Genomic DNA, 52,800 nt, shown 5'->3' with positions numbered 1-52,800 from the left:
TGCCGCGCCAACAATATGTGCTCCCGCGTCTGCGGCATCGGCCCATCTGTCGCCGCCACCACAAGAATCGCCCCATCCATCTGCGCCGCACCCGTAATCATGTTCTTCACATAATCCGCATGCCCAGGACAATCCACATGCGCATAATGCCGCTTCTCCGTCTCATACTCCACATGCGCCGTCGCTATCGTGATCCCCCGCTGCCGCTCCTCCGGCGCATTGTCGATCGTCTCAAACGACCGATACTGCACACGCGGATTCCTCTTCGATAACACCCGCGTGATCGCCGCCGTTAACGTCGTCTTCCCATGATCCACATGCCCTATCGTCCCTATGTTCACATGCGGCTTCGTCCGATCAAACCTCTCTTTGCTCATATTCCCCCTAACCTCTCCTCAAAGTCTACGAATGCTGGTCGATTTAAAACGATCTTGCCGAAGGATCGTGGAGCCCGCGACGGGGATCGAACCCGTGGCCTCATCCTTACCAAGGATGCGCTCTACCCCTGAGCTACGCGGGCGCGACACGAGCAACGGCGCAAATGGGTTTAAAGTGGAGCGGGCGACGAGACTCGAACTCGCGACCCTCAGCTTGGAAGGCTGATGCTCTACCAACTGAGCTACGCCCGCCCACCAGCGAAAAGCGAGGGATGTAAAACTCCCGCTCTCCGCTCCGTCGAGATCCTGGTGCAGGGGGCAGGATTCGAACCTGCGTAGGGCAGTGAAGCCCGCCGGGTTTACAGCCCGGTGCCATTAACCACTCGACCACCCCTGCTCAACTTCCGATTGAATGGAGCCGGTGAAGGGACTCGAACCCCCGACCCGCTGATTACAAATCAGCTGCTCTACCAACTGAGCTACACCGGCCCATTAGCTGCAACCTCTCAACAAATCGCACGGCACCTATACTTAAGTGCCGACAGAAAAGCTCTCCGCAGAGACTTTAGTTAAGCGACTCTCAATATCCGACAAACTGAGGATAATAGCAACGGATCTTTGAAAACGCAAGTTTAGCCGGCGTTCATGATAAACAAAATTTTCTCTAATCGCAACTCTAGTCGAAGCGACTAAAGCCCATTGACGCGCCATGGCAAACAGGCTAGGATTTGGGAGTGGCGTAATGAAAACCGCCACTGCCCCGCGATCGTCCTCACCGAACTTCATAAAATCCGGAGACTTAATCCATTGTCTTAGGAGAACTGCCGTGAAGATCATCGACAATCTTCGCCGTTACGCTGTCAGCACATTCTTTCTCAGCGGACTCTGTTTCACGATCAACGCTCAAACGGCCCCCGAAGCGTCGCCTCCTAAAGCTAAAGAGAGCGAGGTCTACTGCGCTGGGTTCATCGAGTATGCGCCTGCGCCCTATCGTTTCGAGATCGTCGGCGGCGAACAGGAGCAAGAGCGGCGCGTCTATTCCGCAGGCGATTACGTTTACATCAACGCCGGAACGGCTCAAGGGATACGAAACGGGCAGGAGTTTTCTATCATCCGACCGCGCGGCCAATTTACAACGAAGTTGACGAAGAAGAAGGGCTGGCTCGGCGTATACACGCAAGAGGTCGGGCAACTGCGCGTAGTAGATGTCAAAGAGCGCGTCTCCGTTGCGGTAATCACCAAATCGTGCGAGACGATTCTACTCGGCGATCTGCTGCGCGCAGCCTATCCGCGACCTGCGCCCGATCTATCCGCTGAGCGCACGTTCAATCGGTTCGCCGACCCGAGCAACAAGAAGCGCGGGCGCATTATTTTGGCGCGCGATGGACAGGAGATGATCTCGACCAACCAAGTTGTCTTCATCGACCTCGGTGAGGAGGATGGTCTGCGCGTCGGCGATCGTCTGGTGATTTATCGTCCTGTTGGAACTGGCAACGTGACGCGCTTTCGCGATGAAGAGGTTGTCCCCAATGCTAGCGGCGGTTTTGAAAGCGAGCGCTTTCGCGGAGGGAAATTCTCCAACCAATCTCAGCGCGTAAAAGACGGCAACTCGACTGGTATCTTCGGACCGACCGTTAACACGCCTGAGATCAAACGGCGTCGCCCACAACTGCCGCGCAAGATTGTCGGCGAGTTGGTCGTGACTAACGTGCAGCGGCGAGCCTCGACTGGCATCATCACGCAAGTCGCACAGGAGATCATCACCGGAGATTACGTCGAAGTGAGGTGAAGCTCGGCGGCTTGTTCTCTCGCCGACGAGACATGCAGACGATTGCATCGAGATGAGGGCCGGATGCGCGGTCCCGGAGCGCGCCTTCTTCGATTCTATCGTCCGTTCTTCGCCTCGCGCGCGAGCTGTCCGCGCTCAAGCGAAATGAGATAGAAGGAGCGGAAATACTGATACATCGAAACGCATGAGACGAAGACCACGACCCACAACATCGCGCGCCCTAACGTGTAGAGGAGCACTTGCCAATCGGTAATCGTGGTTCTCCCTTCGCTTAAGAGATGGTGCACCGCTTGACGCAGTTCGGGTACGGTCCAGAATTCGATGGCTGGGAAAGCTTGTCCGAAGTTGGCGACGGGTGGCGCACCCGAGACGCTTGAGAGGATGAGCAGCGTGATCGCGGCCACCTGCGCCAGCATCTTTAATTTCCCGACCCACGAAGCGGCGATGATCACCCCATCGGCCGCGGCGATTGAGCGCAGTCCCGAAACGGCGAACTCGCGACCGATGATGATGACGACCGCCCAAGCTGGCGCTAAGCGGTTTTCGACGAGCGAGATGAGCGCCGATGAGATGAGGAGTTTGTCGGCGATCGGATCGAGCAGTTTGCCGAATTGCGACACCTGCTGACGACTGCGCGCGAGAAGACCGTCCAGATAATCGGTGAGCGCTGCGCCGAGGAAGAGCGCCACCCCGGCGATGTGTCGCGGCACGCCCAGCCAGTCTTCGGAAAAGGGCGTCAGAAGCACCACGACCAAAAGCGGCACGATGAAGATGCGCAACAGCGTCAATGCGTTCGGAAGGTTCACCCGCCAACGACCCCTCGGATCAGAATCAGCACCGGGAAAGAACTTTACCAAAGAGCCGTCCGGGAAAACAAAAGATCAAATAACCACAACATCCAGATGATCGAAGCGGAAGCTCACTTGACAAGGACGCTTGCCCGGCGATCGCCTGCTAAATTACAATCGAATTTTCTCCGCATCGCAGCGAAGATCACAGTGAGGGAACGGGCGGGTTTAGGCGATGGCAATTGATCGCATTACGGTGCGCGGCGCGCGCCAACACAACCTGAAGAACATCAACGTCGAAATCCCACGCAATCGCCTAACCGTCATCACGGGGCTCTCCGGATCGGGCAAATCTTCGCTCGCCTTCGACACGATCTATGCCGAAGGGCAACGCCGCTATGTCGAATCGCTTTCGGCCTACGCGCGCCAATTCCTCGATCAGCTCGAGCGCCCAGATGTCGATTCGGTCGAAGGGCTCTCACCAGCAATCTCGATCGAACAGAAGACCGTCTCCCGCAGCCCGCGCTCGACGGTCGGTACAGTCACAGAGATCTACGATTACTTACGTCTGCTCTTCTCTTCGATTGGCCAACCGCACTGTCACCAATGCGGCGCGCCGATCACGCGCCAATCGATCGAACAGATCGTGCAAAGCGTGTTGTCACTTCCCGAAGGCGAGCGCGTGATGATTCTGGCTCCGATCGTTCGCGGTCGCAAAGGCGAGTTCAAAAAGGAGCTCGAAAGGCTCGCCAAAGACGGCTTCTTGCGCGCGCGCGTCGACGGCGAGCTGGTGTCGCTCGATGAAGAGATCAAGCTCGACAAGAGGCGCAACCATACGATCGAGGTCGTGATCGATCGCCTGTTGATCAAGCCGGGCATCGCCGAGCGCTTGACGGAATCGGTCCGCACGGCGTTGAAGCTGACAGGCGGGGCCGTGATCGTTTCGGTCGTCGATGGCGAAGAGAGGCTCTATTCGGAGAAGATGGCGTGCGTCAATTGTGGCATCAACGTCCCGCCGCTCGAACCACGCTCATTTTCGTTCAACTCCGCTTATGGCGCTTGTAAGCGTTGCCTCGGGCTCGGCACCGTGCTTGAGATAGATCCCGCCAAACTCATCCCCGATCCGACCGAGAGGGCGGATCGACTAGAATTCCTCGGCGGCGCCGATCGTCAATCGTCAGCTTTCCTGAAGAGCGCGCTGACCTCGCTCATCGAACACTTCGGCTCAGATCCGCACCTACCGTTCAACGAACTCCCGAAACAGGTGCGCGAAGCGTTCCTTTACGGCCTACCGGGCGAGATCACCTTTCGTCAAGGCCAATACACGTATCGCAGCGAATGGCGCGGCGCGCTGCGCCTGTTGCGCGAGCGCTTAAACGATCCGCCGTCGGAGAGGGCCCGACTCGCTCTGGAGGAACTGGTCTCGCCGCTTCAATGTCCCGCCTGCCAGGGCAAAAGATTGCAACCCGAATCTCTCGCCGTCAAAGTCGCGGGTCGCAACATCGCCGATTATGCCGCGATGACCATCGAAGAGGCGATTCGCGTCTTTGACCAACTGAAGCTCTCCACACGCGAAGAGCAGATCGCTGGCCTGATCTTGCGCGAGATCAAGAACCGTTTGCGTTTCCTTGAGACGGTCGGCTTAGGCTACCTCACGCTCGATCGCCCATCCTCGACCCTCTCCGGCGGAGAAGGTCAACGCATCCGTTTGGCAACGCAGATCGGATCGCAACTTCGCGGCGTGCTCTATGTCCTCGATGAGCCGTCGATCGGATTGCATCCGCGCGATAACGCGCGCCTGCTCGATACGCTCGCAGCTCTGCGCGATCTCGGCAACACGGTGCTCGTCGTCGAGCATGACGAAGAGACCATTCGCCGCGCTGACTACGTGATCGACCTCGGACCGGGCGCGGGCACAAATGGGGGCGAGGTCGTCGCCGCAGGCACGCCCGATCAAATAGCTCGCACGCCACAATCTTTGACCGGGCAATATATCAGCGGCGCGCGCGCGATCCCGGTGCCGACCGTGCGCCGTCGCCCGAACGGTAAGAGCATATGGGTGCGCGGCGCGCGCGCGAACAACTTGAAAGACATCGATGTCGAATTCCCCTTAGGGCTCTTCATCGTCGTCACGGGGGTCAGCGGCTCAGGCAAATCGACGCTGGTCGATGACATACTCTATCGCGCGCTCGCCCGCCATCTTTACGGCGCGCTCGCTGAACCGGGCGAACATCGCGCGATCGAAGGACTAGAGCACATAGACAAGGTCATAGAGATCGATCAATCGCCGATCGGAAGAACGCCGCGCTCCAATCCGGCGACCTATACGGGGTTGTTTACGCCGATCCGAGAGCTCTACGCGATGCTTCCAGAATCGCGCGAGCGCGGTTACAAGCCAGGTCGGTTCTCCTTCAACGTCAAGGGCGGGCGGTGCGAAGCCTGCGAAGGCGAAGGGCTTAAACGCATCGAGATGAACTTCCTGCCAGACGTTTACGTCCTGTGCGATGTGTGTCGCGGCGCACGCTACAATCGCGAAACGTTGGCGGTCAAGTACAAAGGCAAATCGATCGCCGACCTGCTTGACACGACGGTCGAAGAGGCGCTGCCGCTGCTCGAAAACATCCCGCAGATCAGGCCCAAGTTGCAAACATTGCTCGACGTCGGGCTGGGATACATCAAGCTGGGCCAGCCAGCCACCACGCTCTCCGGCGGCGAAGCGCAGCGCATCAAACTCGCCAAAGAGCTATCCCGCCGCGCGACCGGCAGGACGATCTACATCCTCGACGAACCGACGACCGGATTGCATCTAGCCGACGTTCACAAGCTGCTCGACGTGCTTCAAAGATTGGTCGATCTTGGAAACACGGTGATCGTCATCGAACACAACTTAGATGTCATCAAATCCGCCGATTACATCATCGACCTCGGTCCGGAAGGCGGAGATGGCGGGGGGCGCGTCGTCGCCTGTGGCACGCCGGAAGAGATCGTCCGCGTGCGCCGATCATACACCGGTCAAGCGCTCCGCTCCGTCCTCAACGGCAGCGGACGAAAGAATGCCTGGGCGCTTGACAAGTAGCGCTTCGCTAAGCGAAAACCTCGTCAGTATCACGAGAACGAGATGTCGGAACTAATCGCCAGAATCGTCGCCGAAAGCATCGAGGTCAAACGCCGTTTCTTTACGGAAAGCGGCCGCGAGATCGAACGCGCGGGCAGAGTCATCGCCGAAGTCATTCGTTCCGGATGCAAGATACTTTTATGCGGCAATGGCGGATCGGCAGCCGACGCGCAGCATATCGCCGGAGAATTCGTCAATCGCTTCATCTGCGCAGACAGACGTGCGCTTCCCGCGCTCGCCCTTTCGACCGACGGCAGCATCCTCACCTGCATCGCGAATGATACGGCGTTTGATCGCGTCTTCGCCCGCCAGATCGAAGCTTTCGGCGCGCCCGGCGATGTGCTGATCGCGATTTCGACTTCAGGCGATTCGCCAAACGTCATCGCAGCGGCGCTCCAAGCGCGCATGCAAGAAATGAAGATCATCGGGTTCCTCGGGCGCGACGGGGGGCGTATGGCTTCGCTCTGTGACATCGCGCTCATCGTCCCGAGCGCCAACACGCAACGCATCCAAGAGACGCACAACCTCCTCGGCCACATCTTATGTGAGATGGTAGAGCGACAACTATTCCCGGAACAATTCAGCTAGTCGTCAGCGCTGATAAGCAGCCAGTTTTCGATGAGAGTCTTTGCGACCAATTTCAAGATCGAAGCGCTCCTTATTCATACCGCAGTCCAAGGAGGGCGGGCATGAGATCGCACACGAAATATCTGACCTTCAACGTCCCCGAAAGGATGGCGTTCGTGCGCATCACCGAACAAGTTGAAGAAGAGGTGAGAAAGAGCGGGATCAAGGAAGGCCTCTGCCTCGTCAATGCCATGCACATCACCGCCAGCGTCTTCATCAACGATGACGAACCTGGGCTACATGAAGACTATAAACGCTGGTTGGAATGGCTCGCGCCATATGATCCGAGCCCCGAACGCTACCACCATAACCGCACGGGCGAAGATAATGCTGATGCGCATCACAAACGTCAGATCATGGGGCGTGAGGTGGTCGTCGCAATAACCGATGGTAAGCTCGATCTCGGTCCGTGGGAGGAGATCTTCTACGGCGAATTCGATGGGCGCAGGAACAAGCGGGTGCTCATCAAAATCATCGGCGAATGAGTTGAAGCCAAAGAATCGCCGAGATCGATGGGGAAGACGGTCCTCACGCGCCCCTGAAAATTTTTGAGGCTCCACGTTCGGGTGGAGCCTCCTTGAGGAACTGGTAGCGGGGGTGGGGCTCGAACCCACGACCTTGGGGTTATGAATCCCACGCTCTGACCAACTGAGCTACCCCGCCATGAAGCGATCTATATTGCCCAAGCGAGACCGTTTGCGTCAAGCGATGGGCTAATGTCCGAAACGTTCTCCGGGGCTGAGGCGATCACCGGATCCCTTCGAATCAGTTGCTGCCTGCGCGCTGTTCCGCTTCCGATCGGTCCTCTCTGGGGATCAAAGTTATCTCCGCTCGCCGATTGCGCGCGCGACCGGCAAGAGTGTTATTCGGCGCGACGGGATTTGCCGATCCCATGCCGAGCGCGCGGATGCGCGCGCGATCGACTCCCGCAGCGATCAATTTCTCGGCCAGACGCTGCGCGCGTAGCTCGGTTAAGGCGCGCAACGCGCCATCGTCACCGCGATCATCGCTATAAGCTTCGATGATGATCTGAAAATCGGGGTAGTTGGCGAGCAGCGCCGCCAGAGGCTCGAGCTTCGCGGCGGCGCGCGGCGACAACTCAGCCACGCGCGGACCGGCCCACAACCCATTTTCCGGCAACGTTACAATGACTCCCTGTTCCGTTGCGCGCACCGTCCCATAACGTGCCAATTGCTGCTTGAGGTTTTCGAGGGCTGCGCGTCGTTCGGCGGCCTTCTGCTCAGCTCGGCGTTCGCCCTCGACGCGCGCCAGTTCGAGCTTCGCCTTTTCGGCTTCGGCGCGCGCCGTTTGCAATTCATCACGCAAGCGCTCGTTCTCCGACTGAAGGTCGCGGATACGCTGGTTGGCATTTGCTAAGTCTCTTTCGAGCAACTCGCGTGCATGTGCCTCCCGTTCCAATGCGGCGCGCAAATCGGCGACCTCCTTGCTAGCGTCGGCGGCGGCGCGCTCGGCTTCACGCAAAGCCTCGTCGCGCTGCGCTATCTCTTCGCGCCTTTGTCGCGCGGCGCGCCGCGCGATGGCGAGCTCTTCTGCGCGCACGGCTAAACTCGTCGCGCGCCGCGCAAGCGCATCAACCTCCGCTTCTTTCTGTTTCAAACGCCAAGCGCCCTCGGCTTGTTGTAGCTGCTCTTCCGCAGCCTTCAACTCGTCCGGCGCGTCGCGCTCGGCGCCGGCAAACCGCGCGAGCTTCACGGCTTGGCGCGCGCCCAGCAGAGAGGTCGGCGTTTGCGTGTAATCGCTGTCGGCGACCTCGGGGATGGTCAACTCGCGATAGTAGTCGCTCGTGTTGCCGATGTAGCGAACGGGCACGGTGGCTATCTCCGTCCCGTCCGTATCGCGCGGCGGCAGATTCTCCAGCACGACCATGCGACTCGGGGTTTGCACAAGAAAGTGCGGTTCGGCGGTGACGATCAAAGCGAAGGTTTGCAGCGGCGTCGTCACCTCGATCTTCGAGTCGATGAAGATGCTGCCGCTCCGCTTGATCTCACCGAGGTTGTCTGTACGCCCTTCCGGCGAGATGGCCCAGAGCACATAGGTCGTATAGGCTCCGCCTAATTCATAAGCGCGCGGCAGATTCTCGATCTTCATTTCGATCCTCGTGCCGCTTCGTCCCGTGCGTTTGACCTTTGCCTCGCCGCTCAAGCGGGGCAGGCGTGTGGTTCCGCGGAACTTGACCGTCACCGTGCGATCGAGCGGATAGGTTATGGCGATCGTCTCACGCGGGATGTCGCTCTGCGCCTGCGCGGCCAGCAAACGCAGGACGAACAATCCGAAAAGCAAAGGGAACGCTGTTCTGACACTTCTCATTGAATGTTTCCTCGACACGGAGCGATTTGATCTTCCGGCACCCGATGCTCGCGATGCGCTTCGTTTTCTGTTGATGCGACATCTGCGCCATCTGTTGCCGCACGAGTCACTTCTGCGATGTTCGCCAATCGGCAACGAGTTGCACAAATCCAACGCCAATCGCGCACAACAAGAAGATGTGCCACATGCCGCCTTTACCAATGATCCACCCGATCGACCAAATTATGAGCAGAATCGCCGCCACTCTCCAGAGCATTCGAATCCCCTTAGCCGTTTTATCATTGCGCTGTGGGGAGTGCCACCGCGCGCAAGCCCCAGCGATCGCCGCCAACGGCGTAGCGCGCGCGCTCACCGCTAACGATCACCAACGAGCGCAATTCGCCTCCTGCTTCGCTTCTCACATCCTCGGATGCCTCTTCGGCCTGCCATAGCCAAACCCCGTCGCGTCTGCGCCAAGCCATCGCGAACGCCGATCCAGCAGGGGCCAAAAGATCGTTCGCGCCATCGCCATCGAGATCAACTAACGTGACCGCACGAGCATCCACCGCTCCATCTGCGCTCCACTTGATCTCTCGCCTCATCAGATCGAAAAGCGACACGCGCCCGCGCGCGGTGACGAAGGCTAGTTCTTCATTTTCGACCGCCATCTCGCCGCGCGGCCCATCTTCAAGCTCCTTCTCCCACAGGATGCGCAGATCACCTGGGGCGAGGGCGACCAAACCACGCGCCGTTCCAATGATGAGCGGGCCGGACTTCCCTTCTACGAAAACAGGCGGCGTCGTCGCCGGCACGGCGAGCTTGATCGCCCTAAGACTCTTCCCCTTATCGTCTCTTCGCTCGATCGTCCCGTCGAGATGGGCGATGAAGAGCGATAGACCTTCATCGCTCGATAGGACCGATGGCGCTCCTATAGCTTCCGTTTCCAACGGCACGCTCCAAATCTCGCGTCCGGTCTCGCCTTCGAACAAGCGGAGCGTCGCTGGGCCGGCAGTCGCAACGAGCGCTTTCGCGTCCGAGGCGCCAACGACGCTCGCTCCGGTGATGGTGCCGGAGACGCGCTGCCGCCAAAGTTCGCGCCCAGTGGCCGCATCGAGAACGCGCACTCGATCACCTTGAGCCACCAGAACGCGCTTCCCCTTCGTTGAGGGAAGAGGCAGCGTCCATGCATCTACGGGGACCGCGCGCGATTCCGCCTCTTCCGGTCGCGAGATCCAACGCACCGCCCCCGTGCTCGCCTCAAGCGCATAGGTCATCCCGCGCTCGTTCGTTCCAACGATCAAGCTCGTTTCAGGATCGAGCGATAAGGCGCTCGGGCGAAGAACTTTACCGATCAAGGCGCGCCAACCGCCTATCGGCGATAGCAGGAGCGGGACGGGACGCTCGCCCGCTTTGATGAGGGCCGGTGCCGAGAATCGCCCAGTCTCGTACTCCGCTGGCGCAACCCGCCAATAGTAAGCGCCCGGACTCAGATCGGCGACGACATACTCGTGCCCGCTGACCAAACGATCGAAAACGATATCCTTGAATCCGTCATCGCGCGCAAGTTGCAAGCGATAGCGCGAAACGCCGGGCCGCTCTTCCCAACGGATCTTAACGGCGGCTTTTCGTTCAGCGCGCGCCGCCTCTTGTCGCGGGATCGCCGCCGTTCCCCCCAGACAGAGCAAAACGAGCGTCGCGATCTCCAAGGCGATCCGCCCATCGGAAAACGATCTCATGGCGCTTCCGTTCGCCACAACCGCTCGCCCCGCTTCGCTTACAAAGCGTCGTTCATCTTGTAACCGACGCCGCGCACGGTCAAAACGTAGCGAGGATTCTTCGGATCGGCTTCGATCTTCTTGCGCAGACGGTTGATGTGCGGGTCGATGTTACGCTGATAACCTTCGTAATCGGTGCTCCAGATGGCGTCGAGAAGTTCGTTGCGCGACCAAGCGCGACCGGGCTCGCTCGCCAGTCGCTCGAGGATGCGAAATTCCAGGGGCGTCAAATCGACGCGCTCGCCGCCGAGCGTCACTTCATGACGACGCTTATCGATGACCAGATCGCCGATGACGATGCGCTCTTTGACTGCGGGCTGCGGCGCGCGCCCAGCGCGTCGCAGCAAAGCCTCGACGCGCACTTCGAGTTCACGCGGATCGAACGGCTTAGCGAGATAATCATCCGCCCCCGCGTGGAAACCCGCGACTTTGTTCTCGACGGCATCATGCGCCGTCAGAAAGAGCGCCGGCGTATCGATCCCACGTTCGCGCAAGCGCCGCAACAGTTCGATGCCATCCAACTCCGGCATCGCGACATCGAAGATGAAACAATCGAAGTGGCCCAGCAACGCGCGTTCGAAAGCGCGGCGCGCATCCTCTTCTTCCGTGACCTCGTAGCCGAGGCGCCGCAGATATTCGGCCAACAGGCGAAGCATGCTCAAATCATCATCGACGATGAGCAAACGCCGAGCGGTCCTCTCTTTCTCCGCACCTGTCGCACCCGTGTTCATCGCTTAAAAGCTCCCCTCATCGCAGGGATTATAACGCAGCTCGATAAGATGATAGCCTACGAGACCGGGCTTCCCGAAGCCTTCCCTTGACGCTCGAACACGCCGCCGAGTATCATTTTGCCTTTACCGTTTCGCTACCTTCCCGAACGGAACGAGGCAAACTGAACGCGGCACATGAACGATGCGCGACCTACGGCGATTGCTTGCTTACCTTCACCCCTACTGGAGCCAGTTCGCGTTTGCGACGCTCGCGATGCTCGCCGTCGGATTGCTGCAAAGCGCCATGGGCGCGCTCATTGTGCCGATCTTCGATCAAGCTTTCAAGCCTAATGCTCCGCAAAGGACGCCGACGCTCTTCGGTCTGCAACACTTGATCCCGACCTCAGGCTTCGCCGCATGGCGCGCGATCGCCGTTCTGCTCATCATCTTCACGATCGCCAAAGGAATCGCCGAATACCTATCGACCTATTTGATGGCGCGCGTCGGGCAAGGCGCCGTGCTACGTTTGCGACAGGACCTTTACGAACACATCTTGAGTCAATCGGCAGACTTTTTCGAGCGCCATCGAACTAACTACTTGGTCTCGCGCCTCGTCTCATCGGCCGCTTCGATCGAGACGGCCGTGACGACGACGTTGCGCGACATGCTGCGCGAAACGTTCACGTTGGTCGTCTTCCTCGCAGCGTCGGTCTACTACTCATGGCGATTGACCCTGAGCGCGCTCGTCATCGCGCCCATCGTCGCGATCCTCACCACGCGATTTGGTGACGCGCTTCGCAAATTGGCCCGCGAATACGTCGAAAGCACGCAAGGGCTATCCGATGCGGCGCATGAAGCGATCGCCAATCAGAACATCGTCAAGGCCTACTGCGCGGAGGAGCGAGAGCGCGCTCGTTTTCAGCGTGCCGCAGAACGGATCGCGCGGGCCAATTTGCGCACAGCGCGTATCGCGGGTTTCGCTCCGCCGACCATTGAACTCGTCGGCATCATCGCGGTCGTCGTCCTCCTGTTCATCGGCCAACGCGAGATCGTCACGGGGCGGATGACTTCGGCCCAGTTCCTCGCTTTCCTCTTTTTTCTCTTCTCGAGCTACGATCCGATGCGCAAGCTCTCGCGCCTGCACAACAGCATGGAGCAGGCGCTGGCTGCGGCGCGCCATGTCTGGGAGGTGATGGATGAGCGGATGGAACTGCCGGAACGTCCCGACGGCGTAATACTCGGTCCGCTCCGCCGCGCGATAGAGTTTCGCAACGTTTCGTTCGGTTACGCCAACGATTCACGAAGCATTCTGCGCAACGTCAATCTGCGCATCCCGGCGGGCGCGGTCGTCGCGCTGGTTGGCGAATCGGGCGGCGGCAAATCGACTTTGACCAAACTCATCCCGCGTTTTCACGATCCAGACGAAGGGGCCGTCTTGTGGGATGGGATCGATCTGCGCGATGCGCGTTTGAAGAGCTTGCGTCGTCAAATCGCGCTCGTCACACAGGAAACGGCGCTTTTCAACGACACCGTGCGTTACAACATCTCTTATGGGCGCCCTGATGCCACCCAAGAGGAGATCGAGGAGGCGGCGCGCATCGCTTTCGCTCATGACTTCATCACGGAGTTACCGCACGGCTACGACACGGTGATCGGAGAGCGCGGCATCTTCCTCTCTGGCGGACAAAGACAACGCATCGCGATCGCGCGTGCGGTCCTCGCCGATGCCCCCGTGCTCATCCTCGATGAAGCGACTTCAGCGCTCGATACGGAATCGGAGCGTCTGGTCCAGCGCGCGCTCGCTAGACTCATGCAGGGGCGAACGACGGTCGTCATCGCGCACCGCCTTTCGACCGTCCGTCGCGCGGATCTCATCGTCGTCATGGAACGCGGGCGCATCGTCGAAACCGGCACGCATACGGAACTGCTTGCGCGCGGCGGATTGTACAGGAGACTTTACGAACTGCAGTTCGCCGATGACGAAAGAGAACAAGCGATCGAAGGCGCGGTCAACGCGAACCCGATGCTCCAGTGATTTTGCGAAAGCTGCATCTTGAATGAGCAGAGTCGAGCCTGTTTATGAAATCGATGACCGGATATGGTCGAGGGCAAGCGGTCGGCGAAGAGCTTCGCGTCGCGGTCGAACTGAAGACGGTCAATAACCGCTTCCTCGACATTCAGTTGCGTCTGAGCGCCGAGGTCGCCGGCGCTGAACCCATCATCCGCCGTTTCATCGGCGAGCGCATAGCGCGCGGGCGAGTCGAAGCATCGATCAACATCGAGCGCACTGGAGAGATACCATACGAGATCAATCGCCCGTTGCTCGCCGGCTTTTTGCGCGCGATGCACGAGATTCGGCGGGAGTTTTCGCTCGCCGGTGAACCGGATATCAACGTGCTCGCGCGTTTGCCGGGCGCGCTTCAACCGGCGCCCGCCATCCTGAGCGAAGAGGCGCAACGCGTCATCGAACGAGCGCTTGCGCAAGCGCTCGATGAACTGGACCAGATGCGCGCGCGCGAGGGCGAAGCGTTGGCGCGCGAGATGAACGCGCATCTCGACGAGATCGACAAACTCATCCCGCTGATCGAGGATATGGCGGCGGATCAAGTCGAGATCTACCGAGCGCGACTCCAACGCCGCGTGAACGAACTGCTGTCGCGCGCCGGTTTCGAAGCGATTGAACTCGATCATGCGCGACTCGCCCAAGAGGTCGCCTATCTCGCCGAACGCAGCGACATCACGGAAGAGGTGGCGCGCCTGAAGAGCCACCTCGGTCAATTCAGATCGCTGCTCGCAGAAGGCGGAGAGGTCGGCAAAAGACTCGACTTCCTGCTCCAAGAGTTGAACCGAGAGGCGAACACAATCTTGTCGAAGGCGACGGATCTAACGATCAAAGAAGCAGGCCTAGCGATCAAAGCTGAGATCGAGAAACTGCGCGAACAGGTCCAAAATGTCGAGTGAGATAGCAGGAGAACGAGAAGGGCGGGGCATGCTCATCGTCGTCAGCTCACCTTCGGGCGGCGGCAAAGGGACGTTGATTCAACGAGTGCGTCGGACCGTGCCCGGGTTGAGCTATTCGGTCTCTTGGACGACGCGCCAACCGCGCCCAGGCGAAGTCGAGGGGCGCGATTACCACTTCGTCTCGCGCGAGGAGTTCGAGCGAATGCGCGACTCCGGAGGCTTCCTCGAATGGGCCTTGGTCCACGGCAACTACTACGGCACGGCATGGAGCGAAGTCGAGCGCGCTCAACGGGCCGGACTGGACGTTATCCTCGAAATCGACGTGCAAGGCGCGGCCAACGTCCGACGCCTCGCATCTGACGCCGTCACGATCTTCATCCTCCCGCCATCCTTCGAAGTCTTACGCGAACGTTTGACAAGACGCGGATCAGAAGCCCTGCCCGATCTCGAACTTCGCCTGCGCAACGCGCGTTCAGAAGTCGAGCGCTATCGCGAATTCGAGTACATCATCTTGAACGATGATGTCGAACGGGCCGCTCAGCAGCTGGCCGCTGTGATCTACGCCGAGCGCGCGCGCCGACAGCGTCAAGAAGCGATCGTCACGCGCGTGCTCGCGACTTTCCCGCCGAACGCCCAAGAGGCTTTTTGATGGCGCGTTCGGCGGCGACGCGATTGACGAGGCAAGGGACGAAGCGCGCCGCGCTCTCATCTTGCCCAACGCAAATTCGAATTGGTATCATTCTGAAGTTTGGGTTGGCCTCACAGCTCAACCCCGCGAGCGGCGCGTAGAGGCTTTGCGCCCGCTCAGCGAACGGAAGACGACTTGAGCGTAAGGGAGTCACGAGGTTGTAACTATGGCCAAAGCGACGGAGCTGATGACCGATATCAATCCGAGCATCAGACTGCAAGAGAAGATGCCGCCCGAGATAGATTCGAAATATCGTCTGGTGTTGATCGCCGCTGAACGGAGCAAGCAGATCATGCGCGGAGCCAGCCCGCGCGTTCCGCTCGATCCGCAGCGGCACAAACCGACGCGCATCGCCCTTGAGGAGATCGCGCGCGGCAAAGTGCGTTTTACGATCGAAGATCGGGAATCGTGACCGTTCGCGTCGCGCTAACGTCGCCGCGTTAGCGCGACTTTATCCTCTCCGCGCGTTCCGCCTCTCGCCATCGCAGAAAAGCCTCCATCGCCGCGTATGCGGCTCGCTCTTCCGGGACGGAAACGTAGGCCGCCCGTCGTGACGCGGCGCCAAAACTTCGTCGGCGAATGAACTCGCGTCCGTAGGTCGAAACATAAGAGAGAGCCAGCTTGATCCAACCCATGCGTTCAAACTGCAGGACGTGAATCGCTTCGTGCGCGATCAGCCAGCCGGGCACAAGCCAACGCCCATCAACATCACGGCGTACCAACTGAGGAGAGATGAAGATGTGCCGTCCGAGGGTCAGCCCTCCGGCCCGCATCGCGCGAGTCATCAACTTAGCCAATGGCCCTGTGTGAATGCACAAAGGCGGTAGCGCGAGATCTGGATCGTGCAAATGCTCGCGCAAGAACCTTTCGATCCGCTCATGCGATGAGCGCGCGAGACGCATCTTCTGCTCTCAACCAGCCACCCCGCGCAGCGAGACGATATCAGCCGAATAGATGCGTTCGATCCGGCCATCTTCCGTCTCAAGGCGCAGCGCGCCATCCAGCTCCAATCCGCGCGTGAGGCCCTCGATCGTTTCGCTCCCTACCGTAGCACGAACGCGCCTGTTGAAAGCGTAGCTCGAACTCGCCTCCCACTCGCGGCATATCCTTTCCGGACCAGCCGGTGCATGCAGCGCGCCATACCAATCAGCGATCGCGCGCACGAGCGCTTGCAAGACCGTCTCAGTGTTGGGCGCTTCTCCGCTCACACGCTCGACCGAGGTGGCCGTCGCTCGAATCTCCGGAGGCAACGCGCCATCCCGCAGATTAAGTCCAATTCCGAGGATGCACGCCCGTCCCAATTCGGTTTCGATCACTTCCGCCAAGACGCCGCCGATCTTCCGTTCTTCGACGAGCAGATCGTTCGGCCATTTGATATCTGCGACAAGCGCACATGCCTCGCGCAGCGCGTCGCGCGAAGCCAATGCCCCCAGCAAACTGAGCAACGGCCACCAACGCGCTTCGATGCGCGGGCGAAGGACGATGCTGAAGTACAAGCCCGCTCCTGGTGGCGATGCCCACGTGCGCCCTTGCCGCCCTCGCCCTCGCGTCTGCACGCGCGCGACGATGCAGAGCCCTTCAGGCGCGCCGCGCCGAGCTTGATTCGCGGCCTCGGTATTGGTCGAGGGGAGCGATTCGTAGCGAAGGATCGTCGCCTTGAGTTCCATATCCGCGTGAAAATCCGCCACAGGCTTGTAAGCCGCGCATACATTGTATAGAATTTGGGCTTCGCCAACCTAACTGCGCGATCGCTGCTAGCTAAGGAGCCCAACGTGAGTTTGGTCAAAATAATAGTCATCACGGTCGTCGTCATCTTGAGCATCCTCTTTCTAGGGCGCTTTTCGCTGTGAGCGAGACGGCGAACCTATGTCTTCCCGTGCGGCGTTTCAGGCGGAATTTACGCGGCGCGCGTTGATCCCTATCCTCCTGATCGCTTCCCACTTTCCGGCACGCGCACAAGACCCTGAAACGGATGAGACCATCCGCATTCGCACCGATCTGGTGACGATACCGGTCGTCGTCACCGACGGGCGTGGGCGGCGCGTCACGGGCTTGACCCGCGAGGATTTCGTGATAAACGAGGACGGGCGCGCGGTTTCCGTCGATTACTTCGCTGCGGGCGCAGAACGCGTGGCATTTGTCTTCGCGCTCGATGCTTCGGGCAGCGTGCGCGACTCCATCACGCATCAACGCGAAGCCGCGCTAGCGCTCTTTTCACGCTTTGGCCGCAATTCGCGCGTCGCCGTCATGCAGTTCCGCGAACGCCCGGAGTTGATCACAACGTTCACGACGGACGCGGCTCAAGTGCGCAGCGGCTTCCTTTTCCCCGCCTTGCCCGACCGACGAACCGCGATCTTCGATGCGGCGTTAGCCGCGGTGCGACTTTTCGCCGCGAACGGCGACCCCAAAGAACGCCGCATCGTCATCCTGATAAGCGACGGACTCGATAACGCCAGTCGTTCTACGGCGCGCGATGTCATCGCGGAAGCCATCGCCCGCCAGGTCTCGATCTACATCATCCACTTGCCGCTCTACACGCCACGCGATGGGCGACTCGCGCCGCGTGCGCCGAGCAAAGGCTTTCGGCAGATTGCGGAGCAGACGGGTGGTCAATACTTCATGGTGGGCGATGCGCAAACGGCGCTCGATCCGCACGCTGAACTCGATTTAGCGCCAGTGTTCCGCGCCATCGCCGATGATCTACAAAGTCAATACATGCTCGGCTACTACGCCGCTGAGCAGAACGCCGATGGATCCTTTCACCGCATAGAGGTGCGCTTGCGTCGGTCGAAACGATGGCGCGTCTATGCTTTACGAACGGGCTACATGAAGCATGGTTCAAAGTGAAGATTTGCAGAGTGAACCATCCGAATTCGAGGAGAAAACGAGTGCGATGATGAACGATCGAGGATTACGCCGCATCCGCCGCGCGCTGTTGAGCGTTTCGGATAAGACCGGACTCATAGAGTTCGCGCGCGCGCTGCAACGATTAGATATTGAACTCGTCAGCACCGGCGGGACGGCACGCGCGCTGCGCGAAGCTGGGCTGCGGGTTCGCGATGTCTCCGAGCTCACCGGCTTTCCGGAGATGCTCGACGGTCGCGTTAAAACGCTTCATCCGCACATCCATGGGGCGCTGCTCGCACGGCGCGAGCGCGAAGATCATCTGCAAACGCTCGCTCGATACGGGATCGAGTTGATCGATATGGTCGTCATCAACCTCTATCCATTCGAGCAGACGATCGCACGCCCGGCGGTGACCGATGAAGAAGCGATCGAACAAATAGACATCGGTGGGCCGGCGATGATTCGATCGGCGGCGAAGAATTGGGAGTCGGTCGCCGTCGTCACATCACCGGAACTCTACGCGAAGATCGCCGAAGAACTCGAACGTAACGACGGGGCGCTTTCGCGCGCCACGCGCTTAGGCCTAGCGCAGCGGGCCTTCACCCTGACTTCGCGCTACGACCAAGCGATCGCGACTTACCTAGCGACCAAAGTGGACGGAGAAGGGGCGGAAGAGACTTTCCCCAATCTGCTGGCGCTCAGTTTGCGCAAACTGCGCGATCTGCGTTATGGCGAAAATCCGCATCAATCGGCAGCGCTTTACGCGATGGGCGAACGGTGCGGCGTAGCAGGCGCCGAACTGCTTTCCGGAAAGGAGATGTCTTTCAACAATTACATCGATGCCGATGCCGCTTGGCGATTGGTCAACGATTTTTCAGAGATCGCCTGCGCCATCATCAAACATACCAACCCGGCTGGCGTTGCGCTCGGGGCGACCGCTGAGGAAGCCTATCGCCGCGCGCTCGAGACCGATCCCGTCTCGGCTTTCGGCGGCATCGTCGCTTTCAATCGAGAGGTTGATCGAGCGGCGGCGCGCGCTGTGACTGAAATCTTCACCGAAGTGGTGCTCGCGCCGGATTATGATGAAGAGGCGCTCGAAGTCCTCCGCGCGAAGAAGAATCTACGCATTTTGCGCATCCCGCAGGTAGAGGAGAAGGGCGGCGCGCGTTATGAACTGAGGACGATCGAAGGCGGTCTACTGGCGCAAACTCCCGACACATCGCTCTTAAACTACGAGGAACTGCGCACGGTCACCAAACGCGCGCCGACGAAAGAAGAGATGGAAGCGCTGCTGTTCGCTTGGACCGTCTGTAAGCACACGAAGTCGAACGCGATCGTTTATGCGCGACGCGGGCAAACCATAGGGATCGGGGCGGGTCAGATGTCGCGCGTCGATTCCGTGCGGATCGGAGCCGAGCGCGCTCGGCTTCCCCTCAAGGGCTCGGTTCTCGCCTCCGACGCTTTCTTCCCTTTCCGCGATGGAGTAGACGAAGCGGCGCGCCACGGCATCACAGCTATCATCCAACCCGGCGGCTCGGTGCGCGATGAGGAGGTTATCGCCGCCGCCGATGAGCATGGGATCGCCATGGTCTTTACAAACATGCGCCACTTCAAACATTGATCCTTCAGTCTCCCGTCAATCTACAGAAAGTTTTAGAGCTCGGCGCGATGATGCGCCGAGCTCATTTGTTCGCGAGCGAGTTCGCCTTGCGCTCACTCCTCCGGTCCGGCGCAGTTCGGTCCATGCAGGGCCGGCTTTTTCATGCTGATGATCGGATACTTCTCCGCCTCTTCGGCGTTGATGCGGATCCAATCCTGATACTCATCCGGCACGTTCACATCTGGATAGATGGCTTCGACGGGACATTCGGGCACACAAGCGTCACAATCAATGCAGGTGTTGGGATTGATGAGAAGCCTATCTGGTAACTCATGAAAAGCTTCGACCGGACACACCGCCGCGCAATCCGTGTATTTGCAATCGACGCAAGGTTCAGTTACGACGTACGTCATCAAGTACCTCCTCAGAGATCGATGAGAAAATTTTAAAATTAAACTTTGAGAGTATCGCACCGTGAAGCCAGAGGGACAAGTTAGCCCAGCCACACGAGAGCTTCCTGCAGAAGATACCTTATCTAACCGCGCTTGTTAAGCAGTGACTGAAGTCACCAGCCTCGTTCGCGACCGCCGAACGGACGTCGAGATTCTGCTCTCATGAGATCTCAGGCCGGGTTTTCAAAACTGCCCGAACTCATCTTACAATCTCTCGGATCGAATCTCCCGTTTGAAGGGGTCGTTTTTAGGCGAAATGGAAGCGAGGTATTATCCGGGAGTCGAAGCCGATATCCCGCAATTGCTCACAGATCTGCGCCGCCTTTTCGATGAAGGGGAGTATGAGACGCAAACGATGCAGGTGGGCGCCACGACCGTGCTACAGGCCCGCAAATCGAGCACATGGCGCGACCTGACTGGCCTCTCCTACGCGCTGACGATCAAGATCACACCTGAACACGGCGGCACGCGCGTCGAAATCGGGATGCAAAAATGGTTCGACAAAGCGGCGATCGCGGCCGTCGCCGCCCTCCTCTCTCTCGGTCCCTTGCTCGCCCTTCCCGCTCTTGGAGCCTATTGGCAGTACAGATTGACCGAAGATGCGTGGAAGATCATCGAAGAGCACATCGCGCAACGAGCGGGAGGCTACATTCCACCGATGCCCGGTCGGTGCGGCACATGCGGCGCGGCGATCATTAGCGGCGCCGACTTCTGTTCCACATGCGGCGCCGATCTGCGAGCGAAGCTGACGTGCGAAGCATGTGGGACGACGCAGCGCGACCCATCGGCTCGATTCTGCGGTCGATGCGGGAAACCGCTCAAAGGCTAGAGCGCGACGAGGCCGCGCCAAGCTCAGCGCGGATTAAGGGCCCTCGGAGACTCAATCGAGCCGGCTCACGCGACCTCTTAAGATCTATCTTCCGAACCATCTCGCGCAATACGCGACGCCGCACGGATTCGGCTCGCGCAACCCCTCAAGGCTCACCTTCCCCCTTCTTGCCCTTCTTCTTTTCCGGTTCGACTTGCCGCGGGCGCACTGCGCCTGCGGGTGGCGCGCTTATCTCGGACGGTTCTACGCGCGGCGTTCTCTCTTCGACGCGCCGTGGAGAGGGTTGTTGAACAGCTCCGTTTTCTGGCGTCACCGCGTGTGGATTCTCTTCAACTGCGGGCGGGATCGGCGGCAAGACAATCTGTTCGATCTCCGAATTGGTCGCGGGCATTGGCAGATTGAGCGCCGCCTGTTGTGCGCGTTCCTCGGCCATCTCGCGCTGACGTTGCAGATAGAGCTGGCGTATATCCTCGGGCATTTCGGGCGGCTTTTCGAAATCTTCTTTGGGCTTATCCTTCAAGAAATCCTTCATGAAGTCGATGAAGATCGGGAGCGCTCCGCGGCTGCCCGTCATGTCACGCCCTAATGACCTCTTCCGGTCAGGATAGCCCATCCACACTCCAGTCACGTAGGTCGGCGTATAGCCGATGAACCACACGTCGGTGTGATCGTTGACCGTGCCCGTCTTGCCAGCTAGCGGTACTCCTAAAGACCTAGCGGCAACGGCGGTCCCGAATTCGACGACCCCGCGCATCATTTGGACCATGGTCAGCGCGACATATTCGCTCGTCACTTTGTAAGTGGTCCGTTGCCACTCTTCGAGCACATTACCATCACGGTCGATCACGCGGCGGATCAGGTGCGGCTCGACGCGCACGCCTTTGTTCGGGAAGACCGAGTAGGCCGAAACCATCTGGATGAGCGGCACCTCGGTCGCGCCGAGGGCCGACGGCAGATAAGGAGCCATCGGCACGGTGATGCCGAAACGGCGGACCATCTGCGCGCCCGTCTGGATGCCGATCATATCGAGCAGATGCACAGCCGGGATGTTCAGCGATTTGGCGAGCGCGACCTTCATCGGCACATCCGGATTGCTGATCGAACCATCGTAGTTGTGCGGCTGCCAATCGCCACGGCGGATCGGCGCTCCGCTGATGATCGAATCGGGCGTTAATCCCCATTCGATCGCCGCCGTGTAGATGAAAGGCTTGAAGGCCGAGCCGGTCTGTCGGTAGGCTTGCGTCGCATTGTTGAACTTGTTCGTCGTGAAATCGTAACCGCCGACCATAGCGATGATTTCGCCGTTCTTCGCATTCAAGCAGACGAGCGCGCCCTGTACTGCCGGGATTTGCGAGAGCTCGACTTTGAGTCGATGATTATCGTGATCCACTTCTTTGATCTTGAACTCGGCAAGATATCCTACCGGCAATTCATCCTTAGGCTGACGCCCTGAACGCCCCATATCCTTGGCTGTCACCGTCGCATAGTAGCTGCCGAACCGGACCGTCGCTTCATTGCGCACGCGGTCAACCGACATGATCAAACCTTTGACGTACTCGCCCGGTTGATAGTCATTGCCGTACCAATCAGGATGCCTATAGCTTGCAAGCTGCTGCGGCGTGGTCACCGGTACGCCGTTGATCTCGGCACGGATGTAAGCCGAACGCCAACCGCTATGCGTGCGATCATATTCGCGCAATCCCGCGCGCAAGGCTTCGTACGCTTTCTTCTGAGCTGCGGCGTTGATGGTCGAATAGACGCTCAATCCACCTTGAGCGACGCGCGTCGTGTACTTGTCTTCTAAATATTGCCTAATCTCTTCGACCGGATAATCGTAAGGGGTCGAGCGCTGTTGCGCCGGATAATAGGCCGTGTCGGCGAGTTTGATCGGCTTGGCTTTAGCCGCATCCGCCTCCGCCTGCGAGATGAAACCGTTGTCCGCCATCAACTGCAGGACGAGATCGCGCCGCTCTTTGGCCGCCCGTGGATTGGCCGTCGGCGAGTATTGGCTCGGCGCTTTTGGGATGCCAGCCAGCAACGCCGCCTCTTCAAGCGTCAGATCTTTCACCGTCTTGCCGAAATAGGTCTCCGCCGCCGCTTCGAAGCCATAGGAGCCGGCGCCGAGGAAGATGTGGTTGACGTACATCTCCATGATCTGCTTCTTCGTGTAGTAGCGCTCTATCTGCAAAGCGACCAACCATTCGTTGAACTTGCGCCGGTAAGTCTGCTCACGCGACAAGAAGAGGTTGCGCGCTAGTTGCTGCGTCAGAGTCGAACCGCCTTCACGTCGGCCCATAGTGATGTTCTTGTAAAGAGCGCCGAGGATGCGGATCGGATCGATCCCTATATGTTCGAAGAAACGCGCATCTTCCACGGCTAGGATGGCATTGCGTAGAACGGGCGGGATGTCTTCATACTTGATCGGGATCCGTCGCTCGAGCGCGAATTCGCCGATCACGGTCTCACCGTCATCGGCATAGACGCGCGTCACGACGCTCGGACGATAGGTCGCAAGCGCCGCCACTTCACTGGCCGCGCGCGAATAGTTCAACCAATAGGCGATGACGATCCCAGTCAATCCGCCCGCAGCAAGCGCTAGGAGCAAGAGCGCCGGAAGCCACAAACGACGTGCCGAAGCGCCCCTCTTTCTGGACTCAGGCGTTGAGACTCTCTTGACCATCAATGGACCTCAAAAGGCGGCTTTCCGCAATCACGCGAATTTCTAAGGATTATACCGCACAGATCATCGTGGGCGCCAAATCTTGCGCCCTAAATTCTTGCACGCAAGGCGTTTAGATGCCCAACCTGCGCCTCGCGCGGCTTGACCCCGAAGCATCCGGCAACCTATAATTTGCATCTGAAGTTTTCGGGGGCGACAGGTTTCGACAGGAGCGAAAGTCGCTTCTCGGATGCATGCCGGGCTTGCTCCATGCAGCTCGTTAAAAAGCATGGGGAAAAACAAATGCCAATACGCAAGAATTGGCTCTCGCTGCCTAATTAAGCGCAAGCGAGCGTCTCGCTCATGGGTCGCTCACGCCCGTGAGATGAGATGTCACCCGAAGTGAGCTAGCCTATGTCCTAACGTTCGGGGGACATGGGCGAAAACAGAATCCGAGCTAGTCGTCATTGGGGTCTTCGTCGCTTCACTTACCCGATGGCGATGAAATCGGTTCTTCAAAGAACCAAAGAGAAGCGGCTAAGCATGTAGAGTCCGAAAGTGACCGCTTCTGGACCCGAGTTCGAGTCTCGGCGCCTCCACCAAAGTCTTCAAAAGAGCGCATCGAGCGCTTCCTCGACCGAGCGCACGCCGACCACTCGCAAACCGAGCAATTTCTGCAATCCAGCAGTATTCGAAGCGGGCATGATTATCCGCTTGAATCCGAGCGCTTGCGCTTCGCGCGCGCGCGCGGCAGCTTGCAAGCTGCCGCGAACCTCGCCAGTCAAACCGACTTCGCCGAAGACGACCGTATGCGGATCGACGGGCAGATTGCGAAAGCTCGAGGCGATGGCGGCGACGATCCCCAAGTCGGCAGCCGGCTCATCTACTTCCAATCCCCCGGCGACGTTGACGAACACATCATCGCCGATCAATTGGAAGCCCACGCGCTTTTCCAACATGGCGATCAGCAAGGCGACGCGATTGAATTCGATGCCTTGAGTTACGCGCCGCCCGGCGCCATATTTCGATCCGGAGACCAACGCTTGAATTTCGACCAAGACCGGGCGCGTGCCTTCCATACAAGCGGTGACCACTGATCCGGCGGCTCCGAGCGGGCGCTCTTGCAAGAAGAGCTCGGAAGGATTTGAGACGGGAACGAGTCCACGCCCCGTCATCTCGAAGACGCCGAGTTCATTCGTCGCCCCGAAACGGTTCTTCGCCGCGCGGATGATGCGGTGGTGATGATGACGCTCGCCTTCGAAATAGAGCACCGTATCGACGATGTGCTCTAAAGCCTTCGGGCCGGCGATAGCTCCTTCCTTAGTCACATGTCCGATCAAGAAGATGGGGATCGTAAGGCTTTTGGCGAGCATCAGAAGCCGGCTCGCCGCCTCACGCACTTGCGAAACCGAGCCCGGAGCGGATTCGAGATTCGATGAGAAGACTGTCTGAATCGAATCGACGATGACCGCGCCGGGTGCCATACGTTCAACTTCCTCGATGATGCTTTCGAGATTTGTTTCCGGCAAGAGATATAAATTCTTCGCTTCCAAGCCGAGCCGCTCGCCGCGCATTTTGATCTGGCGCTCAGACTCTTCGCCCGACACATAAAGCACAACTAGCCCTTGCGCGCTCAGATGGTCCGCGACTTGCGCGAGCAAAGTGGATTTGCCGATGCCCGGATCGCCGCCGATGAGCACCAGACTTCCGGGAACGATGCCGCCGCCGAGGACGCGGTCGAACTCGGTTATGCCCGAAGAGATGCGCGCTTCATCCTGCGATTCGACCTCGCCATAGGCGATCGGTTGAGACCGCCGCGCCGCGCTGGCGACACGCCCTTTAAGAACAACCGGTGCGCGTTCCTCAACCAGCGAATTCCACTCGCCGCAATCTGGACACTTCCCCAACCACTTGCGCGCTCGATAGCCACAGTTTTGGCAAACGTAGATCGTCTCCCCCTTCGCCATGCTTTTCACCTGCGCTCTTTCGCTTGAAACGTCAAGAACCTTTCATCTGAGTAAAGCAAAGCGCCGAGCGCCCTTAGCGGAAGCGCCCGGCGCTAATCCGAATTGCCCAAAGCTCAGCGCGCTTTCTCGGCCCTGCTCGCTGTCGAACGCGCGTCCTCGAGACGCTCACCATCCGGCGCACGCAAAGCCTCGCGGCGCACAGGCTCATTTTCGCTGCCCGCCGCCTCTCCCTCAGAAACGCCGCGTTTGAACTCACGGATGCTTTTTCCTAATCCTCTAGCTAGCTCTGGCAAGCGCGAGCTTCCGAAGAGCAACAACAAGATGAAGAGGATCAGGAGAAGCTCTTGATAACCGAGCGCCATTTGATACATTTCCTTCTCTCCCCGCTCAAACTTTCGAAACCCAGCCGTTCACCCCTGAACATCGGATTCATAGAAGAGATATTTACGCCACGTCTCATCAGCCCGCCCCAAGTAACGCATGATCTGCCGACTGACATGGGGCGAGAAACCGCGCGGCGGACGGATCAATTTCATCCCAGCCTCTTCAGGCGTGCGGTTTCCCTTGCGATGGTTGCAGCGCCTACAACAAGCGACCAAGTTATCCCATGTCGATTCGCCGCCTCGCGAACGCGGGATCACATGATCGAGCGTCAACTCCGATGGAGGAAACTGCTGCCCGCAGTATTGGCACGTCGAGTGATCGCGTAAGAGTATGTTCTTGCGCGAGAGCGTTCGATTCTTGTACGGGATATGAATGTAATCGGTCAAACGGATGACCGAAGGCGCGCGTATCTCCATCCGAGCCGATCTGATCACATGCCCATTGTATTCTTCGACGCGCGCCACACCTTTGAAGATCATCACGATCGCGCGCCGTTCAGTGCAAACGTTGATCGGCTCGTAAGAAGCGTTCAAAACTAAAACGCGCCCATTCATAAATCTCTTCGAAAATATCGCTCGTCGCGCCGGGCGAGCCAATCTTGAACAGTTGATATTATGCGACTTCCGCAGCCCGTGTCAAAAATTTACTCGGCGGTCGCACCCGAGGCGAGCGTCATGCGAAATGTTAGACGAAGGCCGCAACGCACAAGTTGCCACTCGATCCCGCGCGACACGAGCCGCGCCCGAACCTCACGTCACCGCGCTCAAAAGGCGATTATGAATCCGATATGGTTACAAAGACTTTAACTTCCATGACGGAACTCACCTCATCGTTCGCTAGGCGACAAAAAAAATGAGGGCGTGATAAGGAACTCCTTATCACGCCCTCACTAGCGAAGTCATCCTAACCGGAGATCACCTGCCTGAACCCGGTCGGCTGGATGAACTGAAACGAAGGGGTGCCGGGCGGTAAACGGTTCGGATCATTGAAGGTCGTGTCGAAAGCCCAATTACGGATCGGCGCCGAGTAAATAGTCGAATCGGCGCGATAGGGAGCGAGGGCCTGAGTTGAACGATAAAGCGGGATCAACGATCCGACGAAGTTCCATCTAACGTTGGACCAATCTTCTAAGAAACGTGGGAAGTTATGCATCCCGCCGCACAGGCGTGATTCATTGCCATTGCCTGCATCCGGTTGCCCAGCAAGCGCCGAGAGGTTATTGCCGGCGATGATACCAGCGCGCACGGATGTAGAATCGGCGACGGAAGGCAGATTAGCATCGGCTGGCCTCTTGCTGCCTCCTTCGGGGAAAAGCGCGCTCGAAGCATCGAACCAGGTCTTGGATAAGGGGAAGATCGCATCACAAACTATCGAAGCTGGCACTTGATCTCCGCCGTAGTAGCAAGGTTGCGTCGGGTCGTTCAACGTCGCGCCATTCGCTGGCTGGCAGTTAATGCCGATCGTGTTGTAGTTACCCCAGACGTATACCAAGTTTTCAGAGGCGACTGAGATACCTTTGGTTGACGAAAGCTTGCCGGGACTCCCTGTAACTACGAGATCCTCACCATTGAAGAGGCGCACGGCGCGACGGAAGAATCTGACGCTAAAACCATAACCTTCCACAGTCCGCGCACGTGTAAACCGAGTGAGAAGATCCGCGTTGCTCGCTACGCTCCAAGTATTCACTCCCGGCCCGGTCGGATCTGGCAGTTCGCTAGTATCCTTCTGCAAAGTCCCCTTCTTTGGTTGCCCGCTCGCATCGAATCCGGCGTCGATCACGTCTTCGCCCGGATCGAGCGCGTTATTCGGCCCGTAGATATCTTCGTTATCCGCGATGCCGTTCGTCATCGTCAATGTCGCTCCCGATGGCAGTATCTCGGTTCTGACTTTATCGCCGCGCCGGTCTGAGACGTAAATGACATAACCATCAGTGTCGTTGACGTTGGTGCTGACAGCGTTCGTGCCGCGCAGAAGATTTGTGTCATACACGCCATCCAACCAACGGGCGAGATTACGCATGTTTATTTCGACGACGCTCGTCACACCGCGTTCGTACACCGTGTATTTATTAAACCCAGTGTTCAACCAACCCTCGCGAACGTTATAAACTTGGATCGGCACGATCGTGTTCCAGCACGGCGAGTTCGCTCCCTGACAGGGCGAATCAAGCCTGATCGGCGGTTTCGAGCTGTTTGAAACGTTCGGGTCTGTTGGGTCATCATCATCCAAATTCGCTGGGTTGCCATCGCTTAAAGTCGAGGATGTTTTCAGATAGCCGTAGTTGCTATCGAGGACCGCCGTCAATCCGACGAGCGTCGTCGGGATATCAACGCTCCCGTTGGGTTTGAGTTCACCATCGGCGGCCCAGCGGGTTCGGCTCAACAAATCAACCAAGCTAACCCTTCTTCCATCCCGATCGCGGCTGCCTTGGATGAAAGCCGCCCATAACGGACGTTGCAAGTAGACTATTCCGTTAGGCTCACCTTCAGTCATGCCGAGCGAAAGGATCTCTCTGGTGACGTCCAAAGTGGTTCCATCTGGCTTGACTATCTCGATAAGGATGCGCCCCGAAAGTCCTGCGCCTGGGGGGATCGTCGTCTTATTGCCGCTCGGACCGTTCGGGGGCACAGAGCTACCTTTTACACCGCGCACCGTATCAGCGCACTTACCGCTCGCGCCCTGCTGCACGCATTTCGCTAAATCGGTCGAGTTATACGTCCCATCATCATTAACGCGCGCAAGAGCCCGCCCGCCATCGAGAGGGATCGGATCAAAGCTCGATAGCTTCACTCCCTTCCCCGGCGGGATGGCTGCAGCGTCGCCGGTCGTATCGGAGTTCTCATCATCGATGAGGATACGAACCACAGCTTTAGTGTGATAACGCGACTGGCTCAAGATATCATCATCTGTCGGGAGACGCCGCTTGATGATCTCGCGCGTTGGATTGTTGCCAAGTTGCAACGGGAGGTAGAGCGGCGCTGCCCCGGTCGTGCGGGTCAGAAGTTGCCCTCCCAATTTATTTGCACTTCCATCCGCCGGAGCAACGGACACCGTCTCCCAACTGGTATTAGGGGTGCCGTTTGGCGAATCGGGGAAATAACCACGCCCTCCGGGCTGCGCGCCGGGCAGATTTGGGCCGTTTATTACGCTTCCCATTGTTAACTGTACTGTATAAGAGCCGATTTGCCATCTAACGTTCCCGCTGTTCTGAAACAGATTGCCATTTCGCAGAACATCACGCACAATTTCATTGGCCGTCGTCACCTTTGAAAGGAAAGTCACATCACCGGTCAAGTAGATGTTACCGTTAGCGTGAACGCGACCGTTGAAGTAAAAAGGCGGCCCTGGATGCAATTCCAAATCGCCGTCGCTAAACATGCCGAATTGAAAGAGCGGGATCAAATAGTTGTTCATCTCCCGCTCCAGTCTGACTTGCACTCCAGTTCGAACCATAGTCGCCGTCGTGACTAACTTGTAGGGTTCGACAGTCGCATATAATCCGGCGAACGCTCCATTGGGTATTTGCACACGAGGGAAGCTATTATCAGTTATGCCTTGTGATTGGCGCATCTTTTGCAAGGTATCGTCATCGCGCGCAAGCTGCTGCTGGAAGGAGAAACCCTCAGAGATCAGTTCCGACGGAGGGGAAGAGGCTATTTGATTGAGATCCTGCGCCGTCGGATGCAAAGTCCGTTGAAATAGCTCGCTAAAATCGCTCGTCATCTTCTCTATTCCAGCCGCCGCGGCATAGAAGGTTTGAGTGCGCTGCAGATCGCTGCCAGCGATATTCGCCTCACTCGAAACGACGGCTAACACGGAAACGGATATAGCGGCCAACAACGCGAGGATGATGAGCGCTGTGACGAGCGCCGCGCCGCGCTCCGCATCCGTCCTCCTTAGCTCAGCATGTTGATCAGCGCTTCTCATAAATCCCATCCCTCCACGATCGCTCTTCTATGGCTGTAAAGCCTGCCGGAATTGCATATTGCGCACGCTGGTCCAAGTCGTTGCGCTCAGTTCTGGACGCATGCCGTTATTCACTTGGACCGCGCGTTGCGTGCGCGTTCTCACGGTAACCTCGATCTGCCGGATAGAGGGTTGATCGGAAACAGCGACTTGAGAACTGGGTGGAAGCAAGTTCCCACTGTTATCCGTCTTATTGAGCTGATACCGGAATTGCAGGTTCGTGACGTTCTCTGCGATTACGCTATCGGCATAGCCGAAGCCGCTATCGGTCGCCACGGGTCGCGGCACGCCGAAGACCCGGCGAATCAACTGCCCTTTATCGTTCACAAAATAATTGATGATCCGCACGCGCATGAGCGTCGCTGGGACCGATTTATTGCCTTTGCCCGGACCGCTCGGCCCATATGCTACTTGGGCGATCGCGCCGTTATTCCCCGGATCATTCAGTTGATATGGATCGCTATTAGAGAAGATGAGGTTAGGCTGGCTGCTTGGACTCGAAATATTCGTGATCGCGCCGAACGTCGCACCATACTGCGAGGTGATGAAATAGATTTCGCCGACTTGGAAGCGACTGACATCTGCAGTCGTGACGCTCACATTGGCACCGGCTGGGACGATCGCCCCTGAGGGGAGCGAGATCGGCGTGAAACTCGGATCGATCGAAAGGATCGTGATTCGATCCGTGCCGGGCAGAACGCCAGGAGGCGTGCTCGTAGACGACCCATCATCGTCAGGCGTAATGATTGAAAGAGCGGCAAGACTGCTTCCACCGGTCTGTGGCGCGCGCACGAGATACTTCTGGACGAACGCTACCGGCAGCATGATATTGCCGACCGATCTTAAACCATCGCCGGCGACGATCAGATCGCGGTTGATGTACTCTTGCGCCGTGCGCATGTTCTGCTGGGCATCAGCCAACTCGAACGCGGTCGCGCTCGTGCGCAAAGCGTCCCTTGACAGGGTGAAGATCGGAACCATGATGATGAGCATCACGGCCATCGCGACCATCAACTCGATGATCGAAAAACCTGATTCTTCGCCAATCTTTTTCATCTTCCCTCTCACCTCGCTTGCGATATGGGTCCAGAGGTCGGTCGCGAGCTCATCTACGGTAATTGCTGCGCGCGTCGTTGTTCAGATAGCTGATTCCAGTAAGCTCCTGAATCTGTCCGTTATTCCCCGGGAAACGAAGCGTCACTTGAATCCTCTTCAGATTCGGACTGAGCTGAGTGATGACGATGCGCCGGAAATAGTTTGGGATGACGTTCGCTTGATCGGTCGGATCATCCGCGGTGCCGAATATGCCGTCCGGCCCTGGATTGGTCGAGACGGGGCGGAAATCATTCGGGAAACCGGCGAAGGGGCGGGTCGCGCCTGTGCTATCGACTTGACCTATGTTAGCGATCTGACCGAAGGTCAACTGCTGCGTATTGCGCAAAGTTTCGACCTGTTCGAGCATCGATGTGACCATCAACTTGCCGGTCGTCACATTGCGGCTCATGTTATTGGCCGCTAGCGCATATGTGATGGCTGCTGCGACGCCGATCAATCCGATTAGCAGAACCGTCATCGCCACGACGATCTCAACCAACGTGAATCCAGCTTCGCCCGACCCGCGACGCTCATTCCGCATACTTGTTCGCATTGCGGTCATACCTCCACACCTTGACTCGCCCAGCAGCACCCAATACGGAGATGGCCACGGCGGTCTCCTTCGGATAACTCTGGCCATAGAAGAAGAGCGCGTAGTTTACAGGGATTTGCGAAGAGTTGAGGACCGATCCATCGGGTTGAAAGATGATGTTCACTTGATTGTTCGTAAGAGGCGTTAGAGTCGTCCCGTCATCCAGGGAGGTTGGCGCCCCCGGCAAAGCGCCGTACACGATCTCAAAAGCATCTAATCCAGCGCCAGCTAATGACACGGTGCGTACTATCTGATCTGGCTGACTGTTCCCGACACCGGTCTCGCCATTATTGATGATGACTATCTGCTTTTTTGCATCATCGTAACGGAAAGTATGCGCTAGCCGTGTGGACATCGCTTGCTGGCGCGCGTAACGAAGTTGCGTGAGCACCTCGCGCGTCACGCCGCCAAAGCGTAGTATCCTGCGGGCGGAGATGATTTGTGGCAAAGCTATCGAGCCGATGATCGCTATGACTGCGATGACGACCAAAAGCTCTACAACCGACAAACCTTCCTGCGATCGATCCGTCTTGGTTCCCAGCACTTTTGCGACAGGCTCCTTAAAGACTCATGAGCGCTTCCGTTGCAGCGCGCCCTTGAAGCTTAAGCAAGTAATGTTCCACTCATCGCCCTATCGCCCCCAAAGGCCCCATCGCTTCGCTTCGCCACAAATTTCCATAGTCCAGAAGGATCTTCGGTGACGGCGAAGCGTTCACGATGTCACCGAATGTAACAATCGATGCCAAGCGCTTCCCACTTCAATTCTCGCCCCGAGATCTGATGGCTGGCTCTACAAGCACAGGCCTTTCAGCGCAGAACCCTGTCCTAATGAGAACCGGGGCGCTCATCATGCGAGTGAGGCCCCGGTCCGAAGGAGGAGGGGATGGTGCCGATTTCTCAGAGAGCGAACTCGTGAGCCAATTCGAGTTCCGCTTTGCGCAGCTCGAAACGACCGCGACCGAGATTGCCATCGGGCGCGACGGCGAGCATCACGAAGTAATCGCGACTGAGCAAACGCGCGCAGATCGTCACATGATCGAAGGCGACGAGCAGTTCTCGCTCCTGGCCCAAGTTGATCTCACGACCGATCACCTGTGCGCTACGCACAAGCGAGGTGAAGGTTGCAGCGGCGACATCGAGATTGAGCTCCCGCCCTTCGGGGCGCAGGACTTTTTCGACTTCTATCCCATCCGTCCCCATGATGACGGCGGCGAGCGCGCCATCCGTTCGCTCGATGATCTCGCTCAGTTTCTCTTTGAACATCGTCTTCCCCCAATCAACGGAATCGATGAGGGAGACCTTGAATCTTCATCAAAGTCTCCCTCGGTCACGAGCTATGGCCGCGGCGATGTGCTCGACTCGGGACGGGCCGTCGGTTGCGCTTCGACTGGTCCAGTCGGCACAGGCAACACCAATTGCGGCACGCCCGGCGTCGGCAGGCTCGGCTGTGCCGTCGGAACCGGCGTATTGGTCGGCGGATTGCCGAGCGGCACCGGTTGCGGGATCGTCACCGAACGAGTGCCAGTCGCAGGTTGCACGGCCATCGGGCGCCCCTGATAGTCCGGCCGATAGATGCGCGGCGTGATGAAGAAGAGGATCTCGTTCGTCGTGCGCGTCGTCGCGCGCCGCTTGAAGAGATTGCCGAGCACGGGGATGCTCGAAAGCCCCGGCGTGCGCGACTGGTTTTCGGTCTCCGTATCATCGAGCACGCCGCCGACGACGGTCGTCCCGCCATCAGGCACGAGCACTTCCGTCTGCATCCGCTGCGTATCTATGCCGGGCGTCCCCGTGGCGTTCGTGAACGTCAAGTTGACGCTGTTCTTTTCGGCGACGATGCGCAAGACGACCGTTCCCGCGTCGGTGATCTGCGGCGTGACGGATAGACGCAGCGGGACGGAGACGAAGGTCGTCGTGAAGACGAGCGCGCCGCCGATGGCTGCGCCGCCTTGCGGCGTGACGACTGGGATCTGCGAACCGCTTTCGATCTGGGCCGGTCGGTTGTTGAGCGTCGTAACACGCGGCGTCGCGACGATCTTCGCCTGTCCCTTCTGCTCGGCAGCGGTAAGCAGCGCCGTGATCTGCGCCGTCCCGATCGCCCCTGTGGTCAACCCGATGACGGTGCTGGCGCCGAGCGCGCCGAGCGAGTTGGCGGGCTGAGGTCCGATGCCGCTCGGGATGCCGAACCGATTGAGCTGCGCCTGGTTCCCCGTCTGTCCGCCTTGGCTGCTTTGCGGGGCGGGCAAAGTGCTAAACGATCCTCCCGCACCGCGGCTGTTGTTAAGAGCGACAGCCGCCAATTGCACGCCCAAGTCGCGGCTGAAGTTCCGGCTCGCGATCACGATCCGCACTTCGATTTCGACCTGCGGCTCGGGCTGGTCCAGCAATGAGACCAACTGGCGAATCGCCTCGATGTTCTCTTTGACGTCGGTGACGATCAACGTATTGCTGCGCCCATCGACCTCGATGCTGCCACGGCGCGACAAACGGCGTTGGATGATCGGCAGGATGCCCTGATCGGCCCCGCCGGCGCCGCTAAAGGATGGGCCGGAAACGCTGCCTCCGACGAAACCGCCAGCCGCCCCCGCCGCTTGGCCGAGCGTGCCGACGGCGCGCGCATAGTTCAACCGGATGAATTCAGTGACGAGCGGAGCGGCGTCCAACTGCGCCTCGCGTATCTTCTCCTGCGTCGCGGCTTCTGCCGCGAGCGTCTCTTGCGTGGCGACGCGCAGGATGTTGCCGTTGATCTCGATCCCCAACCGATTGGCGCGCAAGATGGCATCGAGCGCGATGTTCCACGGAACGTCGGTGACATTGACCGTCACGGGTACCGCGCCGACTGATTTGTCGATGACGAAGTTAACGCCGTACTGCTCGGTGATGTAGTTCAAAATATCGCGGATATCGGCATTGACGACGTTCAGGTTGATCGGTTCGCCGACGAAGCCGGGCTGCCCATAACGCTGCCCTTGCGTCTGCGGCGTCGCGCTTTGCGACGCGCCGCGTTCGACTCGCACTTGAGCGTAGAGCGCGCCATTGGAGACGATAAGCGCATAGATCAGCAAAAGGACGAGCGGACCTTTTGGCGTCAGACTCGAAAGTTGCGTTCTGTTCTCGTTCATCTGTCTCATCCTTCAACGACGTGTCGAACGACCCGCCGCGCGCTCACGCCCGTTTGAATCGCGCGATCCATCTTTGAGCGCGCGCCGCACGATGCGCGGATCGATTCGACCGAAGTGCTGTGCGTGGAAAAACAACGAGGTTTATTCGTCAGCTATCTCGAAGGCGACTTCTTCTCTTCCTTCCCCTCATCGCTCTTGACCGGTTCTTTTTCGGCCTGAGCCTTGCTTGCCGTTAAAGCCTCTGTGACCGCATCGGGTTGACGCAAGGGTTTCATCTCGACCACCCATTCGCGCCGGCCATCGCTCCAGCGCTTCTCGCGCCTGAAGATCAAACGGTTCTCTTCGACCGCGACCAGCTGCCCATCGAAGAAGAGCTCTCCGGGGTAGACGACGTAAGAGAGCTTGATGGGCGTCGCTTCGACCATCGCCGCATAACCGCGCGGAGTGCGGAAGATGCCGATCACCTGAAGCTCGCTGAGCAGAAAGGCGGAGGTCGGTTTCGGCGCCGGCTGCTGCTGTTGCATCGCCGCAAGTTTGCGCGCCTTGTACTGTTCGATGCGCTCCTGCAACGCAGGCGGTTCGACGACGGTCGGGGCGCGCTTGATCAGACCTTCGACGGTGCGCGGTTTGTATTTGACGAACGGATCGCGCGAGGTGGGACGATAGACCGAACTGGCCTGCTGTGCCGATGCGAGGCAGGCGAATCCAAGAGAGATCGCCAACACGAACGGAGAAAACTTGAGCCGATCGCCCATCACTTCATCCCTCCGTTAACGCGCTCCCGCGGCGGCGGGCGGCGTTTGATTCGGTTGTTTCTGAATGGAGACGGCTTGCTGCAAACGCTCGGGGGAGACATAGTAAGCCGTCAACAAGAACTGCGCATCGATCGTCCGTCCGCTCGCCTGCTCAGGGGCAGACATGATGCGGAAGTCCGTGATCGAAACGATTCGATGATAGGTCGCCATATCGGCGAAGAAATTGCCGAGGTTGTTGTAACTGCCCGAAACCTCGACTTCGATCGGTTTGCCCGAATAGAAATCTTGATTGATGTCATCTTTCGGCGTGAACCGGCGCACGATCAAACGCCCGCGCGCGTTTCGCAACAACCCATCCAACACATTGGTCAATTCCCGCTGCTCGGGCAGCAACGCCTTCAGATCGGCGTAATCGGCCTCGGCGCGCGCATAAGCGGCGCGGAATTCGTTGATGCGTTGCGAAGCGATCTGCGCTAAAGCGTTCTCGCGTCGCAACTGCTCGGCCTGCGCGCGCAAATTCTCCGCCTCGTCCCACGTGCTCTGCGTGACGAAGTAGCGGAACGCACCATAGATGAGCAATGCGACAAGGCTGAAGATGACAAGCTGCTTATACCAAGGCACACAGAGGATCTTCTTGAATCTGCCCATCGCTCCCTCCCCTCACTTCTGCGCGATCTGCCCGGCAGCGCTCTGGTTGTTAGCCGAATTCGCCGTCGGAGCTTGCGGTGGAGTGTACTGACACTTGATGGTGAAGGTGACGGTCTCAGGCTTCTGGACCACCTTTCCGGCGCCGTTCGTCGAGGCCGGCACTTCCAGAGCCTTACGCTGCGTCTCGATGTTCACATTGCTAAACAGCCCGCCCGAAAATTCGAGGCTGCGCCCGAACTGCGTGACGGCAGCTTCGCTTGGCGAATCGCCCCGGATGACGAGTTCGCTGCCCTTCTGCTCGATCGAATCGAGACGGAACGCCCCCATAAGCGGCAATCGCTCGTTGATGGCCGAAAGCACGGCGACCGGCCCCTGCTGCGAAGCGCGCAATTTCCGGATCGCTTCGATGCGCGCCTCGATCTCCTTGATCTTCTTTTCGAGTTCGGCCTGCTCTTTCTTGATGCTCGCCATCTGAGCGGCGATCTGCCGTTGACGATCGAGTTCAGCTTGCGCATCGGCACGGCGCGCGCGCGCGCTCATGAGATCGAACCCCATGCCCAAAAGCAGGAGCGCGCCGATGACGATCAACATCAAGTAGGTTTGCGTCGGCCCCTGCGCCACCCGCGTTTCGATGGCTTGAACGCCCCGCGGTCGATCGGTGACCGAATTCAAAAGGTTGATCCTGATCATCTCAAACCTCCACTCCACGCAACGCCAGACCGACGGCGACGACCATCTCGGGGACGAGTTCGCGCATGTAATCGGGATCGAAGCGTCGCGCGTCGAACTTGATGCGCCGGAACGGATCGAACGGCTCAACGGGGATGCCGAAACGATTCGCCAAATGCTCCCGCAAACCGCTCAGCTTCGAACCGCCGCCCGCCAGCAGGATCTTCTGCACGACAGATGCGCCCTCATCAGCCGTCGCGCGATAGAAATCGAAAGTCTTCTGAACCTCGAGCGCGAGCGTGTCGGAAACGTGTTCGAACACGCCCTGCACCTGCTTCTCATCAACGCCATCCGGCGGCGGACTGCCCCGCTTGATCGATTCAGCTTGATCGTAGGTCAAACCCAGATCGCGCTGTAACATCGCCGTATACTGATTGCCGCCGAGCCCGACGTCGCGCGTGAAGACGCTGCGCGTGCCACGCACGATCTGTATGTTCATGGTCGAAGCTCCGATGTTGAGCAACGCGACCGTCTGATCCGGACCAGGCAGATAGTTGAACTCGTAGCAGTTCTGCAACGCGAACGCATCGACATCGATGATGACCGGCTGCTTGCCCGCAAGCTGGATCGCTTGCCGCCGATTTGTGACGTAATCGCGCTTGCATGCCGCCATCAGCACGAAGAGCGAGTCCGCCCCTGCGCCGACCACTTGGTAATCGAGGCTGACGTCGTTGATGTCGAAAGGGATGTGTTCTTCGGCATGCCAGTCGATCGATTCTTCGAGCTCCTCTTCGGTCATCTTCGGCACGACGATGTTCTTGACGATCACCGAACTGCCGCTCACGCCCGCAACCACCCGGTCCGTTTTGATGTGGTTGACAGCGAAGAGCTTGGCGATGGTCTGTGAGACGGCGTTCAACTCCATGATCTGACCGTCAACGACCGTGTCAGGCTGAAGCGGCTCATATCCCAAATTGACAAGGCTCAACTGATTGGCGCGCCCCTGTAGCTCGACCGCTTTGATCGCGCTCGAACCGATATCCAAACCGACCAATCCTTTGCGCGATATGCTCCTCTTGAAACTGAACATAGACCTATCTGCTCCTCGAAAGCTTGACCGCACGCCGTAGACGCCTAAGACGCGCGCGCACGCGCCGAATCCTGGAGGCTCGACGCGCTCTAACGGATCTTTGCGGTTTCATCCTCGCGCTTCCACCAGCTCACTCAAAATGATCGTGGACCGATTGACTCGAAAAGCCCTCGGTGATGCCTGTCTTACGTGGAGGCGCGCTGTGTCGTGTGGGAAGTAAGATGGGGCAAGGTCCAGAGATCGAAAGCAGGGCTTCGCGCACCACCACTTTCTCGTTTCGGCAACCCGGCCAAGTCAAAACCGTTTTGACTCCCGTCGGCTTTGCGACCCCCGCTCGCGCGAGGTGTGCCTTTATCGTCCAAGCTTCTCGGGCGGCGCTCGCGTTATGCGCCACATGAAGAGCGGAGAGGCCACGCCCCCTCGCTCAAACGCACTCAACTATACCCATCAAGTTAAAACTTGTCAATCAATATTTTGTTATTTTGAACATTTATGAGCCTCGCGCCCCGCGCTGAATCTCCGGGCGCGTCCGTTCGCCTCCTTGCCCTTCGAAGCCGCTACAGTTAGGATGCTTAGTTCATGCGGTCACGCAGACGGTTAGCCATCGCCGCGATTCTGATCCTAGCTGCCATCGGAGGCTGGCTGTGGTGGAATCGGCCGCGTCCGGTTCAAATGGCGGCTTATGCCCCAAGCGATGCGCTTATCTACATCGAGATCGACGATCCCCCGCGGTTGATCGCGAGCCTTTCCGATACCGACTCTTGGGGCGCTATTCTGAACGGTTTCCCAGCGCTGAAGGATCTCCTGCGCTGGAAGGGGCTGATCGCCTGGACCGGTCTAGGGCGCGCGCGCGATGTCGTCCTAGCCCGTTCACAAGTCGCCCTGGTCGTCCTCAGCCTGGAAACATCCAAAGATCGGGAGGCGCTGAACATCAGGCCGCATACCGCACTGCTCGTCGAAACTCACACGAACGAAGGGCGAACGCGGCGCGTTGTAGAAGAGTTGGTCGGCGATCTCGCGCACCGCGTCTACGGCGCGCCGCGGATCGAGCGACGCTATACCGGCGAGGGCGAGACCATCCTCTGGATCGCGCCCAAAGGTGATCGACAGATCATCGCCGCAATCTCTGGCAGCCTCGTCGTCATCGGCAACGACGAGGCGACCGTCCAAAGCTGTCTCGCTGTAAAGCGCGGGGAGCGCGCGAGCTTGCGCGAAAACGCTCGTCTGGAGCAGATGCGTCAGCGCGTCGCAGGACGAGACTCTCTCGCTTTCGGCTACGTCTCGCCCCAGGGGCTTGATGAGCTTATGAGATTGCTCACCACCGCTTATGCCGTGCAACTTTTCGATAATCCGCGCGTGCAGAGCGCGGCCGCCATCATCTTGCCGCAGCTTGCCGAAAAGTCATTGCAAGATATGGCCTGGAGCATGCGCACCGCCGCGGGGAAGGTCGAAGACCGTTACCTGTTCGCGCTTCCCGGCGATCTGGCCGCACGCTTAAAAGCTCCCCTCGCGCCCTCCGACGACCCGATCCATAGCGCGGAGAGGATGTTGCCTTCGGACACCTATCAAATGACCCGTTACAACTATCGCGATCCGAACGCGGCGTGGGATGGGGTCAAGAGCGCCGTCTCCTCATTGCTCGACCCCTTAATCGCGCCGCTCGCCGGGCGCGTTCTCGATGCCGCGCTGCAACCCTATGGGATCGAATCGCCGCGCGACTTCCTGCGCGCCGCTGGTCCAGAGATAGTCACCGCACAACTATCGCCTGAGGATAGCACGCGCATCCTCATCGCGCGCGCGCGCGATGAGGATGCACTGCGCTCCGAAGTGCGGCGTTACTTAGGCGCGGTGCGGCGCGTGTCGGTCGAGGGCGTAGAAGTGCTCGTCCCGCTCGACCCGAAACGCCGCGCGGCCTGCTTCATCGACGACTACCTGATTATGGGGCCGGAAGATCATCTGCGTCGCTGTTTACAAGCTCGCGCTACGACCCGAACCTTGGCCGATGAGCCTTCTTATCGCGAAGCGAACTCGCCACTCGGACGAACGAAGGCGCAACCTATGATGGTCACTTATTCGCTAGAGAACGAGCGCGCGCGCGGAATAGCTCGAACGCTCGCGTCCGATGCCTTTGACGCTGCGACGACCGAGAGGATCTTCGCTAAAAACGCATATGCCGTAACGGAAACGGAGTTGGTCGAAGATGGCCTCGCGCGTCGCACGCGCTCCGCTTTTGGACTGCTCGGGGACCTCATCGCTCAAATAATATCCGGGGTCGGCGGATGATGAATTACAAAGCTCGAATATTGCGCGTTTTGAATCCTCACAATGACCGGCGATCTCGATTCAGCGACTTTCGTCCTTCCCGCTGCGCGCATTCGCCAAGGGGGCCTCTGAGCTGGCGAATTCAAACGGGTGATCAGCCAACACGAGCCGCATATTGACTTGCCCAAAGAGGGCTTCCAGATAGACTGAGAAACGATGCAGCACAGGCACCAGTTCCGAGAGGCCGTGGGCGGTTGAAACCTCTTCGATGAATCTCTCCAAACTTTCCCAATCTTTGTACATAAGATAGCGCATGCTGCCGCGACGGAACTCTTCGAGCCGTTCGATGAGCGAATTTATCGAAAGCTGGTGCCGCTCGCGCTCTACACTTCTCACCGACTGCAATAAGTTCCAGAGATCCTGGCGCAACTTCAAGGACTGCTCCAATCGCGTGTGGAATGAAGGGAACAGGCTCGCGCCATTGATCGAGCCATCGAACAATTGAGCTATGGTCACGATGGTCTGCTGAAAGCAATCGGTGAGCAAGCCGGTCGCGTCTTCTATGCGCGCGTAGATGAACGGCGCTTCACGCGATTCGATGACGCCGACCAATTCATGGGCGAAGACCTTTTTGAGCTCCATGCTCAGCGCATAGGCGCTCGCATCAAGCGTATTGAAGATCTGCTCGCCTAATCCTTCCGTACGCAAGGCGCGCCCTTCGATGAAGGAGATGAGTTCCCGCGCCTCGCGATGAATCAGCACGAAAATCGGCAACGTGACTTTTAGCGGAAGATCCCGCTGTAACTCGGCTTCGATCCGTTGCAACCACCAAGACATGCGCGTCAGCGCGACGAAAATGTGCCGCAGGTCGTCGCGCAATCTGGCTTCGGGGCATAGCTCTATAGCGACGCGCAATTTCGGATGAAGATCATCCTCTTCAGCCTGTCGCGCGATGAGGAACAGATCCCGCGCGGCGGAGGATGAGAAGACGTGCTGCATGAATAGATTGGCCAGACTCTGCCAGTGACGAACGCCGACGGGCCGATCGCCAAGCGCATGCTCACAGAGGACGATCAAGTCGCTGAGACTCTCCGCGAGCGGCGCGTCGCGTTCGCGCCCCATCCTCACTAGTTGCTGACCACAACTGGCGGCCAGATGAAGGGCCTTTTGCAAAGCTTGATGCAGTATGCGCGTTTCGTTCGTCAGATCCGATCTACCCGCCCCGCCAGCTTCGACCGAAGGATGCATCTCGAGATCGAAGAAGCTCTCGATGCCGCGTAACCACAAGCTCAGATCTCGCCAATTCTCCTTCCCGTATCTGCGAGCGGGGACATCTTCGCGCAAACGCTCTTTGGTCAAACCATCGGTCAGTTTGGGGCCTCGACTCATGCTCACTCCCAGCCGCGCTTTAAACGCGCCAGGTGGAAATTGTAAGCATGAAATGTCGCTACAAGCAAAACTTTTTTTGCGCCGAATATCGCTCGACCGATCCCTTCGCGATTGGCCGCTTCCGTCCTGGCGCTTTGCATAACCGCGTTAGATGAAGCAAACTTTGTATCCACCACGCTCGGCGCGCGATAGATCGCCCATTCACGGGGTTTCCAAGCGAGATGATGATGAATCACCCGACCACTTTACTTATCGGCACACGCAATGCCGGGAAGGCACGCGAATTCTCCGAGTTCCTCAAAGAAACGGCGTGGCGTATATCGACGCTGGCTGAATTTCCATCGCTCCCGCTCATCGCCGAGACGGGCCAGACCTTTGCCGAAAACGCTGCGCTCAAAGCGCGACGCTATGCGCTCGCGACTGGATCGTGGGCGCTGGCCGACGATTCGGGCTTAGAGGTTGAGGCTTTAGGTGGAGCCCCCGGCATTCTCTCCGCTCGATACGCCGGTGAACAGGCTTCTGACGAAGAGCGCATCGCCAAGCTCCTCGCTGAGCTTCGCGATGTCGGCGACCATCAAAGGCGTGCGCGCTTTGTCTGCGCTATCGCGATCGCCCCTCCATTGGGCACCGCGGTCTATCTATTTCACGGTGTATGCGCAGGCCGAATCGCCCATGAAGCTCGCGGCAGCAACGGTTTCGGATACGATCCGATATTTATCCCGGATGGCTACGAACAAACTTTTGGCGAGCTGGACCAGCAGATAAAGCGAACGATCAGTCATCGCGCGCGCGCTTTTCGCCAAGCGAGCCTCTTCCTACGGCAAATCCAGCGCGCTTGACCCACTCTCCGAACCAATCGTAAAATTTCGCAACGTCGGGGCGTGGCTCAGCCTGGTAGAGCATTCGCTTTGGGAGCGAAGGGTCGCAGGTTCAAATCCTGCCGCCCCGACCACCTTTCCGCCATGCCCCCCAAAGAAAGCTCCGGAGCGCCCGAGCGAGCCCTTTATCGCAGCCCTTGTGCTGTCATCACCAACACAGCCTGTTCTTCGCGCAGAAAGCTCGCGGAACGCTCTATTCTGACGTGATCCTTGGGCTTGGGAAACCATGGAAAGAGCGGCTGAACGATCGAGCTTGGCCGAGACGAACCGGCCCCGTAGCGCCCAATGAAGAGACAGGCGACCGATCCTTCGGAACCTTGTTCTTAAGCTCAGTTCGAATCGCTCGGCAACGAGATAGGCGATCTTGATCTTCGACAGGCTTGAACGGGCGAGGAAGTTTCAAAGCGCTTACGCCTGATCACCGCTCGATTGGTTACCCCCCTGCCCTTGATCAACTGGTACATAGGGCAGATCGTATGCCCGACGACGCGGCCATGGATCCGTTGCCCGACGACGTGGCCCGGAATTAGGTCCGCGCCGATCGACCAGCACTCCCGGCGGGAGGTTCTTGCCATGCACGGCCTCGGTCAAAATGCGCGTGATCTCTTGCGATAGCGTTCGATGCTCAGCTGCCGCACGACGCCGCAGCGATTCCTTCAACTCGACAGGCACGTAAGCTCCGATGAAAACCCCTTTTCGATTGGCCATCCTCTCTTGCTCTCTCCGATGAGGTAATGTTCGAGCTTTCTCGCATCGCACAGCGGAAGAGGGTCTGTAAGCCGAATTCTGTCCTCCGAAGGATCTTCGGAGTGGCGATCATTCCTCTAGCCCATCTGTCGCCAGACGGGTCAAGCGACCTACCCGGAGACGTGGAAAGCCCGAGGGCTTTCGCTCGGACGGGCCGCCCTCTGACGCCTCCCTATTTGGTCTTGCACCGCGAGGAGTTTGCCTAGCCGCATGTGTCACCACATGCGCTGGTGCGCTCTTACCGCACCGTTTCACCCATCACCCGCAACGGTGCCGAGCACCGTCCGCTGGCTGGTCTGTTCTCTGTTGCACTTGTCGTCACCCGCCCCTTACGGGACGGATGCCCTGCCGTTAGCAGGCTCGCTGCCCTGTGGTGTTCGGACTTTCCTCCCCCTCGCCCACAGGGGCGAGGCGGCGACCGCCCGACCCCACTCCCGCTTGTGCGACGCGAAGAAGGATTATAGCAGATTGTGTTCAACAGGTAAACACAGTTTTTATCTCATGCCGCGGAAGCGCGTCACATGAAGTATTTGTAACCGACGCGCAAACCGGTGATGATCGAATCGGGGAGCGTCGCGATCACGATCCACGACATTGTGCTATGCGAAAGGCCAAGCGCCCATAGATTCGGCGCGCGCTCATAGACGTAGGCCCAAACCAAACCGCTCGCGAAGGTCGCTGCCATCAACGCGAAGTTAGGGGCGTGCAATCCGGCGAAGATCAGAGCGACCAGAAAGGTCGTGCGCGCGCCGCGCCCGTAGATGATGTACAGGCGGCGATGAATGAAGCCTTGTAAAGCGTACTGCTGCAACAGCCCCCAAGCGAAACCACCGAGTATGATCCACCATACCGAGCGCATCCTTTCGGAAGCGCCGAAACCGAGGGCTTGTGCGATCCTTCCTGCGAAAAGGAGGAGCAGCGCACCGATGACCATCGGTAAGATCAACAGGCGGATTGCGCGAAAGAAATTATCGGTGCGAAAGCCCAGGTCGCGCAAACTCTCGCCACGCGCGCGATGCGACTGGATCATGAGCGCGAACGCGAGCGCGATGGGGACAGCGCCTACTAATCTGCTCTCCCCGGCCAAGGGCACAATCGTCCAAGCGACGATCAACACGGAAGAGATGACCGAAATTATCTCCCAAGCGGCTAGCGTCTTATCATCTACTTTGACATCTGCCGTCCTCATTTCGTTCTGCTTCTCCACATCATTGGCCGCCGCGCACCTCAGATCCCCCTCTGGACCCATTCTCCACAGGATTTTCGCCGACGCGGAAGGTGATCGGCCTGCCCAGAAGTTGTAACGTGAGGCGCGCGTTGTCAGCGCTTCGATGAACGACATAAACGCGCGCCTCATGCTCTCCGGGATCGAGCGGCGGCAATCTAAATTCGAAGCCGCTTTGCGCCTCTTTGATCCGTTTGGCAGCGACCACGTCGGGGCGCGATCTTCCGGTCCTCGTGTTAGCGATGAAGCGACCATCGATATAAAGATGGACCTCGACGCGCGAAGAAGGATCTGCGGCGTTGATGGCCCATCCGGCGACATGGAGGGCATCCGCTTCATCAACGTTACCGCGGAATCGCGGCTCGAACGTGCGAAAACTGAAGCTAACGGCAAGGGCGAGAACGAAGAATAGATCGGCGAACGATTTTATGAGCAGAAGGCGGACGAGCCCTTTTCGGGGAGTCAAGCCACTCATCAAACGATTTCTCGATTCGAAGTTAACGAAAGGTTCTTGAGACGCCAATCCTTCCCTGACCTTGTAACCGTGATAGCTCAAATTCTCCTGATCCAGCCATTACGGAAGCTCGCTCAGTTCTTAACTATATTCCAACTGTCCATCGCGTCAACCAGAAGAATAGGGGAAGCTCTCACTGTCAACGACCGACCACGCCAACCGTCTTCCGACCATCACTCGATCAGCACGCGCAATCGACTTTATAGGCCGAAACAGAATTCACCAACGTCGATGACCGACCTCGATGCGATCGCCGGGGATGAGCTCTGGATCGGGATCGACTCCGTCGGTTATGGCCTGCAGATTATATTGTGTCCAAGTCAACCTCCCATCGGGCTTTTGACGCGAGACTCTGACCCACACCGCCGACGGGTTGCGCGCTCCACCCGCGGCCAAGATGGCTTGCGTCAATCTCAATCCGGGATGATAGTCTATTTGCCCCGGCATATTCACCTCGCCGCCGATGTAAAGGAAGGCTGGGGGACGCGGCATAACATTGATCAGATCGCCGGGGAAGATCAGCGCCGTCAACGTCGTTGGATCTGTGAGGTCCAGCGTGATCGTCCGTTTCATCCGGCTCGAGATGATTGTAACCAACCCGGCTTCGGGTCGAGGCTGGGCTTCAGCCAAAACGACGTACAGCGGCACAGCCTCGCGGCGCAACGATTTCATCCCCGGTTCGTTGACCATACCGGTGATGATCACCGAATGGCTCACATAAGCGCGAACGGTCACGGTGACGATCGGGTTTTCATAAACGGCACGCTTCTTCAGCTCTTCCGTTAGCCTCGCGGCGATCTCGCTCAAGGTCAGTCCTGCGACCATCAAAGGCGGGCCAACCAGAGGGAACTCAAGGTGACCGCTATCGAGAACCGTGTACAATGTCGAATCGCCTCGCGACGGCGCATTGAGCACACGTATATCGAGCACATCACCGAGGCCGACGCGATAGATCTTCGTCAATGTATCGGCGTCTGTCGCCAACTCCTTTGTGGACACCGACGGCGCGACTTCGGGAGCGGCGCGGCCAGCGCCGCCATCCGAAGCGGGCTGTGTCGTTTCCGAAACCGGCCCGCTCTTCTGGCGAACTTCTCGCTCGCGCAGATACTCGCTACGCGAGAGCCATTTGCCGCGAACGAAGATCCTGCCATCCGTTGACGCCCCATCCCCCGATTGCTGCGCGAAGGAAGCCGCCCCCGCCCAGATCGCCCAAGCGACCGCATAGACCAAACTCCTTCTCATAACAGCATCCCGCCTTTCTCAATCGATGAGAGGGGAGAGCGACGAAAGTGGCGAGAGAGGTTCAAAAGTTCGATGTTCAGCGGACTCCGAACCGCACACATCGCCCACCGCTGATCACCGCCGCGTGACGGGGATTCGCTTGGGATTTTACTGCGCGTTTTTCGGCGCTGGCAAGGCATTTGGCGGGAACAGTTCTGGCCACGCTTCCGCCAACCGCTGTCTGATGAGCTCTTCGACCTCGTCAGCCGTCGCACAACCGACGCTTTCGAGGGCTATTTCGCGCGCGCGGCGCACTTCGATATGGCGCAACGTGCGACGCACGCGCGGGATCGAGGACGCGGTCATGCTCAGATCGCGCGCGCCGAGCCCAACGAGCACGACCGCATAAGCTGGCGTCGCGGCCATCTCGCCGCACACAACTGCCGGGATCGAGGCGGCGCGCGCCGCTTCGAGCGTGCGATGGATGCTTCGCAGCACAGCCGGATGGAGCGAACGGAACCATTCGGCCACTTGATCGTTGCTTCGATCAACAGCGAGCAAGTACTGGACTAGATCATTCGTGCCGAGACTGAAGAAATCCGCTTCGGAGGCCAATTTTTCCGCCATCAACACGGCAGATGGAACCTCGATCATCGCCCCCAGCCGCACCGGCCCGAACGCCTTACCCTCTCGCTGAAGGCGTTGTCGCTCTTCCTCGAGTATGGCGCGGGCCCGACGGATTTCGACTAGATCCGAAACCATCGGCAACACGACATTCAAATGCCCGCGCGCCGCAGCGCGCAGCACGGCGCGCATCTGCGTCCTCAATATTTCCTCGTGGCGCAAGCAGAAGCGGATGCCGCGCAAACCGAGCGCCGGGTTGCGCTCCGCACCGCGCGCTTTGATCTTGTCTCCGCCGACATCGAAAAGGCGCACCATCGCGCCATATGGTCCAGCTAGCTCAGCGATCTCAACGTAGACGGCATATTGCTCCTCCTCTGTCGGTTGACCGTTGTGTCGCGACCAGAGGAACTCCGAACGATATAATCCGATCCCTTGAGCTCCGTAACGGCGCACCCCTTCGTATTCGGCGGGCAATTCGAGATTGGCGCGCAAAGTGATCTCCGCGCCGTCGAGAGTGAGCAGCGGTTCGTTCGACACGTCGAGTGGCGAGAGATCTGGTTGACGGGCGACTAACTGTTGATAACGCTCGAGCGTCGTTTCGGTCGGATGGAGGATGACCTCATGGCGCGAGGCATCGACGATGATGAGATCGCCGGTGCGCGCTCGGCGGTATAGATCGCGGACCCCGACCACCGCCGGGATCCCCAACCCGCGCGCGATGATCGCCGTATGCGATGTCCATCCGCCGACATCGGCGACGAGAGCGCGCACGCGCGCGAAATCCAGCTCCGCCGCCGCCGATGGGAGAAGATCTTCGGCCACGATGATGGCATCTTCGGTCAGTTTACGGGCCCGCTCTCCCGCTCCGCTCAGCGCGACGAGCAGACGGCGCACGACATCCTCGATGTCCGAGCCGCGTTCGCGCAAATATTCGTCCTTGATCTCCGCATAGATGGCTAACAGCCGGTCGCCGACGACCTTGACGGCCCATTCGGCATTCACGCGTTCGCGCTTTATGTAAGCTTCGACCTCTTCGAGAAGCTTGCTATCTTCGAGCATCAAAAGATGCGCATCGAAGATGTACGCATGCTCGGGCCCCAGCTCGCGTTCAGCCCGTCCCTTGATGGCGAGCAATTGACGGCGCGCCAGCCGCACCGCCGCGCGGAATCGCCGCAGCTCTTTTTCGACATCAGCTTCATCGAGCACGGCACGGTAGATGTAGTGCGCCCCGCTATGGATGCGCAACACGCGCCCGATCGCGATGCCAGTAGAAACGCCCAGACCGCGCCACCGACGCTCCATCTTTGCGCGCTCATTCGAGATCATTTGCCCTTGATTTTCCAACATGGGACGAGGATCTGCGGAATCTACTCTCACACCTGAGGATCGCTCTCTCCGAAACCGGTTTGGAAGAGGGCTTCTAACGCGCTGATGGCCCTCTCCTCATCAACGCCATCAGCCATTATACGCAACTCCGTTCCGCAACAGGCGGCCAGCATCAACACGCTCAAGATGGATTTAGCATCCGCCGCGGCGCTTCCATCCGCCCTCTCAAGCCGCACGATGCTCTGGAACTCGCTCGCCGTGCGCACAAGTTGCGCCGCGGCGCGCGCATGTAGTCCAAGCCGATTCTTCACCGTCACACGCCGCTCCACCATCGCACTTTACGCTCCTCAATCCTTCTTCGACGCGGCGTTTTGCGCTGTCAGAAACTCACCGGCGAGATAGATCCCTTCCTTCCCTTGATCGCGCACCCGACGCGCGATCTCCGCCAGCGACTCCTCCCCCGTCTGGCTCGCCAACTTGATGATCATCGGCAGATTGACTCCGGTGACGACCTCGACTTCGCCCTCGGAGAGGAACATCGAGGCGATATTGGTCGGCGTTCCGCCGAACATATCGGTCAGGATGAGCACGCCGCGCCCCTCCGAGACGCGCTCGATGGCCCGTTGCACCTCCTCGCGCGCAACATCGACGTCATCGTGCCAACCGATCGAAACGGCGGTGATGTGTGCGATGTGGCCGACGATCATCTCCGCCGCAGCCAGCAACTCGGTCGCCAGTTGTCCATGCGTGACGATCACGCCGCCCACGCGTCCGCTCTTCCGTTCTTGTAGCGCCATCGGATCTTACGCCTCTCCTCGCTAAACGCGGTTCGCCTTCTTTTCGCCCTTCCGCGGCGTCTTCTTGATGTCGCGATGCACCGCGGAAGCGTCGAAGCCTGCGCGGCGCAATCGCTGCGCGAGCGCTTCGGCCACCATCACCGAGCGATGTCGCCCGCCCGTACAACCGATGCCGATTGTGACATAAGACTTCCCCTCGCGGCGATAGAGCGGCAGCAGATATTCCAACAGATCGCCGAAACGGCGTAGCGTCTCCTGCACCTCTTCGCTCGCCTTCAGATATTGAACCACACGCCGATCGCGCCCCGAAAGATCGCGCAACTCTGGGACGAAGTGCGGATTAGGCAAGTGTCGTACATCGAACAGGAGATCGACGTCGCGCGGCCCGCCGAACTTATGGCCGAAACTTAGGAGCTGAACGCGCATGGGCACCCCTTGGGCTTCGGGGCTGAACCGCTCGACGAGGAAACGACGTAACGTATGGACGGTGTGCTCAGTCGTATCGACGATCAGGTCGGCATGGGCGCGGATTTCAGCCATCGCAGCCCGTTCCCGTTGGATGGCGGCGAGCAACCCTTCGCCCGTGTCAGCCGGATGCGGACGGCGCGTTTCGCTGAAACGGCGCTGCAACGCCTCGTCGGAAGCTTCGAGGAAGAGGATGAAGACGCGCACTCCCTCCCGCCGCAGCTTTTCGAGTTGGGTGTTGAACTCGTTCAAGAACTCGCGCTCGCGGATGTTGATGACGAGCGCGGCGCGCTCTATCTTCGGTCGTTCATCGTAATTTTCGCGCACCAGACGCGCGAAGGTCGGCAGCAGCGTCAACGGCAGATTGTCCACGCAGAAGTAGCCGAGATCTTCGAAGGCATTGGTGGCAGATGACATGCCGGATCCGCTCAATCCGGTGATGATCACGATCTGCGGCGCGCTCGATGCCTCACTCGCCCGCTTGTTCATCTCCACCATCCGCCTCGCGCACCAGTTCGGCATGACGCCTGACGAACCGCTGTGCGGCATTGTAACCGCGCTCGCGTAAAAGGTGAATTCGCACCGCCGTCTCGACCAAGATCGAAAGCGTGCGTCCGGGGCTGACGGGCAAGATGACCAGTGGGATATTTACGCCGAGGATTTCGGTCGTTCGCGCGTCAACCCCCAGACGGTCAACCTCGCACGCTTCATTCCAACGTTCCAAACGGATGACGAGATCCACCTCTTTCGGGCCGCTGATCGCCGAAACGCCGAACAGATCGCGGATGTTGATGATGCCGAGACCGCGAATCTCCATGTGCTCGCGCAGAAGCTTCGGCGCGCAACCGATCAGCCGCTCCGGTCCAGTCCGCCGCACCTCGACTGAATCGTCCGACACGAGTCGATGCCCCCGCGCGATCAGATCGAGCGCGCATTCGGATTTTCCAACCCCCGATGGACCTTCGAGCAACACGCCGAGCCCGTACACGTCCAACAAGACGCCATGCCGCACCTCGCGCGGCGCCAACGCCGCCTGTAAAAAGTCCGTGACCAACTGAATGGCGGTGGAACTGACGAGCGGCGTTTGCAGAAGCGGCAACCCGGCCTGCTCGGCGGCGATGATGAACTCGGCTGGCGGCTCGAGCCCCTTTGTGACGAGGACGCAGGCGATGCGTCCGAGCTCGAGGCGCGCGATGGCCTCGCGCCGCTGGTCCGGCGATAGTTGCCCTAAGTACCAGATCTCGCTCTGCCCGACGATCTGTACGCGGCCCGGATGGATGTAGTGCGTGAAACCGGCAAGCGCCAATCCCAGCTTCTGGATGCGCGCGATCGTAATTCGTCGGTCATCGAGTCCGCGCCTTCCGGCCAAGGTTCGGAGCTCGAGCTTTTCGGGAGCCTGTTCGATGAACTCCCTGATCGTGATCTCTGGTTGCGCGCCCGCCGGTCTCATCGGTATAAGCGGATGCCGGAAGCTACGGCTCGATCAACCCGAAATTCCCATCCTTGCGCTTGTAAAGGACTCCGACGCGATCCGTCTCGGCGTCACGAAAGACGATGAACTGATCGCTGTCTTCGGATAGGCGAAGCGCCGCCTCTTCCGGCGTCATCGGTTTTACGGCGTAACGTCGCGCTAAGATTATGCGCGGGCGTTTGCCGGTCGCGTCGGCGACCGCCTCTTCGGCGGGCGAGGCCGTTTTGGCGGCGCGCGTTTTGCGCGAATTCTGCTTGCTATCGATGATCTTCTTCTTCAACTTCAACGCCTGTTTTTCGAGCTTGTCGATGGCGCGCGTCAACGCTTGATACATGTCCTTGTTCGTTACGCGCGTCGTTAAAGTGTGATCGCGCCAGCTCAATATTATCTCCCCAGTATGACGCCCTTTCTCAACATCGATGATGACATGCGCGCGCGCCGTCGAGTCATTGAAGATATGCTCGATCTTCTTGAAGTGGCTTTCGACGTGAGAACGAATGGCAGGCGTCACCTCGACATGTCTTCCCGTGAACTCGATCTTCATCGTCCTTTCCCCTCCTCATTGAATTGTCTTGGAGAGAACGCAAGGCAAGGCTTTTCCGTCGCTCAGATCACCGCGCGACGCTCGCGCGATCCGGGGATGTTCATCTGGTCCCGATATTTGGCCACGGTGCGACGCGACAGCTTGATCCCCTCTTTCGCCAAGATCTTCACGATCTGATCGTCTGTGATCGGATGATGCGGATCTTCTTCTTCAATCAGCTTCTTGATCTTCAACTTGATGATTCGCGTCGAGACCTCTTCCCCATCTTCGTTCGTCATCCCTTCGGTGAAGAATCGGCGCAGCTCTATGACGCCCTGCGGCGTGTGCGCGTATTTGCGGTTGACGACGCGCGATACGGTCGATAGATGCATCCCCGTCTCCTCGGCGACATCTTTCAACATCATCGGCTTCAGATACTCGATCCCTTTATCGAGGAACTCGCGTTGCCGACGGACGATACATTCGACGACTTTGTAGATGGTTTGCCGACGATGTTCGATGTTCCTCAGAAGCTCGATCGCCGAGCGCGTCTTCTCACGGATGAAATCCTTCGTCTCCTTGCTCGTCTCGGGCCGGTCCAACATCCGCTGATAGGCTTGATTGATCCGCAAGCGCGGCCCGCCATCATCGGCGAAAGAGATCTCATACTCGCCATCATCGCGCTTCTCGATGAATATCTCCGGCGTGACGAGGACCGTCTCATCCGAAGAGTAACGTCTGCCCGGGAAAGGATCGAGCTGACGTATGCGTTCGAGCTCCGCGACCAATGTCTCAAGCGGCAAGCCTAGCTGCTTGGCGAGGGCGGGCAACCTATGCGGTTGCAAGTCGGCCAGCGAGTGTTCACGAATCAACTGCGCGGCCAATCGCTCCCCTTCTCCGGACGCCTCAAGCTGCGCGAGCAGGCATTCGCGCACATCACGCGCGCCGCATCCCGTAGGATCGAGTTGCATGAGGCGCTGGCGCGCCCGTTCGACCTCCTCCGCCGTCCATCCGCCGAGAGCGGCGATCTCTTCGTTCGTCGCGTTCAACCGCCCGTCACCATCCAAATTGCCGATGATGCATTCGGCGATCGGGATCAACTCCGGTTCGATATCCTCCATGTGAAGCTGCCACGTCAGATGCTCGGCCAGCGAGGGGGGGCGCGTTAAGAATTGTTCGAAGGTCGGTTCGTCCTCGCGATATTCGTGCTCTTGGGTCTTATATCCAGGATCGAGGTACTCTTGAAACTCGCGCCCGAAATCCACCTCTTCGAATGGATCGGGAGAGATCTCCTCGCCCGGCTCATCGAGATCCTCTTCGGCCCTCGCCTCCGCCGTCTCAGGCGTCGCCTCCGGCGAAGCGGAGAACTCAAGATAATCGCCCGCGCCGTTGACCGAAACGCCGTTGTTCGCTGGACCTCCTTCCGGCGATCGATCCGAATCGAGGTTACCGCAGGCCTGATAATCGAGAACTTGTTCGGCGAGCTCTTGAACCTCGTCCTGCGCCTGCACCTCCTCGAGGACGGGATTTTCGAGCAACTGCTGCTGGA

General features: G+C 58.9%; 47 protein-coding genes, 6 tRNA genes, 2 other RNA genes and 1 riboswitch (1 of these 56 running past the window's edge). Of the genes, 15 read left to right on the top strand and 40 right to left on the bottom strand.

Annotated elements, in window-relative coordinates; all coding sequences use genetic code 11:
* From PYK22_RS11220 to PYK22_RS11200, 5 genes are all read right to left on the bottom strand, one after another.
* Positions 1-377, bottom strand: a 377-nt coding sequence (locus tag PYK22_RS11220; RefSeq protein ID WP_041977226.1) for a GTP-binding protein, incomplete at its 3' end; no start/stop codon positions are given.
* A gap of 68 nt (positions 378-445) precedes the next feature.
* Positions 446-520: transfer RNA gene (locus PYK22_RS11215), tRNA-Thr, on the bottom strand.
* Positions 521-553: 33 nt separating this feature from the next.
* A tRNA-Gly gene (locus PYK22_RS11210) sits at positions 554-629 on the bottom strand.
* Between the two features lie 55 nt (positions 630-684).
* Positions 685-774: transfer RNA gene (locus PYK22_RS11205), tRNA-Tyr, on the bottom strand.
* Positions 775-790: 16 nt separating this feature from the next.
* Positions 791-866: transfer RNA gene (locus PYK22_RS11200), tRNA-Thr, on the bottom strand.
* 337 nt (positions 867-1,203) lie between these two features.
* On the opposite strand from PYK22_RS11200, the gene PYK22_RS11195 reads away from it, so the two are divergent.
* Positions 1,204-2,166, top strand: coding sequence for a FlgT C-terminal domain-containing protein (locus PYK22_RS11195; protein WP_041977225.1), 963 nt, complete (start codon positions 1,204-1,206; stop codon positions 2,164-2,166).
* A gap of 95 nt (positions 2,167-2,261) precedes the next feature.
* On the opposite strand, the gene pgsA is transcribed toward PYK22_RS11195, so the two are convergent.
* Positions 2,262-2,972: a CDP-diacylglycerol--glycerol-3-phosphate 3-phosphatidyltransferase gene (pgsA, locus tag PYK22_RS11190; RefSeq protein ID WP_041977224.1), complete on the bottom strand. Its 711-nt coding sequence runs from the start codon at positions 2,970-2,972 to the stop codon at positions 2,262-2,264.
* A gap of 217 nt (positions 2,973-3,189) precedes the next feature.
* Here pgsA and uvrA point away from each other — a divergent pair, with 217 nt between their 5' ends.
* The 3 genes from uvrA to PYK22_RS11175 all read left to right on the top strand — a co-directional run bounded on the left by uvrA (position 3,190) and on the right by PYK22_RS11175 (position 7,181).
* Entirely contained in the window at positions 3,190-6,030 is a 2,841-nt protein-coding gene (gene uvrA, locus PYK22_RS11185) for an excinuclease ABC subunit UvrA (RefSeq protein WP_041977223.1), read from the top strand.
* A 42-nt stretch (positions 6,031-6,072) separates the two neighbouring features.
* Positions 6,073-6,657 (top strand): D-sedoheptulose-7-phosphate isomerase, encoded by a 585-nt coding sequence (locus tag PYK22_RS11180; protein ID WP_041977222.1) that lies wholly within the window; start codon positions 6,073-6,075, stop codon positions 6,655-6,657.
* 101 nt (positions 6,658-6,758) lie between these two features.
* Complete coding sequence (locus PYK22_RS11175; protein ID WP_041977221.1) at positions 6,759-7,181, top strand: secondary thiamine-phosphate synthase enzyme YjbQ; 423 nt, start codon at positions 6,759-6,761, stop codon at positions 7,179-7,181.
* Between the two features lie 101 nt (positions 7,182-7,282).
* Here PYK22_RS11175 and PYK22_RS11170 read toward each other — a convergent pair.
* The 4 genes from PYK22_RS11170 to PYK22_RS11155 all read right to left on the bottom strand — a co-directional run bounded on the left by PYK22_RS11170 (position 7,283) and on the right by PYK22_RS11155 (position 11,509).
* A tRNA-Met gene (locus PYK22_RS11170) sits at positions 7,283-7,359 on the bottom strand.
* A gap of 102 nt (positions 7,360-7,461) precedes the next feature.
* The gene (locus tag PYK22_RS11165; RefSeq protein WP_041977219.1) at positions 7,462-9,024 is read right to left on the bottom strand and encodes an OmpA family protein; all 1,563 of its coding nucleotides are present in this window, start codon (positions 9,022-9,024) and stop codon (positions 7,462-7,464) included.
* Between the two features lie 278 nt (positions 9,025-9,302).
* Positions 9,303-10,739, bottom strand: coding sequence for an outer membrane protein assembly factor BamB family protein (locus PYK22_RS11160; RefSeq protein ID WP_157770834.1), 1,437 nt, complete (start codon positions 10,737-10,739; stop codon positions 9,303-9,305).
* Positions 10,740-10,777: 38 nt separating this feature from the next.
* The gene (locus PYK22_RS11155) at positions 10,778-11,509 is read right to left on the bottom strand and encodes a response regulator transcription factor (protein ID WP_041977216.1); all 732 of its coding nucleotides are present in this window, start codon (positions 11,507-11,509) and stop codon (positions 10,778-10,780) included.
* Positions 11,510-11,690: 181 nt separating this feature from the next.
* On the opposite strand from PYK22_RS11155, the gene PYK22_RS11150 reads away from it, so the two are divergent.
* The 4 genes from PYK22_RS11150 (at position 11,691) to rpoZ (ending at position 15,549) form a co-directional block, all read left to right on the top strand.
* The gene (locus tag PYK22_RS11150; protein ID WP_041977214.1) at positions 11,691-13,523 is read left to right on the top strand and encodes an ABC transporter ATP-binding protein; all 1,833 of its coding nucleotides are present in this window, start codon (positions 11,691-11,693) and stop codon (positions 13,521-13,523) included.
* A gap of 44 nt (positions 13,524-13,567) precedes the next feature.
* The gene (locus tag PYK22_RS11145; protein WP_041977213.1) at positions 13,568-14,449 is read left to right on the top strand and encodes a YicC/YloC family endoribonuclease; all 882 of its coding nucleotides are present in this window, start codon (positions 13,568-13,570) and stop codon (positions 14,447-14,449) included.
* Positions 14,439-15,098 carry a guanylate kinase gene (gmk, locus tag PYK22_RS11140; protein WP_041977212.1) on the top strand — a complete coding sequence of 220 codons (660 nt, stop codon included), beginning with the start codon at positions 14,439-14,441 and terminating at the stop codon, positions 15,096-15,098. Before PYK22_RS11145 ends, gmk begins: the two co-directional genes overlap by 11 nt.
* Before the next feature lie 205 nt (positions 15,099-15,303).
* Positions 15,304-15,549 carry a DNA-directed RNA polymerase subunit omega gene (rpoZ, locus tag PYK22_RS11135; protein ID WP_211197681.1) on the top strand — a complete coding sequence of 82 codons (246 nt, stop codon included), beginning with the start codon at positions 15,304-15,306 and terminating at the stop codon, positions 15,547-15,549.
* Positions 15,550-15,577: 28 nt separating this feature from the next.
* Here rpoZ and PYK22_RS11130 read toward each other — a convergent pair whose 3' ends face one another.
* Both PYK22_RS11130 and PYK22_RS11125 read right to left on the bottom strand, forming a co-directional pair.
* Entirely contained in the window at positions 15,578-16,039 is a 462-nt protein-coding gene (locus PYK22_RS11130) for an eCIS core domain-containing protein (RefSeq protein WP_041977210.1), read from the bottom strand.
* A 9-nt stretch (positions 16,040-16,048) separates the two neighbouring features.
* The gene (locus PYK22_RS11125; RefSeq protein ID WP_157770833.1) at positions 16,049-16,804 is read right to left on the bottom strand and encodes a biotin--[acetyl-CoA-carboxylase] ligase; all 756 of its coding nucleotides are present in this window, start codon (positions 16,802-16,804) and stop codon (positions 16,049-16,051) included.
* Between the two features lie 199 nt (positions 16,805-17,003).
* On the opposite strand from PYK22_RS11125, the gene PYK22_RS11120 reads away from it, so the two are divergent.
* Both PYK22_RS11120 and purH read left to right on the top strand, forming a co-directional pair.
* Positions 17,004-17,984, top strand: a complete 981-nt coding sequence (locus PYK22_RS11120; RefSeq protein ID WP_041977208.1) for a VWA domain-containing protein — start codon at positions 17,004-17,006, stop codon at positions 17,982-17,984.
* 49 nt (positions 17,985-18,033) lie between these two features.
* A complete protein-coding gene (gene purH, locus PYK22_RS11115; protein WP_041977371.1) occupies positions 18,034-19,605 on the top strand; it encodes a bifunctional phosphoribosylaminoimidazolecarboxamide formyltransferase/IMP cyclohydrolase in 1,572 nt (523 codons plus the stop codon).
* Between the two features lie 92 nt (positions 19,606-19,697).
* On the opposite strand, the gene PYK22_RS11110 is transcribed toward purH, so the two are convergent.
* Complete coding sequence (locus PYK22_RS11110) at positions 19,698-19,997, bottom strand: ferredoxin family protein (protein ID WP_041977207.1); 300 nt, start codon at positions 19,995-19,997, stop codon at positions 19,698-19,700.
* Between the two features lie 295 nt (positions 19,998-20,292).
* On the opposite strand from PYK22_RS11110, the gene PYK22_RS11105 reads away from it, so the two are divergent.
* Positions 20,293-20,865 carry a zinc ribbon domain-containing protein gene (locus PYK22_RS11105; RefSeq protein ID WP_041977205.1) on the top strand — a complete coding sequence of 191 codons (573 nt, stop codon included), beginning with the start codon at positions 20,293-20,295 and terminating at the stop codon, positions 20,863-20,865.
* A 145-nt stretch (positions 20,866-21,010) separates the two neighbouring features.
* On the opposite strand, the gene PYK22_RS11100 is transcribed toward PYK22_RS11105, so the two are convergent.
* Entirely contained in the window at positions 21,011-23,545 is a 2,535-nt protein-coding gene (locus tag PYK22_RS11100) for a penicillin-binding protein 1A (protein WP_083437789.1), read from the bottom strand.
* 188 nt (positions 23,546-23,733) lie between these two features.
* Between PYK22_RS11100 and ssrA the strand changes: the two genes are divergently transcribed.
* Positions 23,734-24,126: a transfer-messenger RNA gene (gene ssrA / locus PYK22_RS16765) on the top strand.
* Positions 24,127-24,132: 6 nt separating this feature from the next.
* Here ssrA and radA read toward each other — a convergent pair.
* From radA to pilM, 13 genes are all read right to left on the bottom strand, one after another.
* The gene (gene radA / locus PYK22_RS11095) at positions 24,133-25,491 is read right to left on the bottom strand and encodes a DNA repair protein RadA (protein ID WP_041977204.1); all 1,359 of its coding nucleotides are present in this window, start codon (positions 25,489-25,491) and stop codon (positions 24,133-24,135) included.
* A 113-nt stretch (positions 25,492-25,604) separates the two neighbouring features.
* Positions 25,605-25,862: a twin-arginine translocase TatA/TatE family subunit gene (locus PYK22_RS17330; protein WP_211197680.1), complete on the bottom strand. Its 258-nt coding sequence runs from the start codon at positions 25,860-25,862 to the stop codon at positions 25,605-25,607.
* A gap of 39 nt (positions 25,863-25,901) precedes the next feature.
* Positions 25,902-26,429, bottom strand: coding sequence for an HNH endonuclease (locus PYK22_RS11085; RefSeq protein WP_041977200.1), 528 nt, complete (start codon positions 26,427-26,429; stop codon positions 25,902-25,904).
* A gap of 349 nt (positions 26,430-26,778) precedes the next feature.
* On the bottom strand, positions 26,779-29,802 hold the full coding sequence (locus PYK22_RS11080) for a hypothetical protein (protein WP_041977198.1): 3,024 nt from the start codon (positions 29,800-29,802) through the stop codon (positions 26,779-26,781).
* Between the two features lie 27 nt (positions 29,803-29,829).
* Entirely contained in the window at positions 29,830-30,897 is a 1,068-nt protein-coding gene (locus tag PYK22_RS11075; protein ID WP_041977196.1) for a PilW family protein, read from the bottom strand.
* A 49-nt stretch (positions 30,898-30,946) separates the two neighbouring features.
* Entirely contained in the window at positions 30,947-31,477 is a 531-nt protein-coding gene (locus PYK22_RS11070; RefSeq protein WP_041977195.1) for a type IV pilus modification PilV family protein, read from the bottom strand.
* Positions 31,467-32,036 (bottom strand): hypothetical protein, encoded by a 570-nt coding sequence (locus PYK22_RS11065; protein WP_157770832.1) that lies wholly within the window; start codon positions 32,034-32,036, stop codon positions 31,467-31,469. Before PYK22_RS11065 ends, PYK22_RS11070 begins: the two co-directional genes overlap by 11 nt.
* Positions 32,037-32,425: 389 nt before the next feature.
* A complete protein-coding gene (locus PYK22_RS11060) occupies positions 32,426-32,791 on the bottom strand; it encodes a roadblock/LC7 domain-containing protein (RefSeq protein ID WP_041977193.1) in 366 nt (121 codons plus the stop codon).
* A 71-nt stretch (positions 32,792-32,862) separates the two neighbouring features.
* On the bottom strand, positions 32,863-34,647 hold the full coding sequence (gene pilQ / locus PYK22_RS11055) for a type IV pilus secretin PilQ (protein ID WP_041977192.1): 1,785 nt from the start codon (positions 34,645-34,647) through the stop codon (positions 32,863-32,865).
* A gap of 152 nt (positions 34,648-34,799) precedes the next feature.
* Positions 34,800-35,402 (bottom strand): hypothetical protein, encoded by a 603-nt coding sequence (locus PYK22_RS11050; protein ID WP_041977191.1) that lies wholly within the window; start codon positions 35,400-35,402, stop codon positions 34,800-34,802.
* 15 nt (positions 35,403-35,417) lie between these two features.
* Positions 35,418-36,050 (bottom strand): type IV pilus inner membrane component PilO, encoded by a 633-nt coding sequence (locus tag PYK22_RS11045; RefSeq protein ID WP_041977190.1) that lies wholly within the window; start codon positions 36,048-36,050, stop codon positions 35,418-35,420.
* A gap of 12 nt (positions 36,051-36,062) precedes the next feature.
* Positions 36,063-36,740, bottom strand: a complete 678-nt coding sequence (locus PYK22_RS11040; RefSeq protein ID WP_041977189.1) for a PilN domain-containing protein — start codon at positions 36,738-36,740, stop codon at positions 36,063-36,065.
* Between the two features lies 1 nt (position 36,741).
* The gene (gene pilM / locus PYK22_RS11035) at positions 36,742-37,809 is read right to left on the bottom strand and encodes a type IV pilus assembly protein PilM (RefSeq protein WP_041977188.1); all 1,068 of its coding nucleotides are present in this window, start codon (positions 37,807-37,809) and stop codon (positions 36,742-36,744) included.
* Between the two features lie 276 nt (positions 37,810-38,085).
* Positions 38,086-38,169, bottom strand: a riboswitch (cyclic di-GMP riboswitch).
* A 219-nt stretch (positions 38,170-38,388) separates the two neighbouring features.
* On the opposite strand from pilM, the gene PYK22_RS11030 reads away from it, so the two are divergent.
* Positions 38,389-40,092: a hypothetical protein gene (locus PYK22_RS11030; protein ID WP_041977186.1), complete on the top strand. Its 1,704-nt coding sequence runs from the start codon at positions 38,389-38,391 to the stop codon at positions 40,090-40,092.
* Positions 40,093-40,152: 60 nt separating this feature from the next.
* On the opposite strand, the gene PYK22_RS11025 is transcribed toward PYK22_RS11030, so the two are convergent.
* Entirely contained in the window at positions 40,153-41,460 is a 1,308-nt protein-coding gene (locus PYK22_RS11025) for a hypothetical protein (RefSeq protein WP_041977184.1), read from the bottom strand.
* A gap of 221 nt (positions 41,461-41,681) precedes the next feature.
* Here PYK22_RS11025 and rdgB point away from each other — a divergent pair, with 221 nt between their 5' ends.
* The gene (rdgB, locus tag PYK22_RS11020) at positions 41,682-42,299 is read left to right on the top strand and encodes an RdgB/HAM1 family non-canonical purine NTP pyrophosphatase (protein ID WP_211197679.1); all 618 of its coding nucleotides are present in this window, start codon (positions 41,682-41,684) and stop codon (positions 42,297-42,299) included.
* A 36-nt stretch (positions 42,300-42,335) separates the two neighbouring features.
* Positions 42,336-42,412 (top strand) — tRNA-Pro (locus PYK22_RS11015).
* Between the two features lie 334 nt (positions 42,413-42,746).
* Here the strand turns inward: PYK22_RS11015 and PYK22_RS11010 are convergent.
* The 12 genes from PYK22_RS11010 to rpoN all read right to left on the bottom strand — a co-directional run.
* Positions 42,747-43,046, bottom strand: a complete 300-nt coding sequence (locus tag PYK22_RS11010; RefSeq protein WP_041977182.1) for a hypothetical protein — start codon at positions 43,044-43,046, stop codon at positions 42,747-42,749.
* 51 nt (positions 43,047-43,097) lie between these two features.
* Positions 43,098-43,520, bottom strand: an RNA gene (gene rnpB, locus PYK22_RS11225) — RNase P RNA component class A.
* 82 nt (positions 43,521-43,602) lie between these two features.
* Positions 43,603-44,274 carry a CPBP family intramembrane glutamic endopeptidase gene (locus PYK22_RS11000; protein ID WP_157770831.1) on the bottom strand — a complete coding sequence of 224 codons (672 nt, stop codon included), beginning with the start codon at positions 44,272-44,274 and terminating at the stop codon, positions 43,603-43,605.
* 19 nt (positions 44,275-44,293) lie between these two features.
* Entirely contained in the window at positions 44,294-44,785 is a 492-nt protein-coding gene (locus PYK22_RS10995; RefSeq protein ID WP_041977175.1) for a hypothetical protein, read from the bottom strand.
* A gap of 258 nt (positions 44,786-45,043) precedes the next feature.
* Entirely contained in the window at positions 45,044-46,066 is a 1,023-nt protein-coding gene (locus tag PYK22_RS10990; protein WP_041977173.1) for a polysaccharide biosynthesis/export family protein, read from the bottom strand.
* Positions 46,067-46,213: 147 nt separating this feature from the next.
* On the bottom strand, positions 46,214-47,971 hold the full coding sequence (ptsP, locus tag PYK22_RS10985; RefSeq protein ID WP_041977362.1) for a phosphoenolpyruvate--protein phosphotransferase: 1,758 nt from the start codon (positions 47,969-47,971) through the stop codon (positions 46,214-46,216).
* A gap of 71 nt (positions 47,972-48,042) precedes the next feature.
* Positions 48,043-48,327, bottom strand: coding sequence for an HPr family phosphocarrier protein (locus PYK22_RS10980; RefSeq protein ID WP_041977171.1), 285 nt, complete (start codon positions 48,325-48,327; stop codon positions 48,043-48,045).
* 15 nt (positions 48,328-48,342) lie between these two features.
* Positions 48,343-48,792: a PTS sugar transporter subunit IIA gene (locus PYK22_RS10975; RefSeq protein ID WP_041977168.1), complete on the bottom strand. Its 450-nt coding sequence runs from the start codon at positions 48,790-48,792 to the stop codon at positions 48,343-48,345.
* Between the two features lie 21 nt (positions 48,793-48,813).
* A complete protein-coding gene (rapZ, locus tag PYK22_RS10970; RefSeq protein ID WP_041977360.1) occupies positions 48,814-49,746 on the bottom strand; it encodes an RNase adapter RapZ in 933 nt (310 codons plus the stop codon).
* Positions 49,727-50,707 (bottom strand): HPr(Ser) kinase/phosphatase, encoded by a 981-nt coding sequence (gene hprK, locus PYK22_RS10965; protein WP_041977165.1) that lies wholly within the window; start codon positions 50,705-50,707, stop codon positions 49,727-49,729. Before hprK ends, rapZ begins: the two co-directional genes overlap by 20 nt.
* A 22-nt stretch (positions 50,708-50,729) precedes the next feature.
* On the bottom strand, positions 50,730-51,272 hold the full coding sequence (gene hpf, locus PYK22_RS10960; RefSeq protein ID WP_041977163.1) for a ribosome hibernation-promoting factor, HPF/YfiA family: 543 nt from the start codon (positions 51,270-51,272) through the stop codon (positions 50,730-50,732).
* Positions 51,273-51,334: 62 nt separating this feature from the next.
* Positions 51,335-52,800, bottom strand: partial view of an RNA polymerase factor sigma-54 gene (gene rpoN, locus PYK22_RS10955; RefSeq protein ID WP_041977160.1) — the 3' portion only. The gene runs 109 nt beyond the window's last position; only the last 1,466 of its 1,575 coding nucleotides appear in the window; its start codon lies beyond the right edge, outside the window — the gene reads right to left on this strand; its stop codon occupies positions 51,335-51,337.

The organism is Pyrinomonas methylaliphatogenes (genome assembly GCF_000820845.2).
Lineage (GTDB): Bacteria > Acidobacteriota > Blastocatellia > Pyrinomonadales > Pyrinomonadaceae > Pyrinomonas > Pyrinomonas methylaliphatogenes.
Note: the sequence above shows the minus strand (reverse complement) of the source record. Positions and strands in the feature narration are given on the sequence as shown.

What these genes read in the sequence shown, in the direction of transcription:
- PYK22_RS11145 (WP_041977213.1), top strand. Translation starts at nt 13,568, where the DNA reads ATGAAATCGATGACCGGATATGGTCGAGGGCAAGCGGTCGGCGAAGAG.
- PYK22_RS10990 (WP_041977173.1), bottom strand. Translation starts at nt 46,066, where the DNA reads ATGAGAAGGAGTTTGGTCTATGCGGTCGCTTGGGCGATCTGGGCGGGG.
- PYK22_RS11155 (WP_041977216.1), bottom strand. Translation starts at nt 11,509, where the DNA reads ATGAACACGGGTGCGACAGGTGCGGAGAAAGAGAGGACCGCTCGGCGT.
- PYK22_RS10995 (WP_041977175.1), bottom strand. Translation starts at nt 44,785, where the DNA reads ATGAGTGGCTTGACTCCCCGAAAAGGGCTCGTCCGCCTTCTGCTCATA.
- PYK22_RS11030 (WP_041977186.1), top strand. Translation starts at nt 38,389, where the DNA reads ATGCGGTCACGCAGACGGTTAGCCATCGCCGCGATTCTGATCCTAGCT.
- PYK22_RS11120 (WP_041977208.1), top strand. Translation starts at nt 17,004, where the DNA reads ATGTCTTCCCGTGCGGCGTTTCAGGCGGAATTTACGCGGCGCGCGTTG.
- PYK22_RS10980 (WP_041977171.1), bottom strand. Translation starts at nt 48,327, where the DNA reads ATGGTGGAGCGGCGTGTGACGGTGAAGAATCGGCTTGGACTACATGCG.
- PYK22_RS11070 (WP_041977195.1), bottom strand. Translation starts at nt 31,477, where the DNA reads ATGCGGAATGAGCGTCGCGGGTCGGGCGAAGCTGGATTCACGTTGGTT.
- PYK22_RS11060 (WP_041977193.1), bottom strand. Translation starts at nt 32,791, where the DNA reads ATGTTCAAAGAGAAACTGAGCGAGATCATCGAGCGAACGGATGGCGCG.
- PYK22_RS11045 (WP_041977190.1), bottom strand. Translation starts at nt 36,050, where the DNA reads ATGGGCAGATTCAAGAAGATCCTCTGTGTGCCTTGGTATAAGCAGCTT.
- pilM (WP_041977188.1), bottom strand. Translation starts at nt 37,809, where the DNA reads ATGTTCAGTTTCAAGAGGAGCATATCGCGCAAAGGATTGGTCGGTTTG.
- PYK22_RS11110 (WP_041977207.1), bottom strand. Translation starts at nt 19,997, where the DNA reads ATGACGTACGTCGTAACTGAACCTTGCGTCGATTGCAAATACACGGAT.
- hpf (WP_041977163.1), bottom strand. Translation starts at nt 51,272, where the DNA reads ATGAAGATCGAGTTCACGGGAAGACATGTCGAGGTGACGCCTGCCATT.
- PYK22_RS11160 (WP_157770834.1), bottom strand. Translation starts at nt 10,739, where the DNA reads ATGAGATCGTTTTCCGATGGGCGGATCGCCTTGGAGATCGCGACGCTC.
- PYK22_RS11165 (WP_041977219.1), bottom strand. Translation starts at nt 9,024, where the DNA reads ATGAGAAGTGTCAGAACAGCGTTCCCTTTGCTTTTCGGATTGTTCGTC.
- PYK22_RS11125 (WP_157770833.1), bottom strand. Translation starts at nt 16,804, where the DNA reads ATGGAACTCAAGGCGACGATCCTTCGCTACGAATCGCTCCCCTCGACC.
- uvrA (WP_041977223.1), top strand. Translation starts at nt 3,190, where the DNA reads ATGGCAATTGATCGCATTACGGTGCGCGGCGCGCGCCAACACAACCTG.
- radA (WP_041977204.1), bottom strand. Translation starts at nt 25,491, where the DNA reads ATGGCGAAGGGGGAGACGATCTACGTTTGCCAAAACTGTGGCTATCGA.
- PYK22_RS11080 (WP_041977198.1), bottom strand. Translation starts at nt 29,802, where the DNA reads ATGAGAAGCGCTGATCAACATGCTGAGCTAAGGAGGACGGATGCGGAG.
- PYK22_RS11040 (WP_041977189.1), bottom strand. Translation starts at nt 36,740, where the DNA reads ATGATCAGGATCAACCTTTTGAATTCGGTCACCGATCGACCGCGGGGC.
- ptsP (WP_041977362.1), bottom strand. Translation starts at nt 47,971, where the DNA reads ATGGAGCGTCGGTGGCGCGGTCTGGGCGTTTCTACTGGCATCGCGATC.
- rpoZ (WP_211197681.1), top strand. Translation starts at nt 15,304, where the DNA reads ATGGCCAAAGCGACGGAGCTGATGACCGATATCAATCCGAGCATCAGA.
- PYK22_RS11010 (WP_041977182.1), bottom strand. Translation starts at nt 43,046, where the DNA reads ATGGCCAATCGAAAAGGGGTTTTCATCGGAGCTTACGTGCCTGTCGAG.
- PYK22_RS11085 (WP_041977200.1), bottom strand. Translation starts at nt 26,429, where the DNA reads ATGAATGGGCGCGTTTTAGTTTTGAACGCTTCTTACGAGCCGATCAAC.
- PYK22_RS11075 (WP_041977196.1), bottom strand. Translation starts at nt 30,897, where the DNA reads ATGAAAAAGATTGGCGAAGAATCAGGTTTTTCGATCATCGAGTTGATG.
- PYK22_RS11130 (WP_041977210.1), bottom strand. Translation starts at nt 16,039, where the DNA reads ATGCGTCTCGCGCGCTCATCGCATGAGCGGATCGAAAGGTTCTTGCGC.
- PYK22_RS11105 (WP_041977205.1), top strand. Translation starts at nt 20,293, where the DNA reads ATGGAAGCGAGGTATTATCCGGGAGTCGAAGCCGATATCCCGCAATTG.
- PYK22_RS11025 (WP_041977184.1), bottom strand. Translation starts at nt 41,460, where the DNA reads ATGAGTCGAGGCCCCAAACTGACCGATGGTTTGACCAAAGAGCGTTTG.
- PYK22_RS11180 (WP_041977222.1), top strand. Translation starts at nt 6,073, where the DNA reads ATGTCGGAACTAATCGCCAGAATCGTCGCCGAAAGCATCGAGGTCAAA.
- pilQ (WP_041977192.1), bottom strand. Translation starts at nt 34,647, where the DNA reads ATGAACGAGAACAGAACGCAACTTTCGAGTCTGACGCCAAAAGGTCCG.
- PYK22_RS11175 (WP_041977221.1), top strand. Translation starts at nt 6,759, where the DNA reads ATGAGATCGCACACGAAATATCTGACCTTCAACGTCCCCGAAAGGATG.
- PYK22_RS11050 (WP_041977191.1), bottom strand. Translation starts at nt 35,402, where the DNA reads ATGGGCGATCGGCTCAAGTTTTCTCCGTTCGTGTTGGCGATCTCTCTT.
- PYK22_RS17330 (WP_211197680.1), bottom strand. Translation starts at nt 25,862, where the DNA reads ATGTATCAAATGGCGCTCGGTTATCAAGAGCTTCTCCTGATCCTCTTC.
- PYK22_RS11150 (WP_041977214.1), top strand. Translation starts at nt 11,691, where the DNA reads ATGCGCGACCTACGGCGATTGCTTGCTTACCTTCACCCCTACTGGAGC.
- rdgB (WP_211197679.1), top strand. Translation starts at nt 41,682, where the DNA reads ATGATGATGAATCACCCGACCACTTTACTTATCGGCACACGCAATGCC.
- PYK22_RS10975 (WP_041977168.1), bottom strand. Translation starts at nt 48,792, where the DNA reads ATGGCGCTACAAGAACGGAAGAGCGGACGCGTGGGCGGCGTGATCGTC.
- hprK (WP_041977165.1), bottom strand. Translation starts at nt 50,707, where the DNA reads ATGAGACCGGCGGGCGCGCAACCAGAGATCACGATCAGGGAGTTCATC.
- rapZ (WP_041977360.1), bottom strand. Translation starts at nt 49,746, where the DNA reads ATGAACAAGCGGGCGAGTGAGGCATCGAGCGCGCCGCAGATCGTGATC.
- purH (WP_041977371.1), top strand. Translation starts at nt 18,034, where the DNA reads ATGAACGATCGAGGATTACGCCGCATCCGCCGCGCGCTGTTGAGCGTT.
- PYK22_RS11100 (WP_083437789.1), bottom strand. Translation starts at nt 23,545, where the DNA reads ATGGTCAAGAGAGTCTCAACGCCTGAGTCCAGAAAGAGGGGCGCTTCG.
- PYK22_RS11000 (WP_157770831.1), bottom strand. Translation starts at nt 44,274, where the DNA reads ATGAGGACGGCAGATGTCAAAGTAGATGATAAGACGCTAGCCGCTTGG.
- gmk (WP_041977212.1), top strand. Translation starts at nt 14,439, where the DNA reads ATGTCGAGTGAGATAGCAGGAGAACGAGAAGGGCGGGGCATGCTCATC.